We start from the raw sequence: 57,671 nt of genomic DNA on the forward strand, positions 1-57,671 counted from the left end.
CCACAACTGGATCGGCCTGTTGACTGTCGGTACTGGACAAACAGCCCGAGAGTGCAACTGCCATACCGAGGCAGAGCAGCGATCTGATGAACTCGTTAGGGTTATAAGGCACGCGCCCTGACTCCAATGTAAAGACTGCAAAATTGCACTACGGCACAGAAATTCATGACATAAATTAAGTCGGTGCCTTCCTTCAGCTCTACGGGTTTTACGTAAGTAAATGTAATTACGTGGCGCACCCCACAAATTCCATGTTAATTGCAAGTATAAACTATTAACAATTGTCAAATTGGCCTATTGTGCCAAAGCCAAAAACAAAGCCATCGAGGATAGCGACATGAAAGCCCCACAAAGAATGCGCCCTGGCGCATTCAAGGCATGCAGTATGTCACTCCTGATTCTGTTAACCGCTACGCACGCTGCCACTGCGAGCGCGGGAGCGCGAGAGCAGGCCAAACGGATTCATGACAGGATTGCGGGTGTGCCGCCGTCTGCTTCTGTCCTCGACACAATGGAAGGCCATATAACTGACGGAAACGCTATCAGGGCCGCGGAGCTCGCGATGGATGATCCAGCCTTCTACGATGCGACCCTCAAGAATTTTGCAGCGCCATGGACCAATGAGGCGATGACGCCGTTTGTACCACTCAACGATTACAGCGCAACCGTGATCGGAATGGTAAGAGACGGCGAAGATTTTCGGAAAATCCTGTACGACGATGTGCTTTATGTCGGCAACTCCGGGCTCGGGCTGCCAGCATACTCGACTTCCAACAACAACCATTACGAAGAGCTGGAAGAAAGCGGTGCGCCCCTTAAAGACAGCCTTCGACCGGTAACCCAATCTTCAGTTAACGGACTACCGGCCAGTGCCACCGCTGGCGTAATCACTTCCCGCGCAGCTGCACGGGCGTTTTTCAGCGCCGGAACCAATCGTGCGATGTTCCGCTTTACCTTGATCAACCACATGTGCAGCGATCTTGAGCAGGTTGCTGACGTTTCCCTGCCCCCAGACCGGATTCGCCAGGATGTCTCGCGCAGCCCCGGCGGCGACAGCCGGGTGTTTCTGAACAACTGTGTGGGCTGCCATACCGGCATGGACCCTATGACTCAGGCCTTTGCCTATTACGATTATGAGTACAACCCGGACAGCGATCCGGATGGTGCGCTTGGAAGACTCGTATACAACACCGTGAATGACCCGGAAACCGGCTCGCTCGTTCAAGGCAAGTATCTCATCAACTCCACCACATTCGAACCGGGCTATGTAACGCCGGATGATAGCTGGGATAACTACTGGCGGCAGGGCGTAAACCGGCGACTTGGGTGGGATGGAAACCTGCCGGGCTCCGGAAACGGTGCCAAGAGTTTGGGTAGAGAGTGGGCTCACTCAGAAGCTTTTGCCGAATGCCAGGTGAAAAAAGTGTTCAGGAATGTGTGTCTTCGGCAGCCTTCCGACAGTGATGATCATAACCAGGTCAAAGCGATGGTAACCAGCTTCAAGAATACAGGTTTCGACCTGAAGCAGGTATTCGCCGAGTCTGCCGTCTACTGTGCCGGGGAGTAAGAGCGCGATGACAACAATAATTCTTCAGCTACAAAACTGTATGCGTTCAGCAACGACTATCGCTACGCTGGTGCTGGCCACAACTCTGCTCAGCGCATGCGGCGGTGAATCCACGGAGGCATTGCCAAATACAGCGTCGAACACCGGCGCAGTGAACTATGCCGGGCCCGCGCCAGCGAGCGAAGACGTGCAGAACTTCAAACTCAGCGTCTGGGACAACCTCGTTCAGGACAATCGTTGCGGATCCTGCCACGGAACAGGAGGCCAGTCGCCCACATTCGTTGACAGCCAGAACGTCAATACAGCCTACAGCCAGGCCAATACGATCGTAAATCTGGGCGACCCCTCCCAATCGCTTATGGTTACCAAGGTTGCAGGCGGCCACAACTGCTGGACAACGAGCGATTCAGTCTGCGCAGACATCCTTACCACCTACATTTCGAACTGGGCTGGTGGTTCATCAAACTCGGCCAAGACCATAGAGCTTCGTGCGCCTACCATAAAGGACCCGGGAAATACGGTACCTTTCCCCTCTGGCACCGATGATTTCGAGAGGCTCGTATACACACCGGTACTGAAGAAATACTGTAGTGATTGCCACGGTGACAGCGGCCAGACACCCTATATTGCCAGCGGCAATATCGGAACGGCCTACGAGCAGTCCAAGAGCCGGATGAACCTTACTACGCCGGCAAACTCACGCTTCGTAGAAAGGCTGAGATTTGACGCTCATAACTGCTGGACGACCGACTGCGAAAGCTCCGCCGCTGAAATGGAAACAGCGATTCTGGATCTCGCCTTACTTCAGACACTCCAGCCGGTCGACCCGGATCTGGTCACCAGCAAAGCGCTGGTCCTGGACAGCGATGGCCTTTTGGCCAATTCCGGCGGGCGCTTTGAAGACAACATCATCGCGCTTTACGAATTCAAGGCCGGCGAAGGCCAGACCGCATTCGATACGAGCGGCGTATCCCCTGCTCTGAATCTCACGCTCAGTGGAAACGTAGACTGGGTTGGCGGCTGGGGCATAGACATGCGGCCAGCGGTGCAGACGGAACAGGGAGGTATGGTACCGGCGGGGAAAGCTCAGGCCTCAACTGCTGACAGCCGCAAGCTGCATACACTACTGACAGGGTCCGGAGAGTATGCGATCGAAGCCTGGGTAGCTCCTGGCAATATCACTCAGGAAGACGCGCGAATTGTTACCTATTCCGGCTCGTCCACCACGAGAAATATGACATTAAGCCAGTCTCTGCAGCGCTATGAAGTGTTGCATCGCAGCACCACCAGCGATGAAAACACGCCGTTCGCGACGCAAGATGGCGACAAGCTTTTGCAGGCCACGCTGCAACACGTTGTTGTCAATTACTCCCCGGGTGCAGGACGGCAGATTTTTGTAAACGGACAATACTCCGGCGATATGGACCCGGATGATGCCGGCCTGCTGTCTGAATGGGACAACAGTTTTGCGCTGGTTCTTGGCAACGAAACCGACGGCAACTCGGCCTGGCAGGGCGCCATCCGCATGGTCGCCATTCATAACCGGGCACTGACCCCGGAACAGGTACAGGCTAACTTTGAAGTCGGTGTTGGCCAGAAGTTTTTCCTCCTGTTCAGCGTATCTGAACTGGTTGGTCTTAATGAAAGCTATATTGTGTTCGAAGTCAGCCAGTTCGACAGCTTCAGTTATAGCTTCAACAGCCCGTTCTTTATTAGCCTTGATGAAACCGTCGAGCCCTCGAACATCCCGCTTCAGGGCATGCGTTTAGGTATCAACGGCAAAGAGGCCACCGTGGGCCAGGCCTGGGCAAATCTTGACGTAGTTCTGAACAGCACGGACTACGAGCCTGGCACAGGCCAGTCATTATCCCGGCTGGGCACGATCATCGCACTGGAAAACGGTCCCGAAACCGACGAATTCTTCCTCACGTTTGACAAACTGGGCGGCACCACCTATTCACGCTCAGAGCCAGCTATTCCAAGTATCGCAACACCCCCGGACCTGCCTCCTTCGTCGGAAATTGGCCTGAAGACTTTTGACGAGATCAACGAGTCTATGGCCCGCATGACCGGCGTTGCGAAAACTCAGCCGGCTGTCTTGAACACCTTCAACACAGTCAAACAACAGTTACCAACGATTGAAAATATCAGCGGCTTTTTGTCATCCCACCAGATGGCTGTCACCCAGATGGCGATTCAGTATTGCGATGTTCTCATCGAGAATGGCCAGGCGAGAGCCGATTTTTTCCCGGGCTTTGATTTCACAGCAACTCCCGCTGCGGCCTTTGATCACAGCGGAAAAAGCCTGATTACCGGACCACTGTTAGCGCGGTTCGTTGGTGAAAATCTGTCTACCCAACCTGCCGCACTGGATATTCAGGGGGAGCTTGGCAGCCTGATAGACGAGCTGGCCAAATGTGGCGGCGATGGTTCCAACTGCCCGGCAGACCGCACCGAAACAATTGTTAAAGCAAGCTGTGCCGCTGTTCTTGGCAGCGCCACCACCCTGGTTCAGTAGAGGACAACGCTCATGTTTATTCGCAAATCCCGTAAACGGCCCCTGGCCAATGGCGAGCCCCTCTTCCACGATGATCACTCGCGGCCGCGCTCCCGCAGAGAGTTCATTGCACAGGGCATGATGGCAGGCACCGCAACCGTTTTTGGCGCATCGCTGTTCAGCCTGTTTGCCAACCCCAGAATGGCTGCAGCTGCGCTCTCCCCGGATCTGGAAAGCCTCAAGGCCCAGTGTGGTATCGCGGTTCAAGGCGCGGGCAAGATTCCATTTATCTGTTTCGATCTGGCAGGCGGCGCGAACATTGCCGGCTCCAATGTGCTGATGGGCAAGTCCGGCGGCCAGATGGACTTTCTGAGTACCGCCGGCTACAGCAAACTGGGTTTGCCCGGTGACATGCTGCCAAACGATCCTTCTTTCGTGAATGAAGATCTGGGGCTGGCGTTTCACTCTGACAGCGCGTTTCTTCGCGGTATTCAACAGAGCACCAGCGCCGGCACCCGCGCAGCAACTAACGGCGCGATCATCGCGGCCCGTTCAGAGAACGATACGGGCAACAACCCGCACAATCCCATGTACGGCATTCACAAAGCGGGCGCAGACGGCTCTCTACTCTCTCTGGTTGGCTCGCAAAGCACAGACTCCGGAGGAAACTCTCTGGCACCTATGAACCTGATCGACCCTCAGGTACGACCCACCAAGATTGATCGGCCATCCGATGTAACCGGTCTGGTGGATGTTGGGGACCTGATTGGCATTCTTGACCAGAAAGATGCGGTGGCGGTTATGGAATCCATCCAGCGCATCAGTGACAAGAAAATGGACAAGGTGAACACTCAGATCACCACAGACGAAGCCGTGAAGGAGCTGGTTCGCTGCGGCTACATCAAGAGCGCTGACCTTGCTGATCGCTTTGGCAACCCGGCCGATCTGGATCCGGAACTGGATCTTGAGATAGTTGGCCCCACGGGTATATTTACCAGGGACGAATTCAACGGTAACCGTGAGTTCCGCAAAACCGCATCTGTCATGAAACTGGTGCTGAACGGCTACGCGGGTGCCGGCACAGTAACCATGGGAGGCTACGACTATCATACGGGTGAGCGTGCAACCGGCGAGCGGCGGGATGAGCTTGCAGGCCGATGCATGGGCGCTTGCCTCGAATACGCAGCAAAGGTAGGAATGCCACTGATGCTTTATGTTTTCAGTGACGGCTCGGTATCAAGTAATGGCCGCCTGGATGACTCTCAGGATGGACGGGGTAAAGGCGAGTGGACGGGCGATAACCAACAAACGGCCGCTTCCTTTTTCCTGGTTTACAATCCGAACGGGCGACCGGTCGCCACCCGTAACCAGATCGGTTTCATGCGTGCAGATGCCTCGGTGGAAACCGCTTCCAGCCCGGCTGCAAATAATGTAAACCAGCTGGTACAAACGGTTTTGCTAAACTATATGGCGCTTCACGGTGAACAGGGTGACTTTGCCTCAAAGTTTCTCGGCCATGGCCTCGGCAATCCCGACAGTCAGGATCGATTGATCGCTTTTGAAAATGTGGTCAATGGTACCATTCCACCAAAACCGACTACCCCCTAGGGCAGGATCCCGATGAACTGGCTCCCGGTATCAGCGTCACGATTCCGGGGGCGCCAAACCCTCGGAAAAATGCATGATCCGCTGATCATCGATGATAATCGCATCGATGCCCGGCAACCCTTCAATCATTTCAAGTCCCTTTTCCGGTCCGAGAACAAAAACCGCGGTAGAAAGCCCGTCCGTTGTCAGCGCATCGTTTCCGATAATCGTAACACTCTGAACACCGCGCACCGATTTCCCGGTACCCGGCGACAGGATGTGATGAACACGTTCGCCCTGGTCATTGATAAAGAAACGCTCGTAATCACCGGAAGTGGAAATAGCAACATTCGCTAACGGCAGCACAACCGCATTACGTTCTTCGGAGCGTGGGTCGCGAACACCCACAAGCCAGGGGCTTCCTCGCTTGTCACCTAAAAGCCGCAGGTCACCGCCGGCACTCAGCCGGGCATGATAAACACCCGCCCGCACAAGGCGTTCAATGCCAAGATCAACGGCGAAGCCTTTGGCAATGCCTCCCAGGTCAACCAGCAGGCCTTGCTGACGATAGAATACGGTGCGCTCCGCTGCATCCAGAATAATATCCTGATAATTGATATGGCCAAGCCTTGAACGGATATCTTCCTCGGAGGGCTGTTGGCGCTCGCGGTAATCGTAAAGGAAGCCAACGGATCCGAAGCTGATATCGAAAGCGCCATCGCTGAGTTCAGCCACCTCGCCCGCTTTTTTAAGGACCTCGAAAAGCTCCGGGCTTACTTTGACCGGGGCGTCTGCGGCAAGGCGGTTAAGTTCAGAGAGTTCGGAGTCGTCCCGGTATCGGCTCATGTTCCGGTCTACCTGATGGAACACTGCAAGAACATCCTCCGCAATAGCATCGGCAGCGCTCCGGTCACTGAACCAGAATTCCAGCTCCACGGGTGTTGTCATCGCGGTATCCGTGTACCTGTGCCACTGTGCCTGAACCGCAGACGGTAACACAGCTAATATCAATACCCACGCGAGGCGTCTAAAACCGGTTGAAAAACAACCCGTCAGGACGTTTATAGATGTGATTTTCACCATCAGCGCTCAGACAACCCCTGCTCGTGACTCAGTAACGCCTGCTTGCGCTTGATACCCCAGCGATATCCGGAAAGGCTGCCATCACCACGAAGTACCCGATGACAAGGCACAACCACAGCAAGGGAATTAGCGGCACATGCTCCCGCTATTGCCCTTGAGGCGGTGGGTATCCCCATACGTTGAGCAATCTCACCATAGCTTGTCGAACTTCCCGACGGAATCTCCTGCAGCGCACGCCAGACTCTACACTGGAACTCTGTGCCGCGGAGGTCAAGTTGCACAGCAAGCGGCCGGCGGCTGTCAACCAGATAGTTCATGACACCGGCAAACCAATCCGCCCTGGAATTATTTGCATGCTCGAGAGTGGCATTCGGGAAACGACGAGCCAGTTCCGTTACCAGTTCGTCACGCGACCCACCCGGCAATACGGCGCAAACACCGCTCTGCGTGCTCGCGACCAGAATTTCACCGAGATAACAGTGGCCTGTCTGCCAAGTGATCGTTTCAGCCTGTGCATTACAACCCGCCATGAAAGGCTCCTGTGCCTGGGTTCCTCTGTTTCCCGGTCGTTCTGGGTATGCATTCGCAGTATGACTCATGTCAGCGAGGGTGCAAACGTACAATACTTTACGCAAATTGCCACTTTAGTCTGATTGCCGGATTCGACACAGGCAAAGAAACTAACCCTCTTGCCGATCAATAAACAATCAATAATATTCAGAGTACCCATCCGAGTGCCAATCACTTGGCCGTGCCCTGCCACTGGAGACTTCATGAAACCCGTAAGCGCACTCTTTACCGCCTGTCTGCTGCTGCTTGCCGCAAGCACAGTTGCGGCAGAAACACTCAAAATAGGCCTGAACTATCCGCAGACAGGCCGCTACAAAGATCAGGGTCTACAACAGAGGCTGGGTGCTTTTCTGGCAGTTGATGAAATCAACAAGGCAGGCGGTGTTCTGGGGCAGCCGCTGGAACTGGTTATACGGAACACCCGGGGGGATCCCTCAAAAGGCGCAGAGAATACAGCTGAACTGATTGATCAGGAAGGCGCTCAAATGGTTTTCGGTGGCGTATCCAGCTCCGTAGCCATAGCTTCAGGTAAAGCTGCCCGCGAGCGCAACAAACTTTACTTCGGCACCCTCACCTACTCCAATGCCACAACAGGAAGCGAGGCGCACAGCCATATGTTCCGGGAACCCTACAATGCGTGGATGACCGCCAAGGTTCTCAGCCAGTATCTGAAGCGCAATCACGCTGATGAAGATTATTTTTACATCACTGCAGACTACACCTGGGGTTGGTCGGTTGAAGAATCTGTGCGCAAATTTTCCAACACCGAAGACACAAAACGACACCCCGGTGTAAAAACACCCTTTCCCCGTGCCCTGGTGAGCGACTTCCAGAGTGCCCTGGAACAGGCTGACGCCAGCGGTGCCAAAGTGTTGATGATGGTACTGTTTGGTGATGACATGGTTCGTGCTCTCAACACAGCATACGAAATGGGCCTGACCCAAAAGATGCAGGTTGTTGTTCCCAACCTGACGCTGGGCATGGCCCGGCAGGTTGGCCCAACCATTATGGAAGGTATCGTCGGTGGTAGCCCCTGGGTATGGAATGTGCCCTATGAGCTGAACTATCCGCGCGGAAAGGAGTTTGTTGAAGCCTTCTCACAACGCTATGAAATGCGGCCATCCACTGCTGCAGCCTCCGCTTACAGTATTGTGTATCAATACAAAAGTGCAGTGGAGCGCGCCGGAACCACCAATACCCGGGCGCTGATTCGCGCTCTCGAGGGGCACAGATACTCCTTTCTGAAAGATGAACAGTACTGGCGTGATTTTGACCACCAGAATATCCAGTCCGTTTACGTGGTCAAAATCAAACCGCGGGAAACCATCATGGCAGACCAGTACGGCTCGGATTACTTCAGCATCATCGATTCAATGTCTGGCGATACTGCAGCCCAGACCCGTGAAGAGTGGGAAGCCCGCCGCAGAGAGGCGGGCAAGCCTCTGAGTTTGTGAGCCTGCCCGCTCTTGCAATGCAATGATCAGAACAGATAGTCCGTTGTGAGAGTGCGCGAGTGGCGACCGCGCACAATACCGGTTACGAGATCCCGGTTCCGCTCACTGGATTTGGTCGCTACCGTTGTTCGAATTGAAAACACCCTCAAGGCGTCAGAAACCGAGAGGGTTCCTTCGGCAGAATCCTTCCGCCCGTTGAACGGCAAAGTGTCTGGTCCTCGCTGACACTGGCCATTCAGATTGATCCGCCCTACCTGATTCGCCAGAACATCAATGAGGCCGCCCATAATCTCCGGGTCGGTGCCAAAAATACTGAGCTGTTGGCCAAACTCGGAATCCCTTACGTGGCGGATAACCTCCGACTCATCACTAAACGCTACCACAGGAATAACCGGCCCGAACTGTTCTTCACTGTAGATGCGCATGTCTGTGGTTACCGGGTAAAGCACCGCAGGATGGAAATAGGTACCATTTGCCTGCCCTCCGCCTTCGTTGACTATGGCAGCACCCTTCGCCTCCGCGTCCTTCACCAACTCACGGAGGTAGGTTACTTTGCCCGGCTCCGGCAAAGGCGTCAGTGCTACGCTCTTGTCCCAGGGCATTCCGGCAACCAGATCGTTTACAGCTGCCGAAAACCGCGATACGAACTCTTCGGCCAGGGATTCGTGCACCAGCAGCAGTTTCAGTGCAGTGCAGCGCTGTCCATTAAAGGAAAGTGCCCCTGCGACGCACTCATTCACGGCAAGATCCAGATCGGCATCCTGCAACACAATGGCAGGGTTGTTGGCATCGAGCCCAAGTACCGCTTTAAGCCGATGAGGCTTCGGGTGCATCTGTTTCAGCGCAGAGGCGCCTTTATGGGTGCCAATAAACGCAAACATATCGACGTGACCACTTTTCATCAGCGGACCTACGGTATCTCGGCCACGTCCAAAAATTACGTTGATAACTCCAGGCGGAAAGGACTTCTGAAACGCTTCCAGCAATGGGCCTATCAGAAGTACACCGTACTTGGCGGGTTTGAACACCACGGTATTCCCCATAATCAAAGCGGGGATAAGCGTGGTGAAGGTTTCATTCAACGGGTAGTTATAGGGTCCCATGCAAAGCGCCACGCCAACGGGCAACCTGCGGGTCTGGGCAACAACCCCACCAACCGTTTCGAATCGCGACGAACGCCGGTCGAGCACCTTGAGTTCATGGATAGTATCGCTGATGTAGTCGGCGGTTCTGTCAAATTCTTTGCAGGCATCAGTATAGGTTTTGCCAATTTCCCACATCAACAGCTCAACAACGGCCTCGCGGTGGCTACGCATTTCCGTCAGAAACCGCTCTACGTGTTCAATACGCCGGGCCACTGAGAGGCTGGGCCATTCGCCGCTGCCCTGACCATAGGCAGTTACTGCCGCGTCCAGAGCCTGAAGGGCAGCATGCCCATCCATCATCGGTGTTCTGCCAATGACTAACGGCCGCGGCTCAGAACCATCTTCTGCCTTAATACAAACGGGGCTACGTACCTCAGCAAAGGGTCCTTGCCATTCCCTAAGCTCTCCTGCGATCAATGTATGACTAATTGATAGACCGCCATCACGCCTGAACTTCTCCGGAATGCTTTTCTCGTCCGGGAAAAAATCCGGTCTGGCCCAGCTTTGCGTTTGCTCGTTACTGTCTGATCTCGCCGTTTTTGTTGATTGCATGACTGTCTCCGTCAGTTGGTTTCGCATTCGTCTGTCAATAACCCGGAGGCCTCGGCCAGAGCTCCGGCTATGGCTCCAAAATCTTCCGAATGCAGAGAGGCACCGCCTATCAGGCCACCATCAACATCAGCCAGGCCAAAGAGATCAAAAGCGTTTTCGGGCTTTACGCTACCGCCATAAATGATTCGTAAAGCATCACTGATATCCTGCGAAGCTTCCGACGCGTTACGGCCGACAAAGCTCCTGATATCCTGATGAACCATTGAAACTTGCTCAGGAGTGGCTGTTCTCCCTGTGCCAATTGCCCACACAGGCTCGTAAGCAACAACACCTTTTGCCAGCGACGACAGGCCTACCTCGTCAATCACAGCCTGTATCTGGTTTGCCACCACTGTGGATGTCTGGTCGGCTTCCCGTTCCTCCAGCGATTCGCCAACACAAAGCACGGGAGTCAGCCCCACGCTCATCACCGCCCGGAATCTGGCAGCGACGTCCTGGTTTGTTTCACCGTATAGCGTTCTTCGTTCAGAGTGGCCAACAAGCACATAGCGACACCCCATTTCCTGAAGCATGGTGGCGCTGACCTCGCCGGTGTAGGCTCCGGATACGAAAGCGGAGGCATTCTGTGCGCCAAGCGCAATACCCGTATAGCCGAGCAGGTCCCGCACCTGGAAGAGATACGGAAGCGGCGGACACACAGCCAGATCCATGGATTTACGGAACATGCGAAGTCGCGGCAGCAGCCTTACCATCAATGCCTGATTGGCCTGAAGGCTGCCGTTCATCTTCCAGTTTCCAATCAATACCGGTTTTCTCATGATCTTTCTCCTGAAAAGAGTGTTGATCAGCTATCCAGCGCGCAACGAATGGCACCCACGCCGGGATAGAACGCATGGGCTCCAAGATCCTGTTCAATCCAAAGCAGCCGGTTGTATTTGGCAACCCGGTCTGAGCGGCACAGTGACCCGGTTTTGATCTGCCCTGCCCGGGTAGCCACCGCCAGATCTGAAATAAACGTATCTTCGGTCTCGCCACTACGGTGGGATATCACAGCGGTATAACCCGCATCCTGGGCCATACCGATGGCGTCCAGCGTCTCCGTCAAGGTGCCGATCTGATTGAATTTGATGAGTACAGAATTGGCTATACCTTTGCTGATGCCTTCGCCAATCAACGCGGTGTTTGTGACGAAAAGATCATCACCCACCAGCTGCACCCGCTCACCAAGCTTCTCAGTCAAGAGCTTCCAGCCTTGCCAGTCGTTCTCATCCATTCCATCCTCGATGGAGGCAATGGGGTAATGCATGGCCAGCGATAAAAGATAATCTGCGAATTCTTCGGAACTGAATTTCTTTCCTGCTCCTTTGAGGTCGTAACAGCCGTCGGAGTAGAATTCGGAAGCGGCACAATCAAGCGCCAGAACAATATCGGATCCCGGGCGATAGCCCGCTTTTTCCACTGCCTCCAGAATCAGGTCGAGAGCCTCTTCACTGGAGCGCAGGTTCGGTGCGAAGCCACCTTCATCACCCACAGAGGTAGAGAGGCCCTTTTGCTTCAGCAGGGATTTGAGTGAGTGAAAGGTTTCAACGCCCATTCTCAGCGCCTCGCTGTAGCTTGGGGCGCCAACTGGCTGAATCATGAACTCCTGGATGTCTACGTTATTGTCGGCATGGGCTCCGCCATTAATGATGTTCATCATGGGCACCGGCAGAACACTTGGCCCGTCACAGCCATAAAGCTCAGCCAGGTAACGGTACAGAGGCTGTTGCCTGTAGTCCGCTGCTGCATTGGCCAGGCCCAGAGATACCGCGAGAATCGCGTTGGCACCAAGTGCCGATTTGTTGGGAGTACCATCCAACTCACACATGAACCGATCGATCGCGAGTTGATCAGATACCACCCGACCCTCCAAAGCCGGTGCAATACGATCATTGATGCCTTTAACGGCTTCAAGCACGCCCTTACCGTTGTATCTTGAAGGATCACCATCACGTTTCTCCAACGCCTCACGGGACCCCGTTGAAGCACCGGACGGAACACGGCCTTGTCCGACCACGCCATTACGCAGCACTACATCTACTTCCACTGTAGGAAAACCACGAGAGTCCAGAATTTCCCGGGCGATGACTGCTTTGATCTGTTCCATACCGTCGTTCCTGTTAACTATTTTTGTTTGCGAATACATCTTTTTTTACGAACACAAAATCTATAATAATGTTTGAAAACGAACATAATCAAGCAAAAAAGAACAGAAAGAAAGACGATTTTTCTATAAGGAAACACGAAAACGCCAACCTTCGATCTGTCTAACTAACTCGAAAACGCCCCGCCAGAGTTTCAATATCAGCCACCGATGCCTCCAGCCGTTCACAGGTCGTCACTAACCCATCAATCTGATCCAGACTTTCCGTAGCGGAACAGCTTATGTCGTTAACTTGCCGCGTAACCGACTGGCTTACGCCTTCCTGTTCATCCATACCGTGACGGATCTGGTCCGCTCCGCGATGTATATGTGCCATGGCGTTACGGATTTTTTCGGCACCCTCGGATACACCCTCAATGAGTGTTCTGACCGCACCCAGCTCAGAGAAGCTGGCGTTCATTGAGCTTACGGATTCTGAAGCCTCGGATTGAAGACGCTCCACCAGAGAGCGTATGGTATCCGTGCTTTCTGTGGTTTTTCGGGCAAGGCTTCGAACCTCATCGGCAACCACGGCAAACCCGCGACCAGCCTCTCCTGCCCGCGCAGATTCAATGGCCGCATTGAGTGCCAGCAAGTTTGTCTGGTTAGCGATACCGTCTATCGTTGCAGTAATCCGTTCGATATCAAGTGACGCCTTTTCAAGCTGCAAAAGCTTGCCCGCCGTATGCTCAGCCTGAGTTTCCAGGCCGGCAACACAGCGGCTTCCCCTCTCGGCTGCCTCAAGATTTCCCGCAACCTGAAGATTGATCTGACCTACAAGATCATGAGTTTCACGCACCGAGCCGGCAACTTCTCTTGAGGAGGCCTCCATCTCGGTCATTGCAGCTGCAATAGCTCCGAGCTCGTCTGATTGCCCACGGATTCGTTCATTGAAGTCTCTTGCAAACCGGGCATTGCCGGATGCAATGACCGCAATATCAGCACCAGCCTGCTGCAAGCTCCCGAGGACCGTTGCCATGGCGTCCGCCAATTGGTTAACGGATGCTTTGAGGTCGACAAACTCGCCCCTGGCGTTAAATTCGAGACGACGTGAATAGTCCCCTTTCGCCATGGCAGCCAGATGCGCAAGCGTGGCTTTAAGCGGTCGACTGATCATTCCGGCAAGCCACAAGGAAGTGGCCAGCGCAAAAAGGATCACCAATGGAAGCAGCCAATAAACAAGCTGCTCTGAATACCGCGCCAGCTCATCCAGTGAAGAAACTGTCGCTGTGGCATGATCTGAAACCTCCCTCCTCATCTCATCCAGATTGGAAGCAAGAATATTCAGGTCACGTTCAATTGAACTTGCGGCTTCTTCAAGCCGGAGTTGATCCTGCCGATACATCAGATACTGGCTGATAATTCCGTCGCTCTGGTTAACCGCTGCCAAAAATGTCTGTATCAGTGGCGGCAAAGCCTCGAGCCTTGGAACTTCTGCAACCAGTGCATTGATGTCCTGCTCAATGGTCTGAGTGTTGAACCTGAGATTTTCAACGATATCTCCGAGTCTACGAGCATCTTCGGTACTGACCATCTGCATAATCAACAGTTCGATATTCGCCAGGTTCTCCATGACCGTGGTAAAAAGATCACGAATATAAATATCATCTCCTGCCGGTTCCGTACCTTCTCTGACAAGGAGACGTTTGATTTCTGCGTTGTTGGCCAGAAACGCTGACAGGCCCTCATTGACTACCTCGGATACCTCAAGTACCGACAACTTGAATTCACCAAGCTTTACCGCTGATGACCCAAGGTTTTTCACTCGCTCAATAACAGGTTGACTACCGGAATAGACGGCTGGAAATGTCTCTGGGTTATGAAACGACGAAACCGTCGCTGCGCCTCTACTCATATCTTCAACAGTCGCATTCAGAGCGGAAAGTCTTATGGTGAGCAGCTCCGGATCAGTGGCGGAAAGCAATGACAGCATCTGCTTTCCCGCCTCTGAACGGTTGGCCTCCAGCTCCTGAATCAATGCACCAAGGGGGAAATAATCCGATGTGAGTTTATCGGTCGTCCCGGAAAAAGAGGACATGATATGGATATTGAAAGCTCCCCAGCTGGCGATGATCAGACAAAGGAACCCGAAGCCGGCATACAGCCGGTGAATGATCGAAATTCTGTGCATGTTTGATACCTTCACCGCTTGCCCGGAACATAACGGGAGAAACAGCAGAAAAAGGGCCGGCAGGGCTTACCCCGGGAGGGGCTACCTTGAAATGCTTTAAATGTGGGGAAAGATAAGCAACCGGCCAAACCCACCGTGACAACGGTGCTTTGCCTGCCGCAACATCAGGGTCCCATTGCGGCAGGCATTGCGCTTCAGAAATCAGCTCTCGCGAGCGTCTTCCCAGGTTTTCAGCAGTTCCTTATAAGGTACAGTTTTACCCTGCACTTTTTCATTTGCCAGTTTGGGCTTGGGTGCGCCAGGCTGATCGAACCAGTACTGCGGATCGCGGGGCTCGTTCAGCTTTGGACCACAGGTAGCCAGAACATTGGCTCTTTCAAGCCGTTCCATAACGCGGTCCTGAGCCTTGGCCAGACCATCAAGAGCTTCCTGCGCTGTCGCTTCGCCGCTGGCAGCCTGAGCAACATACTGCCACCAGAGCTGCGCCAGTTTCGGATAATCCGGTACGTTGGTGCCAGTAGGTGACCACTGAACCCGCGCCGGGCTGCGGTAGAACTCGACAAGACCACCCAGTTTTGGTGCCATTTCCGACATCGCATCCGAGTTGATATCGGATTCGCGAATTGGAGTCAGACCCGCAATGGTTTTTTCCAAAGACACGGTTTTAGCAACGGTAAACTGAGCGTACAACCAGGCCGCGAGGCGGCGCTTCTCGGGAGTCGAGTCCAGGAACGTCCAGGAACCTACATCCTGATAACCCAGCTTCATGCCTTCTTCCCAGTAAGGTCCACGTGGGGAAGGCGCCATACGCCATTTCGGAGTCCCGTCTTCGTTAACTACCGGCAGACCCTCTTCGATCATGCTGGCCGTAAAGGCTGTGTACCAGAAAATCTGCTGAGCAACATTGCCCTGAGCAGGCACGGGGCCAGATTCCGAAAAAGTCATTCCCGTCGCTTCGGGCGGGGCGTACTTTTGCATCCAGTCGACATACTTCTCAGTCGCGTAAACAGCTGCCGGGCCGTTCGTAGCACCACCGCGTGATACGTCTGAACCTACAGGGCGGCAGTCCTCAACGCGAATACCCCACTCGTCAACTGGCAAGCCATTCGGCAGTCCCTTGTCGCCGGCACCCGCCATAGAGAACCATGCGTCAGTAAAACGCCATCCGAGAGACGGATCCTTCTTGCCGTAATCCATGTGGCCGTATACTTTCTTGCCATCGATCTCCTTGACGTGAACCGAGAAGAACTCCGCGATGTCCTCATAGGCTGACCAATTCACTGGAACACCGAGATCATACCCGTACAGCTCCTTGAACTGCTTCTTCAGATCCTCACGCTCAAACCAGTCCGCACGGAACCAGTAAAGGTTGGCAAATTGCTGAGTAGGCAGCTGGTAAAGCTTGCCATCGGGCCCGGTGGTAAAATCAAGCCCGATAAAATCTTCAAGATCGAGGGTCGGCAACGTAAGATCTTTGCCGGGACCATTCATTATGTCTTCAACGGCCACCACTTTGCCGTAGCGGAAATGCGTGCCGATGAGGTCGGAATCGTTCACGTAACCGTCGTAGATGTTGCGGCCAGACTGCATCTGGGTCTGCAACTTCTCGATAACGTCGCCTTCCTGGATCAGGGTATGGGTGAGCTTGATACCGGTAATTTCAGAGAATGCCTTGGCCAACACGCTGGATTCGTACTCGTGAGTGGCAATCGTCTCAGATACAACATTGATTTCCATACCCCGGAACTGCTCCGCGGCTTTGGTAAACCAGGCCATCTCTTCCATTTGCTGTTCTTTGGTAAGGGTAGACTTTTTGAAAGAGTCGTTTACCCACTTCTCAGCTGCGTCCGAGTACTGATCAGCACTGGCATGCATGCTCAGCCCCATACTGACAGCGCCGATTGCGGCGCTCAGTAGCAGGGTCTTCGGATATTTGTTGTTTTTGAACATATCCAACCTCATTTGCTTTGTTATGAATGAAGCGAAGTAAAACCGCGCTTCGTTTGGGCTTGTTACAGCACTTGAACCATGAAACGTGTCTGCTTGAGAAACACCAATGATCGTTTTCGATCATTAAAAAGAAAATAGTTCGTTTTCGAATTCTTTACAACCTTTTCGTTTAATTTTCTCAGAAGTATTTTTATACAGCCAATCACCCTGATCGTTCAGCCCCAGCGCAGCAAGACCAAGAGCCAAATCACCGAGACCGTCAGCGCCACCCATAGCGTAATGTCGCTGACGGCAAGGAACGTCAGGTGAATGTACGCTGCAGACAGCAAACCGATGAACAAACGGTCTCCGCGCGTCGTCTCGATCGGCAGAAAGCCTTTGCGCTCGCTACAAGGGGAAACAATTTCGTAAACGGTCATTACCGCAAGTATCATTGCAATAACCGCAAAGAAAACAACAACAGTAGGTGTCCAGTTCATCCAGGCAATCATGGGAATCCTCCTTATACTCGTCCGAGAGCGAAGCCTTTGGCTACGTGGTTGCGAACGAACCAGATAACCAGCAGTCCGGGGATAATTGTCAGTACACCGGCCGCAGCCAGAACGCCCCAATCAATGCCACTGGCGCCGATCGTCCGGGTCATGATCGCCCCGATAGGCTGAGCATCCACCGAGGTGAGGGTTCTCGCCAGCAGCAGTTCGACCCAGGAGAACATGAAGGCGAAGAATGCTGTCACGCCAATACCCGAACGGATCATCGGCAGAAACACTTTCACAAAAAATCTGGGAAAGCTGTATCCATCAATGTAGGCCATCTCGTCGTACTCACGGGGAACGCCCTTCATGAAGCCCTCAAGAATCCAGACCGCCAGTGGCACGTTGAAAAGGCAGTGGGCCAGCGCGACGGCAATGTGGGTGTCAAAAAGACCAATTGACGAGTACAGCTGAAAGAACGGCAGCAGGAAGACCGCAGGCGGCGCCATCCGGTTGCTCAGCAGCCAGAAGAACAGATGCTTGTCACCGAGGAACTTGTATCGGCTGAACGCATAGGCTGCAGGCAGCGCCACCAACAAGGTTATAACGACGTTTATCGATACGTACGCCATTGAATTGAGGTAGCCGTTATACCAACTGGGATCCGTAAAAATCACCGCATAGTTATCCAGCGTAAAATTCTGTGGCCACAGCGTGAGGCCACCAAGAATTTCCTGACTGGTTTTGAACGACATGTTCAGCAGCCAGTACACAGGAGTCAGAAGCAGCAGGATAAAAACGGTTATCCCGATATTCTTGGAACGTGTCTGTCTCATCACACTCTCCTTATTTTTCTTTATCGGCGTGAGTAATAGCAGTGAAGAACAACCATGAAATCAGCAATACAATCAGGAAGTAGATCAACGAGAATGCTGCTGCGCGCCCGAGGTCGAACTGCCCTATTGCCATGGTTGTCAGCGTCTGACTCAGGAACGTTGTTGAGCTTCCCGGTCCTCCGCCAGTGAGAACAAATGGCTCGATATAGATCATGAAGCTGTCCATAAATCGCAACAGTACTGCAATGATCAAAACACTTTTCAGACGCGGGAGCTGGATGTATCTGAATATTGCCCACTTCGATGCCCGGTCAATTTCTGCCGCCTGGTAAAAGGCCTCCGGAATAGCACGCAAACCGGAGTAGCAGAGCAAAGCAACCAATGGTGTCCAGTGCCAGACGTCCATAAGCAAAACCGTCAGCCAGGCATCCAGAGTGTCGCCCGTGTAGTTGTAATCAATGCCGATTTCATTAATAGCCCAGCCGAACAACCCAATATCGCCGCGGGCAAAGATTTGCCAGATAGTGCCGACTACGTTCCAGGGTATAAGCAGCGGAATGGCAATCAGAATAAGGCACAGAGAGCCTTTGATACCGGATTTCGGCATCATCAGGGCCACGCCAATGCCAAGCGGAATCTGAATCAACAACACAAATCCGGAGAAGATAAACTGCCTTACGAGGGAATCCTGAAGGCGTTCGTCAGCCAGCACTTCCTTGAACCATTCGGTACCAACGAAGAATGCCTGGCCAGGGCCAAAAATATCCTGAACCGAATAGTTGACTACGGTCATCAGAGGTATCAATGCCGAAAAGGCAACCAGAAGGAATACTGGCAGAACGAGCCACCAGGCGCGGTTATCGGGGATCTTGTCCATCACTGTTGCTCCTGTACCAGAAATTCATCCACATACAGCATCAACCACTGTTTCGGGAATGAAAGGTGTATGCGGCTGCCAATGCTGGCATCAAATTCCTCGGTCTGGCGCACCTTCATCTCCTGCTCGCCAAGCTGGACAGTCACGATCTTGTAGGTGCCAAGATCTTCTATATCCAGGACTTCTGCTTCATAGGTGTCGTCAGAGGGGATTGGCGAAATCTCGATAAACTCGGGGCGGATGCCAATCTTGAGATTATCGGATCTCATGCGCTTGAGAAGATCGACCTGCCAGAGTTCAAGCGGCAGAACGGTAGAATCAAAACATACGCCACCGGAACACCGCTCAACCTCAACGATATTCATACCGGGGCTTCCGATAAAGTAACCAACGAACGTGTGGTTGGGTGCCTCGAACAGCTCAGTGGGCGTGCCGAACTGAACTACCTGGCCGTCGTACATCACGGCAATTTTGTCAGCAAAAGTAGACGCTTCAAGCTGATCGTGTGTGACGTACACCATGGTGATGTCAAACTGCTCATGGATCTGCTTGAGTTTCCGACGCAGCTTCCATTTGAGCTGAGGGTCGATAACCGTTAAGGGTTCGTCGAAGAGAATCGCCGAGACGTCTTCCCGAACCAGGCCCCTGCCCATGGAAACTTTCTGCTTTTCATCCGCCGTCAGATTTTTTGCCTTCTTGTAAAGCTTATCCTCAATCTCAAGGACCGCTGCGATCTCGTGGACCCGCGCTTTGATTTTGGAGGCAGGTACCTTGTTGTTTTTGAGTGGAAAAGCGAGGTTATCGTATACCGTCATCGAATCGTAGATAACAGGGAACTGAAATACCTGTGCGATATTTCTGTCCCGCGGTGACAGCTCGTTTACCCGTTTTCCATCAAAAAGTACCTCGCCTTCGGAAGGCTGCACCAGCCCCGAGATGATGTTCAGCATTGTGCTCTTGCCACACCCCGAAGGTCCAAGCAATGCGTATGCACCTCCTTTATGCCAAACATGATCAAGCTGGCGAATGGCGTAATCAGCCGGCCCGGATGGTGTGTCACTGTAACTGTGCGCCAACGCTTTCAATTGAATTTCAGCCATCAGACAGACCCTCCTGAAACCCGGGATGGTGTATGCACCAGTTGCTCATCGTTATCGAAGACGAACAGTTTATTGATCGGCAAGTAGACCTTGACCGGCGCACCGGTGTGGTACTGGTGAACCCCCATCAGCTGCATGACCATCTCGAAATGACTGTTCTCGACATGCATGAAGGTTTCAGAACCACTGATTTCGCTGAGCGCTACTTCCATGGACATTTCAAGATCGTCGTCATTGGCGGGAACCAACGCGATATGGCTGGGGCGAATCCCGAACCAATAGTCGCCAGGTGTGAGTTTTTCCAGCTCCTGGGTCAGTGCATGGTGGGAATATTCATCAAAGGTAACTTCGGTGTCTGTAACCCTGCCGCGAACCATATTCATGGGCGGCTCGCTGAACAACTGCGCGGCCAGGGTATTTACCGGGGCACGATAGACATCCATGACCGGTCCGGTCTGAACAACGCCGCCTTCGTGCAGCAGAGTTGTGGTGCCACCCAACGCCAGAGCCTCATTCGCCTCTGTTGTTGCGTAAACTGCAATACACTGGCGCTCGCGAAAGAGATCCCTGAGTTCCGCTCGAAGCTCTTCCCTCAGTTTGTAATCAAGATTCACCAGCGGCTCGTCGAAAAGCACCAGGGTTGCATCCTTCACAAGCGCGCGCGCCATCGCAGTGCGCTGCTGCTGGCCGCCGGAGAGCTCAAGCGGATAGCGTTTAAGCAAGGGATCAATCTGCAGCATCGACGCCGTTTCTTTTACCCGGCGATCAATTTCCGATTCTGCCATTTTGGCCAGGCGCAGCGGTGAAGCAATATTTTCGTAAACGGAAAGCGTGGGGTAGTTAATGAACTGCTGATAGATCATCGAAATGTTCCGGCTTTGCACACTTTGCCCGGTAACGTCCTCGCCCTTATAGAGCACGCGACCTTGTGTCGGCTTATCAAGCCCTGCCATCAGTCGCATCATTGAGGTTTTACCGGCCAGCGTACGGCCAAGCAGAACATTGAAGGAGCCGGCCTCGAAAGTGAGGTTGGCGTCCCGAACATAATCGACGCCGTCGACCGTGCGGGAGATATTCTCCAGTGTTAAGGACATAAGCATTCCTTGTTGTTCTTGTGGAAACGCATCCGGATACGAAAACAAACACCCGGAAATTCAATTTCGAAATTATTAACGCAAAGCCTGTACCAGTTCTTTTACAGACATACGTACAAACCTCTATAACATTGATGTTAAACAATTTTTTATTTTGCGATCATTTCTAAACCGAAAATACAAATGTTCGGTTAACAATACTTTGTTCAAACTGAACATTGACCTGAACACCATTTACACAGATGATTGAACAGTTTCCGGGCCAGACCTGAGCAAATGTCTCCCGGTGCCGACTCTGAAAAATATAAAAACGAACATAGAGATGCAGCCTGATGAGGAAGAACAAACACCTGGATGATCGAAGCGACGTCGCGAAATCCTGGGAACGTTGTATCGCGTGGGGCCTCGACCACGAGCACGAACCAACCCCGCCAGAGCTCGACTCTGTTCGACTGGAGGATTTAGGCCGCCGCTACGATGAACTGCTCTCGAGCACAGAGGCAGTGGTGCTTCCCTATTACCGTAACGTGCTCTCCAACAGCCGGTGCCTGATTCTTCTGGCAAACCATCACGCCACTGTCCTTAAAAGCTGGGGCGACCAGCGCATCACCGAAACCCGTCTGAAGCCCTGGTTTCAGGCAGGCTCAAACTGGCAGGAACAGCAGTGCGGCACCAATGCTATAGGCACCGCAATTGCCACTGGCAGAGCTGTCCAGATACAGAGGAACGAACATTTTCTCAAACTCCACAGGAGCATCATCGGCTCCGCCGCTCCTATATTTGACGCCCGGAGACAGCTTACCGGCGTGTTGAGTGTTTTCAGCGATGCCTATCTGCCACAAGCACATACACTCGGCATGGTGCGATTGCTTACCCAGTCTGTGGAAAACCGCCTGCTCAACCGGCAATTCGAATCCGATCATTTTCAGATCACGCTCAACACCACTGCTGACAACTTCGACAGCCCCTGGTCGGGTATACTTGTGTGCGATGACTCAGGCCTGATCGTCGCCAGCAACCAAAGAGCTGATCAGCTACTGGGTACGCAAACCACAGACGCCAGGCTCGATGATCTCTTTACCACTCATCGAAACCATATCCTTGGACATCCCGAACACAGCCCGATACAACTGACAACGAAAAGTAAGGTTCGGCTAAGCGCTCGCCTCAAGCGCCCTTCGTCTATCAAAAAACCGCTTCTGGAGACAGGAAAGCAACTTCCGGAACCCCCCACCCAACACAATCCCTCTGCCTGGAACAAACTTTCGGATTTTTCCAGCCTCGAATATGGTGATGCATCGGTTCGTCGCTGCGCCGAGCAGAGCCTGAAAGTTCTTGAACGGGGTGTGCCGGTTTTGATAACCGGTGAGACCGGCGTTGGCAAGGAAGTACTGGTGAGCGCCCTGCACAAGGCAACTCATCGCAGGGATCAACCCCTGGTTGCAGTGAACTGCGCGGCTATCCCGCCAGAACTGGTGGAATCCGAATTATTCGGCTACGAGGCGGGTGCATTTACGGGTGCCCGGGCCCAAGGCTCTCTCGGTTTTATCCGAAAGGCCCACAAAGGCATACTGTTTCTTGATGAAATTGGCGAGATGCCGTTGTCCGCGCAATCGAGGCTGCTCCGTGTGCTACAGGAACGCGTGGTCACGCCCGTTGGGGCCACCGAAAACGTGGCTGTCGATATCCTGTTGATCACAGCAACAAACCGCTCCCCCCAGGCCAGCATTGAATCGGGACAATTCCGGGCTGACCTTTATTACAGAATCAACGGGCTATGTATTGAGCTTCCAGCACTTCGAAACCGCACAGACAAACGCAATCTCATTCAGAACATCTACCGCCAGCATCGCGACCCGGTCCAGAGCGAATCCCTGGCACCGAAAGTTCTGTCTGCGCTGGAGAACCATCCCTGGCCGGGCAACATCCGCCAACTGGTGAATGTTTTGAGGGTGGCCATCGCCATTGCTGACGGTGAAGACATACAGATATGGCATCTACCGGCGGATTTCCTGGCCGAATTCGACGCCAAAGCCTCACCGGTTCAAACCGGAAATACAGATCTCCCGGATGCTTTACCACTGAAACCAACTAAACAGTGCGATCAACAGGAAAACGATGCAAAAGATAACCACGCTCATACTCTGCGGGTCTATCACAGATGCAACGGCAATGTGTCGAGCGCTGCCAAAGAGTTGTCGATCAGCCGGAATACTCTATACAAACGACTGAAGGAACTGGGCGTCCGCTGACACGCCCCTCTTCCCCACCTGAGCCCGGGAACATCGCAAGGGCTGCTCAGAGCTTATGAACCGCCTGAATCCATCCGTCATATAGCTCGTCGCGTTTTTTCTTTGTCATTACCGGTTCAAAGCTCCGGTCACACCGCCACAAACTCGCGAGTTCATCCAGTGATCCGTATACACCGGCTTTAAGCCCGGCCAGATAAGCGACACCCAAGGCGGTGGTTTCTACAAGAGACGGCCGGTCCACTCGTGCACCCAGAATATCCGCAAGAAACTGGAGAACCCAGTTATTCGCAACCATGCCACCATCAACCCGAAGGTTAATTGGTCGTATGCCGTCCTTTTCCATCGCTTTTTGCAGATCTTTGGTTTGATAGCAAACGGACTGCAAACCCGCCGTGACAATTTCCTTTATGCCGGTATCTCTGGTCAGACCAAAAATTGCACCGCGCGCATTCGGATCCCAGTACGGAGCGCCAAGGCCTGTGAAGGCAGGAACCAGATACACTCCGTGATCTATCGGCGTTCCTTCTGCCAACGGCTCTGTCTCACAGGCGTTCTGAATCAATTGAAGACCATCGCGTAACCACTGAATGGTCGCTCCGGCGATAAAGATACTACCCTCCATAGCATAGGTAGGCTTGCCATTCAGGCGATAGGCAACGGTCGTTAGCAACCTGTGTTCCGATTGCAGCGCCTTGTCGCCGGTGTTGAGCATCAGAAAACAGCCGGTACCGTATGTACTTTTGGCCATACCGACTTCAAAACAGGTCTGGCCAAACAGAGCCGCCTGCTGATCGCCGGCCACTCCGTATACAGATACGCCGTTGAGCGCTCCGCCAGCGCTGATTTCTCCGAAATCATCTGCAGAGTCCATAACCTCTGGCAATAGTGATTCGGGAATATCGAACAGCTCCAGCAACTCCGGATCCCACTGCTGTGTATGGATATTGAACAGCAGCGTCCTGCTTGCGTTGGTGGCGTCGGTTCTGTGCTCACGCCCACCAGTCAGGTGCCAGAGCAGAAAGCTGTCAACCGTTCCAAAAGCCAGCTCACCGCGTTCGGCTCGCTCACGGGTGCCCGGAACATTTTCCAGAATCCAGCGGATTTTGGTGGCAGAAAAGTAAGGGTCGATCAACAACCCGGTTTTACTGTGAACCCCTGGCTCATGGCTCGCGCTCTTGAGTGATTTGCAGTAAGAAGCTGTCCGCCGATCCTGCCAGACGATCGCATTATAAACCGGCTTACCAGTGTTCCTGTCCCAGACAATGGTGGTTTCGCGTTGGTTTGTGATGCCCACGGCAATAACCTCATCGCCTTCTCCACACTCTTCCGACATCACCGTGTCGCAGGTTTGTTTCACTGACAACCAGATATCCTCTGGATCATGTTCCACCCAGCCACTGTTCGGAAAATGCTGGGGAAATTCCTGCTGACGAACTGCGTGTATATTGCCTTGTAAATCAAAAAGTATGGCCCGGGAACTCGTTGTGCCCTGGTCAATGGAAAGTAGGTACTGGCTCATTTTATTTTCGTCCTCGCTTTCTTATTTGTTCGTATTTTTACTTTTTTGAACATGAATGCCAAGAAGTTTCGAAGACAACAGCCGCCAGCAAACAGCCAACCTACTCAAAAGGCTGCATAAAACATCGAAAAAGGCTAAACTTTATTTTTGTAGCGCTTACACACACTCATTATTTCGAATAAGAACAACGCTACACACAACGGAGGGCTATTGAATGGCACAGCGGCGGCGACAGGATCTGATCATGGAACTGATCCAGCAGAACGGTTTTGTAACGACCGAGCAGCTAGTAGACCAATTCAAGGTAACCCCCCAGACTATCCGCAGGGATCTGAACGAACTCGCAAAAGAGAAGAAACTCCGCAGGCACCACGGCGGGGCCGGAATTGATTCAAGCACAGTAAACACTGCCTACCAGGCCAGAAAAATCATGGACCTGGAAGCCAAAGAGCGCATCGCGGAGGCCATGGTTGCGCTGATACCCGACAATTCTTCAATTTTCATCAATATCGGCACAACCACTGAAACCATAGCCAAGGCCCTGCTCGAAAAAAGCAATTTGCAGATTGTGACCAACAACCTTCATGTCGCCTCTATTCTCTCGTCCAAGGAAGACTTTCACGTGATCATCGCCGGCGGCGAAGTAAGAAGTCGCGACGGGGGCATCGTGGGCGAAGCCACTCGCGATTTTATCAATCAGTTCAAGATGGACTTTGGCATCATCGGGATCAGCGGCATTCACAATGACGGCTCACTGCTTGACTTTGACTACCGCGAAGTCCGCGTGGCACAGGCCATTATTGCCAACTCCAACAAGGTATTACTCGCCGCCGATCACTCCAAATTCGGTCGCAACGCAATGGTCAGGCTAGGCAGCATTACACAGGCACATCATGTGTTTACGGACCAACAACCACCTGCCGAAATCACTCAGCTTCTGAACGAACACAGCATCCAGCTCCACCTCGTTTAACCGCCTCAGTGTTCGCAAATCAAGGCCTGCATTTATACTTTCCCGAAACATCTTCGTTTGTTTTCCATATTTTCCTTTACGAATATCCACGTGTTTCGCATAATGTTCCAATAATCTATTTGAACGTTGAAAAGTTCGCACAACAAAAAAGCGTCTTTTCCAATGGCATCAGGAGATGACCAACAATGACTATGGAGCAAGAACAGTATGACGTTGTCGTCGTCGGCGGCGGTGTCAACGGAACCGGGATAGCGATGGATGCAGCCGGGCGTGGCCTGAGGGTGCTGCTCTGTGAAATGAACGATCTGGCATCTGCAACTTCTTCAAGTAGCAGCAAGCTCATTCATGGTGGGCTTCGCTACCTTGAGCATTATGAGTTCCGGCTTGTCCAGAAAGCCCTTGCCGAACGCGAATCCCTGCTTAAAAACTCACCACACATTATGTGGCCGATGCGCTTCCGCCTGCCCCACCGGCCCCACTTGCGGCCAGCCTGGATGATACGCGCAGGCTTGTTCCTTTATGACCATCTGGCCAAACGTGAAATTCTTCCAGGCTCGCGCTCCATCCGATTTGATGAATCAGGACCTTTAAAGCCGGATATCAAGAAAGGCTTTGAGTATTCCGACGGTTGGGTAGATGACGCCAGGCTGGTTGTGCTCACTGCAAAAAAGGCGCAGCAGTTCGGTGCAAAGATCATGACCAGAACCAAGTGCGTTAATGCTCAGCGCGGTGACAAGAACTGGACAGTCACGCTCCATGACATGGTAAGCGAAAAGGAAACAACCATTTCCGCCAAGGTTATTGTCAACGCCTCTGGCCCATGGGTAAGCAAGCTGTTTGGCGAAACACTCTCCATGCCCGCCCCCAAAATGATTCGAATGGTCAAAGGAAGCCACATTGTTGTACCTCGGCTCAACCAGGACCAGGAAGCCTACATTCTGCAGAACAAAGACGAGCGCATTGTGTTCGTGATTCCCTATGAGGATCATTTTTCTTTAATTGGCACCACAGATGTTGAGTACGAGGGCGACCCCAAGAAGGCCAAAATCTCGCCGGAGGAAACTAACTACTTACTGGATATTGTAAACGAGCACTTTGTCCGACAGCTGAAACCTTCCGATGTAGTTTGGTCCTACTCCGGAGTGCGCCCGCTTATGGATGGCGAAGAAGAGAACGCGCAGAAAGCGTCGCGTGATTACGCATTTGAGATCAATCAGGAGAAAGGCAAAGCGCCTCTGATCTCCGTGTTCGGGGGCAAGATTACCACTTACCGGAAACTGGCCGAGGTGGCTACAGACAAACTTTGCCAGTTCTTTCCTGAAGCAAGTGGTCACTGGACAAAGTCAGCGAGCCTGCCAGGCGGCGATTTTGATAATCACACCGGCCTGACAACAACGCTCAGACAAGAATTCCCATGGCTACCGGATGATGTGCTGAGCCGCTATGTCCGGACCTACGGTACGACTGCCCGGGACATCCTGAGCAGATCCGCTTCGCTGGAAGATCTTGGTATTCATTTCACTGGCACTTTATATGAAAAAGAAGTCCAGTACCTGATGAAAAACGAATGGGCCATGACGTCCGAAGACATCTTGTGGCGCCGCACCAAGCAGGGTCTCTATGCGTCGGAGGACAATGTTAAAGCACTTGATGCCTACCTTGCAGATAAAGTTTCATCGCCACTACCCGGGAACCCTCTCCACCACAGCGCCTGATGCTCTCTCAGGCACCTTTCTCCGGCCGGATTAGTCCGCCCGGAGCTTTTTTTGGTCCATTTTCTGCACCCTGCCGACGCACGCCACAATCTTCAAGCTGACGGCCCTGTTCTGGTGCGGGCCGAGCAGAAAAAAACCAGGAAGCCTTTCGGATTCCTGGTTTCTTCTTCAGCACAGCTCCACCGGGAAGCGAAGCTGAGGTTTTTCCTTACCTAAACCTCAGAAAGTAAGCTGTGAACCTACGATAAAGGCGTTGTATTCACCCGCGCCTGACTGTGTGCCGTACTGTTGAACTTCGGCCATCAGCGTCAGAGCATCTGTGGCCTTGTAGCGGGCAAAAATCATGGTGAGATCAGTATCGTTGTCGCCAGTGCCGATATCGTCTTCACCCTCACCATAGCTTGCACCCAATGTGGTGCGGCCAAAATCGTAAGTTGTTTCAACATACCATTGGCTGGCGTCTTCTTCATTGGGGTCCAGACGAGCCGCGTATATGGCATTACCGGTGCCTGAAGTCATCGCATAGTTAGCACGAACACCCAAACCTCCCAGGGATACGGAACCACCAAAATCAACGCCGGACATGGTGTAGTCATCAAACGTTCCCGTTTTTGAGTCTACATCTTGTGTAAACGCACTAGACCAGAGCGAGAACATATCTGACGAGTAAACGATATTGCCCTCGAACCGCGGCAGGCTGTACTCAGCATCGCCATTGCCTGACAGCTTCCTCGGCGAGAAAACCCCCACTTTGAACTGGAGGCCGCCAAAGCTGTTGGATGTATACATTACCCGAGGGGTGAAATCCGCGTAGAAATAGCCGTTGCCGATACGGCCGGCTGTCGCCGAATCAACGTCCGGGCCGCCGATCAAGCCAACGCCCAAACCGCTGCCGTTGTCATCGATTGCCGGTGTACCGTAGATACCGAAACCTTTACCGATATTGACCGTACCAAAATTGCCGGCAACCGCGATCTCAGCGACCCGGCTGCGGAAGTCAGGGTCGGTATCACCATCGCCAGTGATGATATTGGCGTTCATCTGGAAATGACCGGAAACCTGGATGCCGTTCTGCATCGGCGCGTAAATATTGGTCTGAAGCGTAGCCGGGTTGAAACCGGTAGTGATGTTGAATGAATCTTCTTTTGGATCGTCATAATCGCCGACCACCGCAAAAACGGGAATGTGGCCATTGAAGCCCACTTTCCAGCCATTGTCAGCCTCAAACGTAGTTTCGGCCATTACCGGAGTAGCTACTCCCAACGCCAACAGCGAAAGTACTGCTGCCAGAGGAGCCTTCCGAAAGGACGACGTATCAGAGGTTGTTGGAACATTGTTGTTTTCGATCATGTTAGCTTCCTGTTTTTGTTAGCGCTGAAAATCAGACTGCTGCACTCGCCACACTTGCGTTGTAGACGCCAAATCTTCGAGCAAAGCGACAACAGATTGCTTCGTTAACGAACCAAAAAGCTTTCGCAAAAGCTCTAATAAGCTCGAAACAACACAAATCTAACCTCAGAATGACGAAATGGAAAGTATTCACACGAACAAATTTTCGTTTTCTTACGGATAATTTAGGCTTATAACACCCGCTATAGCCATAAATAACTGTTTTAATTAAATATAATATTCAAAACAGTCTTTTTATATTTTTTTCGTTGACGAACTTATGACGTATGCCTAAGCTCGAAATGTATACGCAAACAAACAAAAACAAGAGATCATCATGAAATCACCAGCGTTTTTGGTCAGCCTTTTCTGCGCTTTTTGCTATTCGCCACTCGCGGTTTCCGGTCCTTTTTTCGATGCCCTTTCGGCTGAAAAGCAAACGCTTATAAAGGCTTTGATCAATGAGCACTTTCCATCTTCGACGCTCACCGCCAGCGAGCAGGCAGAGGAGCTCGCATGGTTTGCAAACGCGGCCGCTCCTCTGGCGGGAACATCCATCTCTGTGCTGTCCGAAGAATTAGCCACCCATTCCTACGAGTCGGAAATTCTTGCGCCTGCCTTCTCGCGCCTGACTGGCGTTCCGGTTACCCACGACCTGAAGCCCGAAGGTGACGTTATCCGCGAAGTCAACTTGCAGCGAATTATGGCCGCCAAGGGTCGTTATGATGCGTTTGTAAATGACTCGGACATGATCGGCACGCACTCTCGTAGCGGCTGGGCTCTGGCACTTAGTGACTATATGGAGGGGGCGGGAAAAGCGTTTACCCTGCCCAGTCTCGCCCTTGAAGACTTTATTGGACTGGACTTTGTAACCGGATCTGACGGAAAACTCTATCAACTACCCGATCAGCAGTTCGCTAACCTCTATTGGTTCCGTTACGACTGGTTTCAGAGGCCAGAACTAAGGTCACAGTTCCGCGAGCGTTACGGCTATGAGCTTGGGGTGCCGGTGAACTGGTCTGCCTACGAAGATATTGCCGAATTCTTCTCAGTCCATGTGAAGGAAATCGATGGAGAGCGAGTCTACGGACACATGGATTATGGAAAACGCGACCCTTCTCTCGGATGGCGATTCACAGATGCCTGGTTCTCTATGGCAGGTGCGGGCGACACAGGTTCTCCCAACGGCCTGCCGGTGGACGAATGGGGGGTTCGCATGGAAGGCTGCCATCCCGTTGGTTCTTCCATGAGCAGGGGCGGCGCGACAAACAGCCCGGCTTCGGTCTACGCGCTGAACAAATACATTGACTGGTTGAACCGGTTTGCCCCGCCTGAGGCGGCCGACATGACCTTTACCGAAGCGGGGCCAGTACCGGCACGTGGACACATTGCCCAGCAGATTTTCTGGTACACCGCATTCACTTCTGACATGACGAAACCTGGCCTGCCCGTGGTCAATGAAGATGGGACACCGAAATGGCGCATGGCTCCGTCACCCCATGGTTCTTACTGGCAAACCGGTATGAAACTGGGCTATCAGGATGTAGGGGCCTGGACCATCCCCCGCGTTATGGGTGAACAAGAGCAGAAAGCAGCGTGGCTCTATGCGCAATTTACTGTTGCAAAGACCGTCTCTCTGGAAAAAACCCTTCACGGCCTTACACCTATCAGATTATCCGACCTGGAATCCCCACAGATGCAAGAGCAGGCACCCGCCCTGGGTGGTCTTGTGGAGTTTTATCGAAGCCCCGCGCGCCGGCAATGGTCACCAACCGGCCTTAATATCCCGGACTACCCCCGACTTGCAAAACTCTGGTGGCCGAACATCGCAGATGCAGTTGATGGCAAAATCAGCGCAAAGGCTGCACTGGACAATCTGGCTACCGCCCAGGATCGCGCTCTGGCGGTCGTTCAGAGAAATTACCTGACCACAAACTGTGGCCCGATCATTGCGCCGGACAGTGAAGTTAAAGGTGCGCAGTGGTGGCTGGCGCAGCCCGGCGCTCCCAAGCCAAAGCTCGCTAACGAAAAGCCCGAAGGCGAAACGATCCGTTATGAAGATCTGATCAGAAGCTGGGATACAGCCGGGGGTTAAGGCGATTCGAGAAGGAAGGCAACCCGGTCCCGAAGCTCCGGTATCACCTCCGTCTCAAACCAGGGATTCCGACGTAGCCAAAGATTATTACGCGGGCTGGGGTGAGGCATCGGCAGCAGGTTGGGCCAATACTGGCGCCAGTTTCTGACGTTCTCAGTAACGGATTTCTCGCCATCGGGAAGGTGCCACGCATGCGCATATTGGCCTATAGCCAGAGTCAGTCCGATATTGGATAAGCGCTCCAGCAAAGCATTCCGCCATGCCGGGGCACATTCGGGCCGGGGCGGCAAGTCACCGGACTTTCCAGTGCCGGGGTAACAGAACCCCATAGGAAGGATAGCCAGCTTGCGCTCATCATAAAATGTCTCCCGCGTTATGCCCATCCACTGCCGGAGGCGGTCACCACTGGGGTCGTTAAACGGAAGCCCGGTTTCATGTACCCGCCTTCCCGGGGCCTGCCCCACCACCAGAATTCGCGATGACGGTGACAACTGCACAATCGGTCGTGGGCCATAGGGCAGACTCTCTGCGCAAATCGTGCAGGCACGAACCTGGCTAACCAGTTCATCAAAAGGCAGCTGAGCAAGAATATCGGTCATGGGATAAACGTCACCAGGGCGATTGCATAAGAAGAGTTTTCCCGTAACCTTATAGCTCTGATCACAATGCGGCAAGCCACCAGACTGGCCGCATTGATTACCCACCAAGGCATATCCAGGAATAATCATGAACGCAAAAGCAGGCCCTCTTCCTCTGCCGGAGATTGATGTTGAAGAATTCCGAAAGGTCGTTCGGAGCCGGCGATCAGTCAGGCGTTTCACGGACGAGCCCATTCCGGACGCGGTGCTTGAGGACTGCCTGGAACTGGCCACACTGGCCCCGAATTCCAGCAACCTGCAGCCCTGGGAATTTTTCGTGGTCAGAACACCAGAACTAAGAGGTAAGCTCGCCGAGGCGTGCCTGGGCCAGAACGCGGCCACTACCGCTCCCGTATTGATCGCGATTGTTGCACGCCCGGACACCTGGCGGAAACATGCCCGCCTTGCGCTGGAAGACTGGCCAAAAGAGGAAAAGCTGCCCTCTATTGTTGAGAAGTATTACAAGAAGATCGCACCCATTCATTATAACCAGGGCCCTATGGGGCTTCTGGGCGTCGCAAAGAAAACGGCAGGACTCGTGGTTGGCTTGTCCCGTCCGGTTCCCCGAGGACCCTATTCGGTAAATGAAATGAAAGTCTGGGCCACAAAATCCACGGCACTGGCCGCAGAAAACCTGATGCTGGCGTTACGCGCCCACGGTTTCGACTCCTGCCCAATGGAAGGGTTTGACGAGTGCCGGGTAAGAAAGCTCTTGAAGCTGCCCCGCAAAGGGCTTGTAACCATGGTTCTGGCAGCCGGCCGGCGAGCGGAAAACGGCGTGTATAACCGCCAGTACAGGTTTGACCAGGAAACCCTGATCCACTATCTGTGATTGCTGATACCTGAACGTGCTCTCAACCGTGAACGCACCGGGACCCAGCCTTATAGTTCGGGGTTACCCAGAGCTTCAGCGGCACCCAACAACCCGGCGTAGGGCTCAGTTACCACGTAAACCGGCGTAAACTCCAGTATGGGGCGCATGCGCCCCTTGTCTTCAAAGCCCTGCTGGAATCGACTTGCAAGAAAAAAATCAATAATACGCGGCAAGATACCACCGCATAAATAGACCCCACCGGAACTCCCCAATGTCAGGACGGCATCGCCCGCTGTCCTGCCAAGCAATTCGCAGAAGTGTTGCAGGGTGTGTCGCGCAAGAGGATCGTTCTGTTCCAGCGCAGCGGCGGTTATTTTCTCAGGCGCGTCCAGTGGCGCCGCAACGCCCCGAATCCCGGCATGGGCCTGATAAAGGTTCAGTAACCCCTGACCACACAGAATCCGTTCCACCGACACCCGCCCAAACCTCGCCTGGAGCACCCGGAGGATGGCTGTCTCGGTATCGTCCCTGGGCGCAAAGTCAACATGCCCGCCCTCTGTTGTCAGCGCCGTCCAGCCACTTCTTACCGGCACCAGAGCGGATACACCAAGGCCTGTACCAGGGCCCATGACCAACCTGGGGCGGCGGCTGTCACCCGGGCCTCCGCAGACATGCACCAGACTCTCTTCCGGAACATGCAGCACACCCAGCGCCATGGCCGTGAAATCGTTGATAACCTTGAACGTCTGCCAACCAAAGTGCCTGCGAATCTCGTCGATATCAAAGCGCCAGTGATTATTCGTCATCTGCACACTGGCACCGCGAACCGGCGAAGCAACCGCAAGGCAAGCCTCACTGACTCCGTCGACACCGGACTTTTCCAGATAATACGTCAGCGCATCATCCAGACTGGCGTAATCATCACAAGCCAGCGTCTCGATTGCCCGCAGTTCAACACTGCCCTGCTCCACCAGCGCAAAACGGGCATTGGTTCCGCCGATATCACCGACCAGAGAGTAAACGACTTTTGTCATGCCTCGTGATTCCAGAAAAAGCTGGCGCCTTCTTCAGGCGTACCTGTCGCTCGCCGCATCCAGCCAAACAACTCTCTGCCATAACCCTTGTGATACTCCGACAAATCCGGCCTGGCCGGCTCACGCTTCGCAAACTCTGCCTCATCCACAACAATCGACAAGGCGCCGCTATCGGCATCCAGCCATATCAGATCACCATCCTGAACTCTTGCTAGGGGACCACCATCCAGAGCTTCAGGATACACGTGAATAGCCGCCGGAACCTTGCCAGAGGCACCGGACATCCGGCCATCCGTAACCAGACCAACCCTGAACCCCCGATCCTGCAGTACGCCAAGATACGGCGTCAGCTTGTGCAGTTCAGGCATGCCGTTGGATCTTGGTCCCTGAAAACGGACAATAACCACACAGTCTTTGTTCAGTTCACCCGCATCAAAGGCGGCCTTCAGTTCGTTCTGGTCGTTGAAAACCACTGCGGGAGCTTCAATCCTGTAGTGTTCCGGGGCGACCGAAGAAACCTTGATAACACCCCTGCCAAGATTGCCATCCAGCACCCTCAGCCCCCCGTCAGGTGCAAAAGGCTCGGTTGCGCTGCTCAGGACTTCCGGGCGCAGGCTCTTTAAAGGCGCGGGATGCCAGACCAGCTTGTCACCGTCGAGCGCCGGAGCCTGCGTATAGCGCTCAAGCCCGTGCCCGGCAACCGTCTCCACATCGTCGTGCAGATAACCGCTCTGCAGCAGTTCACGAATAAGGTATGGCGTTCCACCGGCATCGTGGAACGCATTTACATCTTCCTCACCATTCGGGTAAATGCGGGTCATTGATGGCACGACAGATGAGAGTTCAGCATAGTCGTTCCAGTCAATAATAATGCCAGCCGCACGGGCTATCGCAACCCAGTGCAGTGTGTGGTTAGTGGATCCCCCGGTAACCAGAAGCGCCACCAGTGCATTAACGATGCTCTTCTCGTCAATCATATCGCCCAGGCCAAGCTCTCCGCCCTGGGGTCTCGACAACCGGATAACCTGTTCCGTTGCCGCGCGGGTCAGCTTATCCCGCAACGGCGTGTTCGGATTCACAAACGCTGCACCCGGCAGATGCAGCCCCATAACTTCCACCAGCAACTGGTTACTGTTGGCCGTGCCATAGAAGGTACAGGTACCAGGACTGTGATAAGACTTGATCTCGGCTTCCAGCAATTCGTCTTTGCCAATCTTTCCTTCTGCATACAACTGCCGGATGCGCTGCTTTTCCTTATTAGGCAACCCCGATGGCATAGGGCCGGCGGGAACCAGAATAGTGGGCAGATAACCGAAACTGAGCGCGCCGATCAGCAGGCCCGGAACGATCTTGTCGCAGATCCCCAATAGCAACGTGGCATCAAACATGTTGTGGCTCAGGGCAACTGCCGTGCTCATGGCAATGGTGTCACGTGAAAACAGGCTGAGCTCCATCCCTGGCTGACCCTGGGTCACTCCATCGCACATGGCGGGTGTGCCCCCGGCAAACTGCGCCACGGAACCCATGCCATGAGCAGCCTCGCGGATGACGTCTGGAAAGGCCGCATAGGGTTGATGCGCCGAGAGCATGTCATTGTATGCCGACACTATGGCCACATTGGCTTTGTTCATCAGCTTGAGGGTGTCTTTGTCATCCTGATTACAGGCGGCAAAGCCATGGGCGAGATTTCCACAGGAGAGCGAACTCCTGTGCGGCGAGTGGGCTTTAAGCTCATTCATGCGGCCGAGATAATCCTGCCGGGTCGAGCGACTGCGATCGATAATTCGCTGGGTAACTGCGTGGATAGTCGGATGCATAGTGGGGCTCCAGTACCTGCCGAAAGTTCAATTGCATCTAATAATTCGTAATTTTACCTTCTTTTTTCGTTTATGATCGCTTGAATATTCAAATTCGCTCATTAATTTGTTATGTTTACTACATTACAACCAGAATTCGAACAAAAATTATCCAGATCAGGAATCAGAATATGACAATTCGTATCGCGATCAATGGTTTTGGGCGGATTGGCCGCAACACACTCCGCGCACTTTATGAAAACAACTACCGCGAGCAACTGCAGGTGGTCGCCATTAATGACCTGGGAGACGCGGAAACCAATGCCCACCTCCTCAAGTATGACAGCGTTCACGGGCGCTTTAATGCAGATGTCAGCCACGATGCCGAATCTCTCAGCGTAAACGGCGACCGGATTGCCATCACGGCTCTTCGCAACCCGGAAGATTTGCCCTGGAAAGCTCTGAATATCGACGTTGTCTTTGAATGCACAGGGCTATTTACCAAACGCGCCAAAGCCGAAGCTCACCTCAGAGCCGGAGCCCGAAAAGTCATTATCTCGGCGCCCAGTCCGGATGCTGATACCATGGTTGTTTACGGCGTTAACCACAACGCTCTCACGTCAGAACACCATATTATTTCCAATGCATCCTGCACCACAAACTGTCTTGCTCCGGTCGCTGAAGCGCTGCATAAAGCCATCGGCATAGAAAGCGGTCTGATGACCACGATACATTCCTACACCAATGATCAGAATTTAAGTGATGTATATCACTCTGATCTTTACCGTGCCCGTTCCGCAACCCAGTCAATGATTCCAACCAAAACCGGTGCTGCAGCAGCCATCGGCAAGATTATTCCCGAGCTTGACGGAAAGCTCGACGGGCTGGCTGTTCGCGTCCCGACGATCAATGTGTCATTGGTCGACTTCGGCTTTATTGCCTGCCGGGAGACATCCGTTGAAGAGGTTAATGCAGCAGTAAAAGCTGCTGCGGAATCAAATCCGGTACTGGGCTACAGCGTGGAAAAACTGGTGAGCGTAGACTTCAATCATAACGCGCTCTCAAGCATTTTCGATGCTAATCACACTCGCGTGATAGGCCGTCATGTAAAAGTAATGTGCTGGTACGATAATGAGTGGGGATTCTCGAACCGGATGCTGGATAATGCACTCGCGCTGATGACAGCCAGTGAATAGATCCGGCTTACCCGAAACTACTCGTAGCTAATCACAGGGCTGCACGAGATTAAACCGAACAACCAAAGGACACGAAATATGCTCAGGCGTACCAAGATTGTCGCCACCCTCGGTCCCGCCACGGATTCTCCCGAATCGCTGGCCGCCATAATCCGCGCCGGGGTGGATGTTACCCGGCTCAACTTTTCCCACGGCAGTGCAGACGAACACATCAAGCGCGCACAAAGGGTTCGGGAAGCAGCTGCCGCTCAGGGCCGCTTCGTTGCTTTGCTGGCAGATCTGCAAGGCCCGAAACTCCGCATCGCCCGCTTCGCTGAAAACAAGGTCATTCTGAAAGCAGGACAAACCTTTGTTCTCGACGCCGCGATGGATAAAGAAGCCGGCACGGAAGAACGTGTGGGTATCGACTATGAACAGCTGATTGATGACGTAAAACCTGGCGACGTTCTTGTGCTGGATGATGGTCGTATCGAAATGGAGGTGCAATCTGTTGCTGATCACAGCATCACATCTTTGGTTCTGATTGGCGGCCCTCTCTCCAATAACAAGGGCCTGAACAAGCGTGGCGGGGGGCTGTCTGCCGACGCCCTGACCGATAAAGACAAGCAGGATATTGTTACAGCTGCGCGCCTTGGAGCCGACTATGTTGCAGTGTCTTTTGTCCGCACGGCCGAGGATATGCATACGGCTCGCCGGCTCCTTAAAGAAGCGGGTTCAGATGCAGGCCTGGTTGCAAAAATCGAGCGCGCGGAACTTGCCCATGACGTGGCAGCACTGGACGCGGTTATCGAGGCTTCCGACGTAGTGATGGTGGCCCGCGGCGACCTCGCCGTCGAGATCGGCGATGCAGAGCTTGTGGGTGTTCAGAAGCACATCATCGCCCGTGCCCGGGTACTGGATCGCGCTGTCATTACAGCAACCCAGATGATGGAGTCCATGATCACCAGCCCTATGCCAACCCGCGCTGAAGTATCTGATGTGGCAAACGCGGTTATGGACTACACCGATGCGGTTATGTTGTCAGCAGAAACGGCAGTGGGTGATTACCCGGTAGAAGCTGTAGAAGCGATGGTGCGCATATGTATAGGCGCAGAAAAGCATCCAACGATGCACCAGTCTAATCACCGGATTCACGAAAGCATGGAGCATGTCGATGAAGCAATTGCTCTGTCAGCCATGTATGCCGCAAATCACCTGAATGGTGTCACGGCTATCATTTGCATGACAGAAACAGGCGCGACGCCCCGGCTGATGTCCCGTATCAAGTCCAGCTTGCCGATCTTTGCGTACTCCCGGCACCACTCCACGCAACACCGGGTTGCGATGTATCGCGGCGTCCAGACGGTTCCATTCGATTCAGCAAAGATTCCGAACGAAAGAACCAATGCGCTGGCCATATCAGAGCTGGTTAACCGGAAAGTGGTGAGCAAGGGCGATCTTGTGGTTATCACCAAGGGTGATTATGTAAACGCCCAGGGCGGAACCAACACCATGAAGATTGTGCGGGTTGGCTCCGATATCAGTTGATATCGGATAGACTGCCACGGGCAATTCCGGTGATCCTCGCCCAGTCTTTCTTCGCAACAGCATCAGCTGGCATCAGCCAGCTGCCGCCGACCGTCTCCACATTGCTCAAGGCCAGATAGCCTTTGGCCGTGTCGCGTCGGATCCCGCCGGTCGGACAGAAAATGACATCCGGGAATGGTCCACTGAAAGCTTTCAGAGCGGGGATCCCTCCAGCCACTTCTGCAGGAAAAAACTTGAACTCGCGATAACCCAGGCCGTAGCCCAGCATCAACTCAGAAGCTGTTGAAACGCCCGGCAAAAGCGGGGCCTCGGAGGTTAAAGCGAAGTCGAGGAGCGCTTCAGTAACGCCTGGAGTGACAATGAACTGGGCCCCGGCCGTTTCTGCCTGGCGATATTGGGCAAGGCTGGTCACCGTGCCAGCGCCGACCCAGACGTCCGGTAAAGCTTCGCGCACACTCTCGATCGCTTTAAGCCCATTTTCCGTGCGCAACGTTATTTCCATCACGCAGATCCCGCCATCGAAGAGCGCCTGGCAAAGCGGGACCGCCTCGTCCGGATGGTTTACAGTGATAACAGGCATCAACGGCGACGCCTTCAAAACAGACCTGATACGATCGCGGTGAAAGCCGGATAATAGGCTCATATTTTCTCCAAAGCGTTCAGGGGCTCCAGAAGACCTGTAAGCCGGGTTTCAGAAAGCCGCGAACCGGCATAGTGAGAAGATCATCCGGCCGACCCAGAGCCAGTTTCAGCGTGTCCAGCTTGTCACCACCCCTGAGGTGCAGTGCGGTAAAGCGGGCCTCACACATAAAGGCGTACGTCAGCGTGATACGTTGCTCTTCCTGCGACGGCGGAGACATGGAAGCAACAGCTTCCCGGTTTTCAGCGTCCATAGCATGAGCAATCTCCGGGGCATCCGGGAAGAGGGACGCAGTGTGGCCATCGTTCCCCATTCCCAGGATCAACACGTCCAGCGGGCGCGTCAGGCTTTCAAGCTCGGTTTTGACAGCATCCAGCCCTTCACCAGGGCTATCTCCTTTTTGTTTAAGGGAGTAATAGGTCGCTGCCGCTGCGTTATTCCTGAGCAGATGTTGTTTTACCAGCCTGGTATTACTGGCCGTGCCGGTTTCATCTACCCAGCGCTCATCTGCCAGTACAACATCCACTCTGCCCCAGTCCAGATTCTTGCGGGACAAAGCCTCAAAAAATGGTAAGGGCGTAGAGCCACCGGAAACTGCAATACTCGCGCGTCGGGCACTCAAAAGCCTGCCCTCAATAAAGCCGGCAACCGCGTTGGCAAGCTCAATAGCAGTCTGCTCAGCGGTTTCGTAAAAGCGCGCCTCGATGCCACAGGGAAGCGCAATCTCAGGCGTCTTCATACCAGCTCCTTCCGTCACGGGTGATCATGGCTATCGAGGCTACCGGCCCCCAGGTCCCCGCGGCGTATCGCTTCGGTGGTTCACCGCCGTCACTCCAGTTCTGGATAATCTGATCGACCCAGCGCCAGGCATACTCCACCTCGTCGCGGCGCACAAACAGGTACTGATTACCTTTCATTATTTCCCACAAAAGGCGCTCATAAGCATCGGGGATCCGCTCCACCTCAAAGGCTTCAGAGAAAGTCAGCTCAAGAGGCCCCTGACGCAGACGCATCCCTTTGTGCAAGCCCTGATCTTTGGTGAGTATTTTAAGTGACATGCCTTCATCCGGCTGCAACCGGATAATCAGCTTGTTGTTCGCCAGGTGTTTCTGATCGGGATCAAAAATATAATGCGGGGCTGGCTTGAAGTGGATAATAATCTGAGACAGCTTTTCGGGCAGACGCTTGCCCGTGCGGATATAAAAGGGCACACCAGACCAGCGCCAGTTATCAATTTCCACTTTCAGTGCCACAAAAGTTTCTGTCTCGCTCCTCTTGATGGCCCCCTCTTCTTCCAAGTATCCCGGAACCGGCTTTCCAACGCTGGTGCCCGCCGTATACTGGCCACGAACGACATATGTTTCCATCATATCCGGAGTTATCGTGCGCAATGCTTTGAGCACCTTAACCTTTTCATCGCGGATACTGTCGGCAGACAAGTCAGAGGGAGGATCCATGGCAATCAGGCATAACAACTGAAGCATGTGATTCTGGATCATGTCGCGGATCTGCCCGGCCTTATCAAAATAGCCCCACCTACCCTCAATGCCCACGCTTTCAGCAACGGTTACTTCTACGTGAGAAATATGGTTCTGATCCCACTGGGATGCGAACAGGTTATTGGCAAAACGCAAGGCAATCAGGTTCTGGACGGTTTCCTTCCCCAGATAATGATCGATCCGGAAGAGCTGACTTTCTTTATACACTTCACCAAGTTCGTCATTGATTACGCGAGAGGATTCAAGGTCGTGACCAATGGGCTTCTCGACAACAACCCGCGTCTTTGCCGTGCAGCAACTGGCGGCACGGAGGTTGCGTGCAATAACGCCGTACATGGCGGGAGGGCTGGCCATATAAACAATCAACTCATTGCTTCTGTCATTATTTCTCTCGTTGCTTCCCTCTGCACGCCAATCATTGAGCACCCGGTAAGCGTTCTCGTCGTGGAAATCCAGAACCTGATACTCCACCCTCTGCAAAAATGCCTCGGCTATTGAGCGATCAAACTCCTCGGGCTTAACGTGCTGTTCCAGCCGTTCCAGCAACTGTTTGCGAACCGAAGCGGTATCGAGTTCCCTGCGGGCAAGTGCAAGTATCCTGCTGCCATCCGCAAGCAAACCCGCTCTCTCAAGCTGGTAAAACGCGGGAAACAGCTTACGCTGAGCGAGATCGCCCAGAGCCCCGAACAACATAATGTCGCAGCGGTTAGAAATACTGTTGACCATCGGGCATGCCTCTCCAGTAAATCAGGCCATAGAATACAAACCTGTGCTCACACGTAAATGTAGTAATTTTATCTAAATAATGACATTGGCCCCGGATTAATCCAAGGGCATTCTCGGGTTATTGATACGTTTACTACCCAAAACGTATTGAAATCCCGGTATAATGCGGTCCTATTGAACAACCATCCCACCAAAGATTGAGGGAGTAGCTTTGATGGCTGTAAACCAGGCGCATCGTGAAGAGAATCTACTGGAAGACATCCAGTCCCGGCTGGACACGCTTAACAAGTCGGAACGTAAGGTAGCAGAGGCTATTTTGCGGGATCCCAGTGCAGCCACACGTTACAGTATTGCGGCTCTGGCCAGAGCTTCAAACGTCAGCGAACCAACCGTGAATCGGTTTTGCCGAGGGTTTTCGGCCACGGGTTTTCCGGATTTCAAGATCCGGCTCGCACAGAGTATCGCGACGGGCATACCCTATATCGGCCAGAACATCGAACCGGATGATACGGTTGCAGAGTTTGCTGACAAGATCATGATGAGCACCATCGCCAACCTTGATAAAGCCCGTCAGGCGTTAGACCCTCGAGCACTGGCAACCGCCATTGACTATCTGATCCAGGCCAGACAGATCAATTTTTTTGGCATGGGCGGCTCAGCCTCAGTTGCGCTTGATGCACAACACAAGTTTTTCCGTTTTAACATTCCGGTCATGTCCTATGATGACGCCCTCATGCAACGCATGGTAGCTGCTGGTGCGAGTGTCGGGGACGTCATAGTAATGATTTCCTATACCGGACGTACCAAAGAAACCATCGACATCGCCCGAATTGCCCGGGACAACGGCGCAACCGTTATTGGCATCACAACACCGGACTCACCGCTAGCAGACGTCTGTACGGTTGCTTTGGAGATTACCGCACCAGAAGACATAGAGGTTTACATGCCAATGTCGTCCAGAATTATCCATCTGACCGTTATTGATATTCTCGCCACCGGCGTAACGCTCAAGCGCGGTACGGACTTTCTTGCGCATCTCAAAAAAATCAAAGACAGCCTGCGGCCTACCCGCATTCCTTCAAAACCTGACTGAGGGCAATTCCGGCAGGCAACAAAAAACCCGGGCAGCAAAAGTTGCCCGGGTTTTTTGTTAACGAAGTATCTTTTTCAGGGTCGAGATACTTCAGCGCTGTTCCTGAGGAACTGCTGATACGCTGCGTATTCACGCTGTCCTTCAAGGGAAGCCATGAATTTACGCAACTGATCCAGGTCTGCACTGTTGTCTCCTGCATCACCCTCGTTTACAGCGTCCAGAGCAATAACAGCAACACCGCTTCGTGTCATTGCAGTGCCATAACTCGCGCCGCTGTCATTGGGGCGGGAAAGTGCGAACACCGTCTGCATAATCTGTGGGTCCACATCCGCAGCGTTTCTTGCCTGATCCTCAAACCCTTCCCAATCACCTGCGTTCAGGGTATCCAGAGACTCACCTTTCTCCAGGCTGGCAACGATGCTCTGAGCCCGCTCATCCAGCACCTCCCGGATTTTACGGGCTTCCAGATTACTACGAATCATATCCCGCACATCTGCAAGGGGCAGTTGCTGAGCTTCGCGGTACTCGCGGGCGCGGGCAACTACAGAGACATTATCACCCACGTCGATCAGCTCGGTGTTATATCCGCTCTCAAGAACGTCTTCCGAGAAAAGCTGACGAACAAGCCCGGCGTGGTCGAATGGCGCCTGGCCACCCTCTATGGTGACACCCTCGGCCACACGAATTTCCAGACCAAGTTCTTTAGCTGGCCCCGCCAGGTCATCTGCAGCATAAGCGGAGTCAGCAAGCTCTGAACGCACTTCTGCATATTTTTCCTGAGCACGTTCGCGCGCGAGTTCAGTGCGCAGTTGCTGCTCAAGTTCTTCCAGAGCAGGAACTTCTGACCGCCGAATATCATCAAGTCGAATCAGATGCATGCCAAAACTGGTCTTCACCGAGCCGGAAACCTCCCCTTCCTCCAGTGCAAACAAAGCCTCTTCAAAGGCTTCATCATAGACACCACGGCCAGCATAGCCCAGATCACCGCCCTCTTTTGCAGACACAGTATCAACAGAAAACTCTTGCGCCAGCTCTTCAAAGCTTTCACCAGCTTCCAGACGCTCCTGAATAGACGCTATGGTCTGTTCGGCATCTGCACCATCTTCAATCAGAATGTGAGATGCACGACGTTCCTCACGGGCCAGATCGCCAGCGCGCTGCGCATAATAGGCCTCAAGATCCTCCTGACTGATCTCGATTTTTTCTGCCAAAGCACCGAGGGATAGAGTTATGTATGCCGCATCTACCTGCTCTGGCTGCCTGAACGCACTTTTGTTTTCCTCGTAAAAAGCCTCGATTTCCGCGTCAGTAACCTCAACTCCATCAGAAACCGCACTGGCGGGAATCTGAACGACACGGAAGCTTCGGGTCTGATTCTGGATTCGCAGAAGTTGTGCAGCATTTGCATCAGCAACAAGGCCGCTTTGCATAATGCCACCACGAATCTGGTTAACCACATATTGTTTACGCATGGCTTCACGGAACTCACCCACGCCCATACCCAGGTTGCGCACGGAAGCCACGAAGCGATCACGATTAAACTGTCCATCAACCTGAAACTGCGGCATCTGGGTAATCAGGGCATCAATATCCGCATCATTGAGCGCAAGCCCCTGAGCACTGGCATCCTGAATAAGCACCTGCTCCTGAACCAGGGAGTCCAGCACATCCTTACGAATCTGATCCTCATTCAGCATAGCGGGATCGGGACGCTCCATAGCGGAAAGACGACGCTGGCTCTCCATCTGGACCACGCGCAGGAACTCCCGCTCGGTAATATCCTCACCATTGACTGTTGCCACCTCCGGTTCGCCGGAGAAGCCACCAACAATGGCGTCCATTCCCCAGATGGAGAGGGACACGACCAACAGACCAATAATGATCTTGGCAATCGTTCCTTGGGAATTTTCCCGTATATCTTGAAGCATGTTTCTCCCGAGCCTCTATTGGTGCTCTCAACGTAAAAAGGCGCACCCTGTTGGAATGCGCCTTGAATTCTTCTTGGCGACTCCGTTTAAAGGGAGCCGCCGGAGAAAGAACCGTTACTTAACGGCGTCTTTCAGAGCTTTACCTGCTTTGAACCCCGGCACTTTTGATGCCGCGATCTTGATCTCGGCGCCAGTTTGCGGGTTGCGACCAGTGCGCGCAGCGCGATCTTTCACAGAGAAAGTACCAAAACCGATCAGAGTAACCTGATCGCCTTTTTTGAGGGCACCGGTGATAGAATTGGTCATTGCGTCCAGAGCACGGCCAGCGGCGGCTTTGGAAATATCTGCTGATTCTGCAATTGCATCGATTAGTTCGGACTTGTTCACACTAAACCCCTTCGCTTTCAGGTTGAAGATGTTCTAGGTCGGATTGTTTTTTCTCGGACGTTCTCGACTATCGCACAAGCGGTCGGAGAATTCCATTCTTCGGTTTTCTTATTCCTTTCGGTATGCAACCGGTGTTCGGAATAGGCACATACTGCGCGGGAGCCCTTGGTATTGGCTGCTTCACGGCGAAACAGTTATACCAATGGGCTCTCCGGCATGTCAACAACTCATCCGGTGTTTAATGTGTATTTATGCGCTCTACAGCATCATTGGAGTCGTCATTTCCTTTAGACGAAGCCGCTTTGTCGTCATCCTTTTCCGCTCGTGGTTCGGGTGGATAAGCCAGCGCAATGTCGAGCACTTCATCAATCCACTTAACCGGTTTAATCTCGAGAGATTCCTTTATATTCTCCGGTATCTCTTTGAGATCACGAACATTTTCGTCAGGAATCAACACCGTTTTTATACCGCCGCGATGAGCCGCCAGAAGCTTCTCTTTCAGCCCGCCAATCGGCAGCACACGACCTCGCAGAGTGATCTCACCCGTCATCGCAACGTCCGCACGGACGGGGATTTTAGTCAGTGAAGAAACGAGAGCTGTGCACATCCCGATACCCGCACTCGGACCGTCTTTTGGCGTTGCACCTTCCGGAACGTGCACGTGTAAGTCGTGCTTTTCATGGAAATCGTCGGCTACACCAAGCCCGGTTGCCCGGCTTCTGACCACTGTCAAAGCCGTTTGAATCGACTCTTGCATGACATCACCCAGAGAACCGGTCTTCACAACCCGACCCTTACCCGGCGTTAACGCACACTCAATCGTCAGCAATTCGCCGCCAACCTGTGTCCAGGCCAAGCCCGTCACCTGACCAATCTGATTATTCTCTTCAGCAAGACCGTACTTGAACTTTTTAACGCCCGAATAGTCTTCCAGCATCTCCGGCGTAATCGTTACTGACGCCTTGTCGCTGCTCTCTACGTGTTCACGCACAACCTTACGGCAGATTTTGGCGATTTCACGCTCCAACCCACGCACACCTGCTTCCCGGGTGTAATAGCGAATCAGATCCCGCAAGGTTTCTTCCGGTATTTGCAATTCGTTCTTGCGCAGGCCGTTTGCAACAATTTGCTTGGGCAACAGATATCTAAGCGCGATGTTGACCTTCTCATCCTCGGTATACCCCGGGATCCGAATGATTTCCATTCGGTCCAGTAAAGCGGGAGGTATATCCATAGAGTTCGACGTGCACACGAACATCACATCGGAGAGGTCGTAATCCACCTCGAGGTAATGGTCGTTAAAGGTGTGGTTCTGCTCCGGATCCAGTACCTCCAACAGAGCGGAAGCAGGATCACCGCGGTGGTCCATACCCATCTTGTCGATTTCATCGAACAGGAACAGCGGGTTTTTAACGCCAACCTTCGACAATTTCTGCAGCAACTTGCCCGGCAACGCCCCGATATAGGTTTTACGGTGACCGCGAATTTCAGCTTCGTCGCGAACGCCGCCCAACGCCATACGGGTGTATTTGCGGTTGGTGGCCTTGGCAATTGATTGACCAAGAGAAGTCTTACCCACCCCGGGAGGCCCAACCAGGCAAAGCACTGGCCCCTTCACCTTCTTCACGCGGCTCTGAACCGCCAAATACTCGAGAATCCGCTTTTTGACCTCGTCCAGACCGTAATGATCCTTGTCCAGTATTTCACGCGCCTTTTCGAGATCGTGGCGTACCCGGCTACGTTTTTTCCAGGGTACCGCCAGCATCCAGTCGATGTAACCGCGCACAACCGTTGCTTCGGCAGACATGGGCGACATCATCTTCAATTTATTGAGCTCGGCTTCGGTCTTCTTGCGGGCTTCTTCGGGCAGTCCGGCTTCTTCCAGTTTTTGCTCTAGCTCCTCGAAGTCGTTGTTCCCCTCACCGAGCTGGCCCATCTCTTTCTGGATAGCCTTCATTTGCTCGTTCAGGTAATACTCACGCTGGCTACGCTCCATCTGCTTTTTGACGCGGCCACGGATACGTTTTTCAACTTCGATCAAATCCGTTTCGCTATCGAGCTTACCCAGCAGCAGATCCACCCGCTTGCGCACATCCAGTGCTTCAAGAAGCTCCTGCTTTTCCGGAATTTGCATATCAAGATGGGCCGCCATGGTATCCACCAAGCGATCGATCTCGTTAATGCCGGTAAGGGAATTAGAGACTTCCGACGGAACCTTTTTGGAGAGTTTTACATACTTTTCAAACTCTTCCTGAAGGGTTTTGATCAATACGCCCTGCTCACGCTCTGGCAACTGATCTTCGTCCATCAACACGGCGCCGGCAGTGAGATAGTCACCTTCTTCAATACCGGAAATACTGGCACGGGCATTACCTTCTACCAGTACCTTTACGGTGCCGTCTGGCAACCTCAGCATCTGCAACACGGTAGCCAAAGTACCCATATCAAACACATCGGCGGCGCCTGGCTCGTCTGTGGCTGCATCTTTCTGCGCAACCAGCAAAATCTCTTTGCTACCCTCCATCGCGGCTTCGAGTGCCTGAATGGACTTCTCGCGTCCTACAAACAGTGGCACCACCATGTGCGGAAACACCACCACATCGCGAAGCGGAAGCAGCGGGTATTCTTGCACGGTTTCTTCGGATATAAGGGTCATAGAGAATCCTCTGAAAACATTTTATTCAGCATACCACCCATCATTGGGGCGCAGACTAAAATTGCAATCTTTTTACGGGGCAAAATTCTTGGCGGGTACTTTATCAGCAGCCATGAAAAAGGGGCGTTGAACGCCCCTTTTTCAGGTAACCGATCTCTCGTTAGCCGAGACGATCAGTCTTCTGATGCTGCCTTTGCATGATCGCTGTTCGCGTAGATCTTGAACGGCTCTGATTCACCGTTGATCACACTCTCATCGACCACCACTTTGGACACATCGGTTTCAGACGGAATCTGATACATGGTATCCAGCAAGGTCGCTTCCATGATGGAACGCAGGCCTCGGGCACCGGTTTTCCGGGACATAGCCTGGCGAGCGACTGCACGTAGCGCATCTTCACGGAAGTCCAGCTCAACGCCCTCAAGATCAAACAGCTTCTGATACTGCTTGGTCAGGGCGTTCTTCGGCTCGGTCAGAATCTGCACCAGCGCATCTTCGTCCAGCTCGGTCAGCGTTGCCACAACCGGCAAACGACCTACAAACTCGGGAATCAGGCCGAACTTGACCAGATCTTCGGTCTCTACATCCTGAATGATATCGCCAGCACTCTTGCTGTCATCCTGACTCTTTACCGTTGCCGAGAAACCGATAGAGCTCCGCTCTGAACGCTCCTGGATGACCTTTTCCAATCCGGCAAAAGCACCCCCACAGATGAACAGAATGTTTCCGGTGTCCACCTGCAGAAACTCCTGCTGAGGATGCTTTCGGCCACCCTGAGGAGGCACAGAAGCAACCGTACCTTCGATCAGTTTCAGCAGAGCCTGCTGCACGCCCTCACCCGATACATCGCGAGTGATCGACGGATTGTCCGACTTGCGCGAAATCTTGTCGATTTCATCGATATAGACAATACCGCGCTGGGCCTTCTCTACATCGTAGTCGCACTTTTGCAACAGTTTCTGAATGATGTTCTCAACATCCTCACCCACGTAACCGGCTTCAGTCAGCGTGGTTGCGTCCGCAATAGTGAAAGGCACGTTCAACGTGCGAGCCAAAGTTTCAGCCAACAAGGTTTTACCGCTACCGGTCGGACCAATCAGCAGAATGTTACTTTTACCCAGCTCAACATCGCTCTTGCCTTCACCGTAGCGCAAGCGCTTGTAGTGGTTGTAGACGGCAACAGCCAGCACAATCTTGGCGCGATCCTGGCCGATCACATACTCATTGAGAGTGTCACGAATTTCTGCCGGAACCGGAAGGCGATCACTCGCTTCTTCCTGGGCATTCTCCTGAATCTCTTCACGAATAATGTCGTTGCACAGATCAACGCACTCGTCGCAGATGAAAACCGAGGGCCCTGCGATGAGCTTACGGACTTCATGCTGGCTCTTTCCGCAAAACGAGCAGTACAGCAACTTGCCGTTATCGTCGCCTCTGCCGTTTCTTTCATCTGCCATTGAAATACCTCTGATCTCGTTTTGCCGGCGCTTCAGATACCCGGGCGCCAGCCAGGGGTGATGCAATTACTTCCAGTATTATTTATTCGGCACGCGCTTATCAAGTATCGAGTCAATTAGCCCGTACTCTTTCGCCTGCGTAGGATCCATGAAATTATCACGATCCGTATCCCTGGAGATGGTTTCCAGATCCTGGCCGGTGTGATGCGCCAGTATCGAGTTCAGGGTGTGGCGGATTTTGAGTATCTCGCGGGTATGGATCTCAATATCGGTTGCCTGGCCCTGATAACCACCCAGAGGCTGGTGAATCATTACGCGGGAATTAGGCAGGCAGGCACGTTTACCTGCGGCACCGCCAGCCAGCAGAAAAGCTCCCATACTGGCAGCCTGACCAACGCACAACGTTGATACGTCAGGTTTGATGAACTGCATAGTATCGTAAATCGACATACCCGCAGTCACAGAACCGCCAGGGCTGTTAATGTACAAATGAATGTCTTTGTCCGGATTTTCCGATTCCAGGAACAGAAGCTGCGCCACGATCAGATTGGCCATGTGATCTTCCACCTGCCCGACCATGAAGATCACCCGCTCCTTAAGCAAACGGGAATAAATATCGAAAGATCGCTCCCCGCGGGCAGTCTGCTCGATAACCATAGGCACCAGGGCAGACCTGGCATCCATTGCGGGACCATCAATTGGATTCTGCGTCATGATACGCCTGAACTCCTTATGGACAAATGGGACGTAGCTTTAAACCACGGCATCTTCACTATTCTTGCATCTTGTACTTTGCCAGCAGAAGATCAAGATGAAAACAGCCGGTCATGCCGGCTGTTAACTCTGTTCCGCCAGCGGAGCCAGAAACTGATCCGGCCCCGTCACTATTACGCCAGCAAACTTAGCGCTGGGGCTGGCCAGCCTGAATGGCTTCTTCGTACTTGACCTTCTTTTCCGTAACCGAAGCCTGAGAAAGCACATAGTCGACAACCTGGTCTTCCAGCACAGAAGATTCGATCTGATTTTTCTGCTCCGGGTTACCGTTGAAGTGCGCAATCACTTCTTCTGGCTGTTCATACGTTGACGCGATCTCCTGGATCTTTTCATCAACTTTGGCCGGATCTACTTTCAGGTCATTCGCCTTTACAACTTCCTGGAACAATAGACCGGTTTTAACACGACGCTCAGCCTGCTCCTGGAAGATCTCTTTCGGCAACTGCTGGAAATCCACCTGGCCACCGAAACGCTGAACAGCTTCCTGGCGCAGACGATCGATTTCCTGATCAGCCAACGATGCGGGAATATCGATTTCTGTTGTTTCAAGAAGACCGTCTACAACGTCGTTCTTGACCTTGTTAGCCACAGCCTGCTTCAGCTCTCGCTCCATGTTCTTCTTCACTTCATCGCGGAAGGCGGCTTCATCTTCTGCCTCGATACCAAACTTGGTAAAGAATTCGGCGTTCAGCTCAGGCAACTGCGGCTCTTCCACTTCATGAATCTTGATGTCGAACTTTGCAGGCTTACCCTTCAGCTCTTCGTTGTGATAGTCCTCAGGGAAGGTTACTTCAATCTCGAGCTCTTCGCCGGCTTTACCGCCAACGATGGCTTTCTCGAAGCCAGGGATCATCTGATCAGAACCGAGGGTCAGCTTATGGCCTTCAGCGGCACCACCCTCAAACTCTTCACCGTCGATGGAACCTTTGAAATCAATGGTCAGCACGTCCTTGTTCTTGGACTTGCGCTTGACCGACTTCATCGTGGCCTGCTGGCGACGCAGGTTATCGATCATCGTATCGATATCCTTGTCGGTAATTTCAGAGGTCAGTTTCTCGATGGAAACTTTGCTCAGGTCGCCCAGTTCAATTTCCGGCATAACCTCAAAGACGGCAACGAACTCAAGGTCTTTGCCTGCTTCCATGGTTTTCGGCTCAAGTTTGGGCCAGCCCGCAGGGTTAATATCCTGCTCCTGAAGTGCCTTTATGTAGTTGTCGCGCATGATCTCGCCGACAATTTCCTGGCGCACGCTGTCACCGAAACGACGCTTGACCACGCTCATGGGCACCTTGCCTGGGCGGAAACCATTAAGGCGCACAGTACGCGCAGTTTCCTGCAGGCGTTTCTGAACCGCCTGTTCAATTTCCTGGGCGGGCACACCAATCGTCATGCGACGCTCAATGCTGGAGGTCGTTTCTACAGACACTTGCATGGAAAATCCTCAAATTTCGGGTTCGGTATATGAATGAAATTAAAACCAAAAGTCCTTTCCTGAGCAGGTTCCTCGGAAAAGACCCAAAATTAAAAGCCGATAGTTTATCACGATTTGCCATGACGAGAGAATCATCTGCAACGCGTAGTTTCAGAGTTCGTGACTACATCGACGACTTAAGGAGTGAGTTGGGGGCAAAAAGAGAAAAACAAAGGGGGAAACTTGTGCACCATAAAGAAATTTGAATTCCTAAGGACCTCCTAAAACGAGAAAAGCCCTTAGAGCAACTCTAAGGGCTTTTAAAATGGTACTCCGGGAGGGACTTGAACCCCCACACCTTGCGGCAACAGGACCTAAACCTATCGTGTCTACCAATTCCACCACCGGAGCGAAAAATCTGGCAAAAAGCAGAGTGTCGACCGCGACAATCGTGTTGTCTGCTAAAACGGAAAACACTTAAAGAAATTGGGGTGGACGAAGGGGATCGAACCCTCGACCGCAGGAGTCACAATCCTGAGCTCTACCAACTGAGCTACGCCCACCACATCGTGATATACCTTGCGGTACATTCGACAAACCACCACTCTTCAACTTTACTGGCTGCGGTTTCGATCAAGCCGGCGGCTGTAATGGCGCGCCCGGCAGGACTCGAACCTGCGACCCTCGGCTTAGAAGGCCGATGCTCTATCCAGCTGAGCTACGGGCGCTTGACCGTTCGCCTAGCTGAACATTCAGAAAATGGTCGGGGTAGAGAGATTCGAACTCCCGACATCCTGCTCCCAAAGCAGGCGCGCTACCAGGCTGCGCTATACCCCGTCTGAACTGAACAACACGTGCATCAGCAAAGTTGGTGCGGATATTACTGGCGCCAAATGCTTCCGTCAACAGGGAAAATGAAATTCTCTTACAAATCCGCTGTTTTAACGTCTGACCCACCCCGAAACCGCGATTATTCACCAGAGTTCATTGATTGGCGTCAGGCTGCAGGCGTGAGACAATATGATCCCTCTTATGTCTATCAATGTCCAACCAACAAGACGAATCATGAGCGCCAAACTGATCAACGGAAAAGAAATCGCTGCTGAAGTCCGCCAACAAGTCGCATCCGGCGTAGAAACCCGCACTCGCCGGGGACTTCGCGCTCCTGGTCTTGCCGTAGTGCTGGTGGGAAATGACCCTGCATCGGAAGTTTATGTTGGCAATAAACGCAAAGCCTGCGACGCTGCCGGCATTCTCTCGCTGTCGTATGACCTGCCTGAAGACACCTCCCAGCAAGCCCTGGAAGCGCTGATTGATGAGCTTAACGATAACCCTGTTGTTGACGGCATCCTGGTGCAACTTCCTCTGCCACAGCACCTGGACGCAGACCCTATTCTGCTGAAAATCCGGCCTGACAAGGATGTGGATGGCTTTCATCCGTACAATATCGGTCGCCTGGTGCAGCGCAAGCCCGCCCTCCGGCCCTGCACGCCCGCTGGCGTAATCACCCTGCTGGACAGTATAAACACCCCTTACAAAGGCCAGCATGCCGTGATCGTGGGGGCATCCAACATTGTGGGGCGCCCGATGACGATGGAACTACTACTCAAAGGCGCAACGACTACTGTGTGTCACCGCTTCACACCCGACCTGGAAAAATATGTTCGTGAAGCCGACATTCTTATTGCTGCTGTGGGTAAGCCGGGCCTTATCAAAGGCGAGTGGGTCAAGCCCGGCGCCACTGTTATTGACGTAGGCATCAATCGGATGGAGAACGGTAAGCTGCAGGGGGATGTAGATTTTGAAACAGCCTCGGCGCGGGCTGCGTACATTACGCCAGTACCCGGCGGCGTTGGCCCGATGACGATTGCAACCCTCCTGCAAAACACCCTGTTTGCCGCGAACGAGCTTCACGACGAGTAGTCGAACCCCTAGGACGCTAACGGAACAGCCATAAAAAAACCCGCCGAAGCGGGTTTTTTTAACTCAGGTCGATATTACTGACCAAACTTCTCTTTCGCCTTCAGGCGATAGGCATGCAGCAGCGGCTCAGTGTAGCCACTTGGCTGCTCGCGACCTTTAAGAACCAGATCCATAGCGGCCTGGAACGCAATGCTGTCAGCAAAGTCAGGCGCCATAGCCCGGTAAGTCGGATCACTGGCGTTCTGTTTATCAACAACCTGCGCCATACGCTTCATGGTTTCTTCAACCTGCGCCTCGGTGCAAATACCGTGATACAACCAGTTGGCCAGATGCTGCGATGAGATACGCAGGGTGGCGCGATCTTCCATCAGGCCGACATCATTAATGTCTGGAACCTTGGAGCAGCCAACGCCGCTGTCAATCCAGCGTACAACATATCCAAGGATACCCTGGGCATTGTTATCCAGTTCCTGTTGGATATCTGCCGCCGTCCAACTGGATGGATTCTCCATAACCGGTACGGTAAGAATATCATCCAGGTTGGCACGGGTGCGACTCTCAAGCTCTTTCTGAATATCTGCAACAGACACCTGATGGTAGTGAGTTGCGTGCAGGGTTGCAGCCGTGGGTGAAGGTACCCATGCAGTGTTGGCACCCGCTTTCGGGTGACCGATTTTCTGCACCAGCATATCGGCCATCAGATCCGGCATAGCCCACATACCCTTACCGATCTGGGCAACACCACGGAAGCCAGTCTCCAGACCAATATCAACGTTCCATTGCTCGTATGCACCAATCCAGGCAGCCTGCTTCATCTCGCCTTTGCGAATGAATGGCCCAAGCTCCATGGAGGTGTGCATTTCATCACCGGTGCGATCAAGGAAACCGGTGTTGATAAATACGGCACGATCCTTGGCTGCGTGGATGCAGGCTTTGAGGTTCACGGTGGTACGGCGCTCCTCATCCATGATCCCGACTTTGAGAGTGAAACGCGGCAGGCCAAGAGCATCCTCAACGCGGCCGAAAAACTCGTTAGTAAACGCAACTTCTTCAGGACCGTGCATCTTCGGCTTCACAATGTACACAGAACCGGAAGTGCTGTTCTGGAAACGACCGCCTCCCTTGAGGTCGTGAATGGCAATCAGCCCGGTAAGCAGGCCGTCCATCAGGCCTTCAGGCACCTCAGTACCATCCTTCAGGAGAACAGCCGGGTTGGTCATCAGGTGGCCAACGTTACGGATAAACATCAGGCTGCGACCTTTCAGCTTCAGCTCGCTACCATCGGCTGCGGTGTACTCGCGATCCGCGTTCATTTTGCGGGTCAGACGCTCTCCGCCCTTCTCAAAGGTTTCTTCCAGGTTGCCCTTCATCAGGCCGAGCCAGTTGCTGTAGGCCAGAGTTTTATCGTCGGCGTCGACTGCGGCAACTGAGTCCTCACAATCCATGATGGTGGTCAGTGCTGACTCCATCAGCACATCTTTAACGTGGGCTCCATCATCCTTGCCAATCGGGTGACTGGCGTCGATCTGGATTTCGAAGTGCATGCCATTTTTGACCAGCAGGATGCCGGTAGGCGCATCGGCAGCTCCGGTGTAACCCACAAAACCGGCTTCGTCTTTCAGACCGGTCATTTCACCGTTCTGAAGTTTTACAGCGAGCTTACCGCCGGAAACCTGATACAACGCGGCATCTTTGTGACTGCCAGCCGCCAGTGGCGCGGAGTTATCCAGCAGGTTGCGAGCAAATTCAATAACCTTGGCACCACGAACCGGGTTGTAACCACGGCCTTTTTCAGCACCATTATCTTCGGAAATGGCATCGGTGCCATAAAGTGCATCGTACAGACTACCCCAGCGTGCGTTTGCCGCGTTCAGTGCAAAGCGCGCGTTCATGATCGGCACCACCAACTGGGGGCCAGCCATGGCTGCAACTTCAGGATCAACATTGGCCGTAGAAATACGGAAATCCGCAGGCTCGTCTACCAGGTAGCCGATATCCTTCAGGAAGGCCTTATAAGCCGCCATGTCCAGCTTCTGGCCCTTATGGTCGCGGTTCCAGCTATCCATTTTTTCCTGGATCGCATCACGCTTGGCCAGTAATTCACGATTACGGGGCGCCAGATCGTTTACGATCTTGTCAAACTCCGCCCAGAATTTTTCTGCGTCTACTCCGGTGCCCGGAATTGCTTCGTTGTTCACGAAGTCATACAAATTCTTTGCGACCTGAATGCCGCCGAGTTGTACGCGCTCTGTCATCGTTCTTAGCCTCATATAGGTTAGCCTTGCCCCAACAGCCGCCTGACTGTCGGGCTCGAAACATCAAATGCAGACGGGTGCCGGTATCAGCTGCGCCGCCAGCTTGTCCCCTCTCGGGAATCGTCCAGAATAACGCCCTGCGCTGCCAGCTCATCACGGATGCGGTCGGCACCGGAAAAGTCCTTGGCTTTACGGGCATCGGCACGGGCGCGGATTTTCGCTTCAATGTCTTCCGCCGTCAGCTCTCCAACAGATTCGGCCTGGAAAAAAGCATCCGGATCCTGCTGCAAGAGCCCAAGCACATCTCCAAGCCTGATCATGACCGTTGCCGCGCTACTTGCCTCGTCATGACGACCTTCGCGGCGGTGCTGGTTAATGTCATTAGCGAGGGCATGTAAAACCGAGATGGCACCGGGGCAGTTGAAATCATCGTTCATCAGTTCAACAAAACGCTGATCCTGCTCTGTCTCGGGCACATCTCCGGAGCTCTTTGGCACAACTCCGCGCAGCGCGTGGTAAAGCCGCTCCAGAGAGCGCCCCGCTTCCGCCAGATTGTCTTCGGAATAATCAACCTGGCTACGGTAGTGACTCGACACCAGGAAGAAGCGCACCACTTCCGCCGGGTAGGTTTCCAGAATCTCCCGAATGGTGAAAAAATTGCCCAGGGATTTGGACATTTTCTCCTTGTTCACCCGTATCGCGCCCGCATGCATCCAAGTGTTCACGAAAGTATGCCCTGTGGCGCATTCGGATTGTGCAATTTCGTTTTCATGATGTGGAAAAAGAAGGTCCGGCCCACCGCCATGAATATCGAAGGTATCACCCAAGCAACGGGTCGACATGGCGGAACACTCAATATGCCACCCGGGTCGACCACTGCCCCAGGGTGACGGCCAGCTTACTTCGCCCTCACCTGCCGCTTTCCACAATGCAAAATCAGCCGGGCTGCGCTTGGCTTCCTGAACGTCAATCCGCGCTCCGGCAAGCAGGTCTTCAAGCTTTTTCTTGCTGAGCTTTCCGTAGTCTTTAAAAGACTCAACAGAAAAATACACATCACCGTTATCGGCGGCATAGGCATGATCAGACTCAATCAGCGTGCCGATCATAGCGATGATTTCAGTAATGTAATCCGTTGCACGGGGCTCTGCGCTGGGTGAAAGTACACCGAGCCTGGCTTCATCTTCATGCATCGCGGCAATCATGCGCTCTGTCAGCTCAGAGAATGGCTCGCCGTTCGCTTCAGCCCGCTGCAAAATTTTGTCGTCAATATCCGTAATGTTGCGCACGTAAGTCACATCATAACCGCGGTTACGCAGGTAACGCGTCACCACATCAAAAGCCACCAACACCCGAGCATGGCCCAGGTGGCAGTAGTCATAAACCGTCATTCCGCAAACGTACATGCGAACCTTTCCCGCCTCAATGGGCGTAAAGGTTTCTTTTTGCTGGGTGAGCGTATTGTAAATCCTGATCACAGCTGGTCTCCCGAATGCTTACCCTTACTTGCCCTTTATTTGGCCCAGGAATCCCGCAAGGTAACGGTTCGATTGAATACCGGCTTGCCGGCTTTGGCGGTCAACTCCTGATCACAGAAGAAATAACCTTCCCGCTCGAACTGGTACGGCAGATCTGTCAGAGGTGTTGCCAGGCTCTGTTCGACCCGCGCATTTTTAAGCACCACAAGCGATTGCGGATTAACGTGATCAACAAGGTCACCCTCCTTATCGCTGTCCGGGGCTTCGTGATTGAACAGACGGTCATACAGGTTGATGTCGCAATCGACACTGATGCTCTCGGACACCCAGTGGATGACGCCATTAGGCTTGTAACCCTCGGGGTTCACGCCCAGAGTGGCCGGATCGTATTCGCAGCGCAGCTCCACAATCTCGCCGCTGGCGTCACGCACAACTTCTTTGCAGGTCATTACATAGCCGCCGCGCAGACGAACAGCCTGCTCCGGTGCCAGGCGCTTCCACTTGCGCGGTGCTTCTTCAACGAAGTCTTCCCGATCGATATACAGGGTCTGGCTCCAGGTAACTTCACGCTGCCCCATGTCCGGGTTCTGCGGGTGTACCGGCAATATCAGTGTTTCGGTCTTGTCGGCGGGGTAATTAATGAGCGTCACCTTCAGCGGACGCATCACGCACATGGCTCGTGGCGAACGGGCGTTCAGATCTTCCCGGATAGCGAACTCCAGCATGCCCATGTCTACGGTGCCACCGGCTTTATTTACACCAATCATGTCACAAAAAGTGCGCAGGGATTCCGGGGTATAGCCCCGGCGACGCATGCCTGAAATGGTAGGCATTCGCGGGTCGTCCCAGCCATCTACCAGGTGCTCATCTACAAGGCGCTTCAGTTTGCGCTTGCTGGTAATGGTGTAGTTCAGGTTAAGCCGGGCGAACTCGATCTGCCGAGGCTGGCACGGAGCGGTAATGTTATCCAGAACCCAGTCGTAAAGCGGACGGTGATCCTCAAACTCCAGAGTACACAGAGAATGGGTGATCCCTTCCAGTGCGTCCGAAATGGGATGGGTAAAATCGTACATCGGATAGATGCACCATTTGTTCCCCGTCTGATGGTGCTCGGCGTAACGAATGCGGTAGAGAATGGGGTCACGCATGTTCATGTTGGGAGAGGCCATGTCAATCTTTGCACGCAGCACCAACTCGCCGTTTTCATACTTTCCATCACGCATATCACGAAAAAGCGCCAGGCTTTCCGCTGCCGGACGGTCACGGTGCGGGCTGTTCCTGCCAGGCTCTTTAAGGCTCCCACGGTATTCCGCCATTTCATCCGCAGTCAGCGCGCAGACATAGGCCTTACCGTTTTCGATCAATTCTTCCGCAAAATGATATATGGCATCGAAATAGTCA

The 57,671-nt window shown here is 53.2% G+C and carries 44 protein-coding genes and 4 tRNA genes (2 of these 48 cut by a window edge); 14 read left to right on the forward strand and 34 right to left on the reverse strand.

The features are described 5' to 3' along the window. Positions 1-112, reverse strand: the beginning of a protein-coding gene (locus ACN0RL_RS04560; RefSeq protein ID WP_417514158.1) for a hypothetical protein. It extends 2,549 nt beyond the left edge of the window; only the first 112 of its 2,661 coding nucleotides appear in the window; the start codon lies at positions 110-112; the stop codon falls past the left edge of the window. A gap of 225 nt (positions 113-337) precedes the next feature. Here ACN0RL_RS04560 and ACN0RL_RS04565 point away from each other — a divergent pair, with 225 nt between their 5' ends. Genes ACN0RL_RS04565 through ACN0RL_RS04575 form a run of 3 tightly spaced genes read left to right on the forward strand, consistent with a single transcriptional unit; the run spans position 338 to position 5,672 of the window. Further along, positions 338-1,567 (forward strand): hypothetical protein, encoded by a 1,230-nt coding sequence (locus ACN0RL_RS04565; protein ID WP_417514160.1) that lies wholly within the window; start codon positions 338-340, stop codon positions 1,565-1,567. A 7-nt stretch (positions 1,568-1,574) separates the two neighbouring features. Further along, positions 1,575-4,085 carry a LamG-like jellyroll fold domain-containing protein gene (locus ACN0RL_RS04570; protein ID WP_417514162.1) on the forward strand — a complete coding sequence of 837 codons (2,511 nt, stop codon included), beginning with the start codon at positions 1,575-1,577 and terminating at the stop codon, positions 4,083-4,085. A gap of 12 nt (positions 4,086-4,097) precedes the next feature. Continuing rightward, complete coding sequence (locus ACN0RL_RS04575) at positions 4,098-5,672, forward strand: hypothetical protein (protein WP_417514164.1); 1,575 nt, start codon at positions 4,098-4,100, stop codon at positions 5,670-5,672. 36 nt (positions 5,673-5,708) lie between these two features. Here ACN0RL_RS04575 and ACN0RL_RS04580 read toward each other — a convergent pair whose 3' ends face one another. Both ACN0RL_RS04580 and ACN0RL_RS04585 read right to left on the reverse strand, forming a co-directional pair. Continuing rightward, positions 5,709-6,599 carry an FAD:protein FMN transferase gene (locus ACN0RL_RS04580; RefSeq protein ID WP_417514166.1) on the reverse strand — a complete coding sequence of 297 codons (891 nt, stop codon included), beginning with the start codon at positions 6,597-6,599 and terminating at the stop codon, positions 5,709-5,711. A gap of 134 nt (positions 6,600-6,733) precedes the next feature. Further along, entirely contained in the window at positions 6,734-7,264 is a 531-nt protein-coding gene (locus ACN0RL_RS04585) for a methylated-DNA--[protein]-cysteine S-methyltransferase (protein ID WP_417514168.1), read from the reverse strand. Positions 7,265-7,507: 243 nt separating this feature from the next. Here ACN0RL_RS04585 and ACN0RL_RS04590 point away from each other — a divergent pair, with 243 nt between their 5' ends. Then, the gene (locus ACN0RL_RS04590) at positions 7,508-8,758 is read left to right on the forward strand and encodes a substrate-binding protein (protein WP_417514170.1); all 1,251 of its coding nucleotides are present in this window, start codon (positions 7,508-7,510) and stop codon (positions 8,756-8,758) included. A 26-nt stretch (positions 8,759-8,784) separates the two neighbouring features. On the opposite strand, the gene ACN0RL_RS04595 is transcribed toward ACN0RL_RS04590, so the two are convergent. The 10 genes from ACN0RL_RS04595 to ACN0RL_RS04640 form a co-directional block, all read right to left on the reverse strand. Next, positions 8,785-10,455 carry an NADP-dependent glyceraldehyde-3-phosphate dehydrogenase gene (locus ACN0RL_RS04595; protein ID WP_417514172.1) on the reverse strand — a complete coding sequence of 557 codons (1,671 nt, stop codon included), beginning with the start codon at positions 10,453-10,455 and terminating at the stop codon, positions 8,785-8,787. Between the two features lie 11 nt (positions 10,456-10,466). After that, complete coding sequence (gene tpiA, locus ACN0RL_RS04600) at positions 10,467-11,273, reverse strand: triose-phosphate isomerase (RefSeq protein WP_417514174.1); 807 nt, start codon at positions 11,271-11,273, stop codon at positions 10,467-10,469. 26 nt (positions 11,274-11,299) lie between these two features. After that, positions 11,300-12,601 (reverse strand): phosphopyruvate hydratase, encoded by a 1,302-nt coding sequence (eno, locus tag ACN0RL_RS04605; protein ID WP_417514176.1) that lies wholly within the window; start codon positions 12,599-12,601, stop codon positions 11,300-11,302. Between the two features lie 160 nt (positions 12,602-12,761). Further along, the gene (locus ACN0RL_RS04610) at positions 12,762-14,768 is read right to left on the reverse strand and encodes a methyl-accepting chemotaxis protein (protein ID WP_417514178.1); all 2,007 of its coding nucleotides are present in this window, start codon (positions 14,766-14,768) and stop codon (positions 12,762-12,764) included. 201 nt (positions 14,769-14,969) lie between these two features. Beyond that, entirely contained in the window at positions 14,970-16,718 is a 1,749-nt protein-coding gene (locus ACN0RL_RS04615; protein WP_417514180.1) for an ABC transporter substrate-binding protein, read from the reverse strand. A gap of 215 nt (positions 16,719-16,933) precedes the next feature. Next, the gene (locus tag ACN0RL_RS04620; RefSeq protein ID WP_417514182.1) at positions 16,934-17,209 is read right to left on the reverse strand and encodes a DUF2160 domain-containing protein; all 276 of its coding nucleotides are present in this window, start codon (positions 17,207-17,209) and stop codon (positions 16,934-16,936) included. An 11-nt stretch (positions 17,210-17,220) separates the two neighbouring features. After that, a complete protein-coding gene (locus ACN0RL_RS04625) occupies positions 17,221-18,027 on the reverse strand; it encodes a carbohydrate ABC transporter permease (protein ID WP_417514184.1) in 807 nt (268 codons plus the stop codon). Positions 18,028-18,037: 10 nt separating this feature from the next. Beyond that, positions 18,038-18,904 (reverse strand): carbohydrate ABC transporter permease, encoded by an 867-nt coding sequence (locus ACN0RL_RS04630; RefSeq protein WP_417514186.1) that lies wholly within the window; start codon positions 18,902-18,904, stop codon positions 18,038-18,040. Next, positions 18,904-20,004, reverse strand: coding sequence for an ABC transporter ATP-binding protein (locus ACN0RL_RS04635; RefSeq protein WP_417514188.1), 1,101 nt, complete (start codon positions 20,002-20,004; stop codon positions 18,904-18,906). The genes ACN0RL_RS04630 and ACN0RL_RS04635 overlap by 1 nt, the downstream gene beginning before the upstream one ends. After that, positions 20,004-21,098 carry an ABC transporter ATP-binding protein gene (locus tag ACN0RL_RS04640; protein ID WP_417514190.1) on the reverse strand — a complete coding sequence of 365 codons (1,095 nt, stop codon included), beginning with the start codon at positions 21,096-21,098 and terminating at the stop codon, positions 20,004-20,006. Before ACN0RL_RS04640 ends, ACN0RL_RS04635 begins: the two co-directional genes overlap by 1 nt. 332 nt (positions 21,099-21,430) lie before the next feature. Between ACN0RL_RS04640 and ACN0RL_RS04645 the strand changes: the two genes are divergently transcribed. After that, positions 21,431-23,350, forward strand: coding sequence for a sigma-54-dependent Fis family transcriptional regulator (locus ACN0RL_RS04645; RefSeq protein ID WP_417514192.1), 1,920 nt, complete (start codon positions 21,431-21,433; stop codon positions 23,348-23,350). Positions 23,351-23,396: 46 nt separating this feature from the next. On the opposite strand, the gene glpK is transcribed toward ACN0RL_RS04645, so the two are convergent. Beyond that, positions 23,397-24,869, reverse strand: a complete 1,473-nt coding sequence (glpK, locus tag ACN0RL_RS04650) for a glycerol kinase GlpK (RefSeq protein WP_417514194.1) — start codon at positions 24,867-24,869, stop codon at positions 23,397-23,399. A gap of 214 nt (positions 24,870-25,083) precedes the next feature. On the opposite strand from glpK, the gene ACN0RL_RS04655 reads away from it, so the two are divergent. Together ACN0RL_RS04655 and glpD are read left to right on the forward strand one after the other, a co-directional pair. Further along, positions 25,084-25,842, forward strand: coding sequence for a DeoR/GlpR family transcriptional regulator (locus tag ACN0RL_RS04655; RefSeq protein ID WP_417514196.1), 759 nt, complete (start codon positions 25,084-25,086; stop codon positions 25,840-25,842). Between the two features lie 185 nt (positions 25,843-26,027). Continuing rightward, positions 26,028-27,557 (forward strand): glycerol-3-phosphate dehydrogenase, encoded by a 1,530-nt coding sequence (glpD, locus tag ACN0RL_RS04660; protein ID WP_417514198.1) that lies wholly within the window; start codon positions 26,028-26,030, stop codon positions 27,555-27,557. A 219-nt stretch (positions 27,558-27,776) separates the two neighbouring features. Here the strand turns inward: glpD and ACN0RL_RS04665 are convergent, their stop codons facing one another. Continuing rightward, a complete protein-coding gene (locus ACN0RL_RS04665; protein ID WP_417514200.1) occupies positions 27,777-28,907 on the reverse strand; it encodes a porin in 1,131 nt (376 codons plus the stop codon). Positions 28,908-29,283: 376 nt separating this feature from the next. Between ACN0RL_RS04665 and ACN0RL_RS04670 the strand changes: the two genes are divergently transcribed. Then, positions 29,284-31,041 (forward strand): ABC transporter substrate-binding protein, encoded by a 1,758-nt coding sequence (locus tag ACN0RL_RS04670; RefSeq protein ID WP_417514202.1) that lies wholly within the window; start codon positions 29,284-29,286, stop codon positions 31,039-31,041. Here ACN0RL_RS04670 and ACN0RL_RS04675 read toward each other — a convergent pair. Then, positions 31,038-31,640, reverse strand: a complete 603-nt coding sequence (locus tag ACN0RL_RS04675) for a uracil-DNA glycosylase family protein (RefSeq protein ID WP_417514204.1) — start codon at positions 31,638-31,640, stop codon at positions 31,038-31,040. The genes ACN0RL_RS04670 and ACN0RL_RS04675 overlap by 4 nt on opposite strands. 127 nt (positions 31,641-31,767) lie before the next feature. On the opposite strand from ACN0RL_RS04675, the gene ACN0RL_RS04680 reads away from it, so the two are divergent. Beyond that, on the forward strand, positions 31,768-32,511 hold the full coding sequence (locus tag ACN0RL_RS04680) for a nitroreductase family protein (protein WP_417514206.1): 744 nt from the start codon (positions 31,768-31,770) through the stop codon (positions 32,509-32,511). Positions 32,512-32,561: 50 nt separating this feature from the next. Here the strand turns inward: ACN0RL_RS04680 and ACN0RL_RS04685 are convergent, their stop codons facing one another. Both ACN0RL_RS04685 and edd read right to left on the reverse strand, forming a co-directional pair. Next, complete coding sequence (locus ACN0RL_RS04685) at positions 32,562-33,527, reverse strand: glucokinase (RefSeq protein WP_417514208.1); 966 nt, start codon at positions 33,525-33,527, stop codon at positions 32,562-32,564. After that, positions 33,524-35,344, reverse strand: a complete 1,821-nt coding sequence (gene edd / locus ACN0RL_RS04690) for a phosphogluconate dehydratase (protein WP_417514210.1) — start codon at positions 35,342-35,344, stop codon at positions 33,524-33,526. Before edd ends, ACN0RL_RS04685 begins: the two co-directional genes overlap by 4 nt. A 170-nt stretch (positions 35,345-35,514) precedes the next feature. Here edd and gap point away from each other — a divergent pair, with 170 nt between their 5' ends. After that, positions 35,515-36,519 carry a type I glyceraldehyde-3-phosphate dehydrogenase gene (gene gap / locus ACN0RL_RS04695; RefSeq protein WP_417514212.1) on the forward strand — a complete coding sequence of 335 codons (1,005 nt, stop codon included), beginning with the start codon at positions 35,515-35,517 and terminating at the stop codon, positions 36,517-36,519. Positions 36,520-36,597: 78 nt separating this feature from the next. After that, on the forward strand, positions 36,598-38,046 hold the full coding sequence (pyk, locus tag ACN0RL_RS04700; RefSeq protein ID WP_417514214.1) for a pyruvate kinase: 1,449 nt from the start codon (positions 36,598-36,600) through the stop codon (positions 38,044-38,046). On the opposite strand, the gene ACN0RL_RS04705 is transcribed toward pyk, so the two are convergent. Genes ACN0RL_RS04705 through zwf form a run of 3 tightly spaced genes read right to left on the reverse strand, consistent with a single transcriptional unit; the run spans position 38,039 to position 40,911 of the window. After that, positions 38,039-38,689 carry a bifunctional 4-hydroxy-2-oxoglutarate aldolase/2-dehydro-3-deoxy-phosphogluconate aldolase gene (locus tag ACN0RL_RS04705; protein WP_417514216.1) on the reverse strand — a complete coding sequence of 217 codons (651 nt, stop codon included), beginning with the start codon at positions 38,687-38,689 and terminating at the stop codon, positions 38,039-38,041. The genes pyk and ACN0RL_RS04705 overlap by 8 nt on opposite strands. A 16-nt stretch (positions 38,690-38,705) precedes the next feature. Beyond that, positions 38,706-39,425: a 6-phosphogluconolactonase gene (gene pgl, locus ACN0RL_RS04710; RefSeq protein WP_417514218.1), complete on the reverse strand. Its 720-nt coding sequence runs from the start codon at positions 39,423-39,425 to the stop codon at positions 38,706-38,708. Further along, positions 39,412-40,911, reverse strand: coding sequence for a glucose-6-phosphate dehydrogenase (gene zwf, locus ACN0RL_RS04715; RefSeq protein WP_417514220.1), 1,500 nt, complete (start codon positions 40,909-40,911; stop codon positions 39,412-39,414). The genes pgl and zwf overlap by 14 nt, the downstream gene beginning before the upstream one ends. 214 nt (positions 40,912-41,125) lie before the next feature. Between zwf and hexR the strand changes: the two genes are divergently transcribed. Beyond that, positions 41,126-42,004, forward strand: a complete 879-nt coding sequence (gene hexR / locus ACN0RL_RS04720; RefSeq protein WP_417514222.1) for a transcriptional regulator HexR — start codon at positions 41,126-41,128, stop codon at positions 42,002-42,004. A 74-nt stretch (positions 42,005-42,078) separates the two neighbouring features. Here hexR and ACN0RL_RS04725 read toward each other — a convergent pair whose 3' ends face one another. From ACN0RL_RS04725 to tig, 6 genes are all read right to left on the reverse strand, one after another. Next, positions 42,079-43,932: a SurA N-terminal domain-containing protein gene (locus tag ACN0RL_RS04725; RefSeq protein ID WP_417514224.1), complete on the reverse strand. Its 1,854-nt coding sequence runs from the start codon at positions 43,930-43,932 to the stop codon at positions 42,079-42,081. 114 nt (positions 43,933-44,046) lie between these two features. Continuing rightward, positions 44,047-44,319: an HU family DNA-binding protein gene (locus tag ACN0RL_RS04730; RefSeq protein WP_044386154.1), complete on the reverse strand. Its 273-nt coding sequence runs from the start codon at positions 44,317-44,319 to the stop codon at positions 44,047-44,049. Positions 44,320-44,557: 238 nt separating this feature from the next. Further along, on the reverse strand, positions 44,558-46,975 hold the full coding sequence (lon, locus tag ACN0RL_RS04735) for an endopeptidase La (RefSeq protein WP_305895663.1): 2,418 nt from the start codon (positions 46,973-46,975) through the stop codon (positions 44,558-44,560). Positions 46,976-47,148: 173 nt separating this feature from the next. Continuing rightward, positions 47,149-48,432: an ATP-dependent Clp protease ATP-binding subunit ClpX gene (gene clpX / locus ACN0RL_RS04740; protein ID WP_199006820.1), complete on the reverse strand. Its 1,284-nt coding sequence runs from the start codon at positions 48,430-48,432 to the stop codon at positions 47,149-47,151. Positions 48,433-48,510: 78 nt separating this feature from the next. Further along, a complete protein-coding gene (gene clpP / locus ACN0RL_RS04745; protein WP_417514227.1) occupies positions 48,511-49,146 on the reverse strand; it encodes an ATP-dependent Clp endopeptidase proteolytic subunit ClpP in 636 nt (211 codons plus the stop codon). A 187-nt stretch (positions 49,147-49,333) separates the two neighbouring features. Then, the gene (gene tig, locus ACN0RL_RS04750; RefSeq protein ID WP_417514229.1) at positions 49,334-50,638 is read right to left on the reverse strand and encodes a trigger factor; all 1,305 of its coding nucleotides are present in this window, start codon (positions 50,636-50,638) and stop codon (positions 49,334-49,336) included. A gap of 29 nt (positions 50,639-50,667) precedes the next feature. Between tig and ACN0RL_RS04755 the strand changes: the two genes are divergently transcribed. Next, positions 50,668-50,883, forward strand: a complete 216-nt coding sequence (locus ACN0RL_RS04755) for a hypothetical protein (protein ID WP_417514231.1) — start codon at positions 50,668-50,670, stop codon at positions 50,881-50,883. 60 nt (positions 50,884-50,943) lie between these two features. On the opposite strand, the gene ACN0RL_RS04760 is transcribed toward ACN0RL_RS04755, so the two are convergent. The 4 genes from ACN0RL_RS04760 to ACN0RL_RS04775 form a co-directional block, all read right to left on the reverse strand. After that, positions 50,944-51,028 (reverse strand) — tRNA-Leu (locus tag ACN0RL_RS04760). Between the two features lie 76 nt (positions 51,029-51,104). Next, positions 51,105-51,180: transfer RNA gene (locus ACN0RL_RS04765), tRNA-His, on the reverse strand. A gap of 88 nt (positions 51,181-51,268) precedes the next feature. Continuing rightward, a tRNA-Arg gene (locus ACN0RL_RS04770) sits at positions 51,269-51,345 on the reverse strand. A 32-nt stretch (positions 51,346-51,377) separates the two neighbouring features. Next, positions 51,378-51,454: transfer RNA gene (locus tag ACN0RL_RS04775), tRNA-Pro, on the reverse strand. Positions 51,455-51,682: 228 nt separating this feature from the next. Here ACN0RL_RS04775 and folD point away from each other — a divergent pair. Further along, positions 51,683-52,540, forward strand: coding sequence for a bifunctional methylenetetrahydrofolate dehydrogenase/methenyltetrahydrofolate cyclohydrolase FolD (gene folD / locus ACN0RL_RS04780; protein ID WP_417514233.1), 858 nt, complete (start codon positions 51,683-51,685; stop codon positions 52,538-52,540). A gap of 74 nt (positions 52,541-52,614) precedes the next feature. On the opposite strand, the gene ACN0RL_RS04785 is transcribed toward folD, so the two are convergent. The 3 genes from ACN0RL_RS04785 to ACN0RL_RS04795 form a co-directional block, all read right to left on the reverse strand. Beyond that, positions 52,615-54,795, reverse strand: a complete 2,181-nt coding sequence (locus ACN0RL_RS04785; protein ID WP_417514235.1) for a malate synthase G — start codon at positions 54,793-54,795, stop codon at positions 52,615-52,617. 86 nt (positions 54,796-54,881) lie between these two features. After that, positions 54,882-56,270, reverse strand: coding sequence for a cysteine--tRNA ligase (gene cysS, locus ACN0RL_RS04790; protein ID WP_417514237.1), 1,389 nt, complete (start codon positions 56,268-56,270; stop codon positions 54,882-54,884). A 35-nt stretch (positions 56,271-56,305) separates the two neighbouring features. Beyond that, a protein-coding gene (locus tag ACN0RL_RS04795) for a glutamine--tRNA ligase/YqeY domain fusion protein (RefSeq protein ID WP_417514239.1) crosses the window boundary here: on the reverse strand, positions 56,306-57,671 show its 3' portion. It continues 305 nt past the right edge of the window; only the last 1,366 of its 1,671 coding nucleotides appear in the window; its start codon lies off the right edge, out of view; the stop codon is at positions 56,306-56,308.

The sequence above is a fragment of the Marinobacter sp. genome (assembly GCF_048259445.1).
Classification (GTDB): Bacteria; Pseudomonadota; Gammaproteobacteria; order Pseudomonadales; family Oleiphilaceae; genus Marinobacter.

What these genes read in the sequence shown, in the direction of transcription:
- ACN0RL_RS04565 (WP_417514160.1), top strand. Translation starts at nt 338, where the DNA reads ATGAAAGCCCCACAAAGAATGCGCCCTGGCGCATTCAAGGCATGCAGT.
- ACN0RL_RS04705 (WP_417514216.1), bottom strand. Translation starts at nt 38,689, where the DNA reads ATGAGCCTATTATCCGGCTTTCACCGCGATCGTATCAGGTCTGTTTTG.
- ACN0RL_RS04610 (WP_417514178.1), bottom strand. Translation starts at nt 14,768, where the DNA reads ATGCACAGAATTTCGATCATTCACCGGCTGTATGCCGGCTTCGGGTTC.
- ACN0RL_RS04615 (WP_417514180.1), bottom strand. Translation starts at nt 16,718, where the DNA reads ATGTTCAAAAACAACAAATATCCGAAGACCCTGCTACTGAGCGCCGCA.
- edd (WP_417514210.1), bottom strand. Translation starts at nt 35,344, where the DNA reads ATGCATCCGACTATCCACGCAGTTACCCAGCGAATTATCGATCGCAGT.
- ACN0RL_RS04685 (WP_417514208.1), bottom strand. Translation starts at nt 33,527, where the DNA reads ATGACAAAAGTCGTTTACTCTCTGGTCGGTGATATCGGCGGAACCAAT.
- clpP (WP_417514227.1), bottom strand. Translation starts at nt 49,146, where the DNA reads ATGACGCAGAATCCAATTGATGGTCCCGCAATGGATGCCAGGTCTGCC.
- ACN0RL_RS04675 (WP_417514204.1), bottom strand. Translation starts at nt 31,640, where the DNA reads ATGACCGATATTCTTGCTCAGCTGCCTTTTGATGAACTGGTTAGCCAG.
- pgl (WP_417514218.1), bottom strand. Translation starts at nt 39,425, where the DNA reads ATGAAGACGCCTGAGATTGCGCTTCCCTGTGGCATCGAGGCGCGCTTT.
- ACN0RL_RS04595 (WP_417514172.1), bottom strand. Translation starts at nt 10,455, where the DNA reads ATGCAATCAACAAAAACGGCGAGATCAGACAGTAACGAGCAAACGCAA.
- ACN0RL_RS04585 (WP_417514168.1), bottom strand. Translation starts at nt 7,264, where the DNA reads ATGGCGGGTTGTAATGCACAGGCTGAAACGATCACTTGGCAGACAGGC.
- lon (WP_305895663.1), bottom strand. Translation starts at nt 46,975, where the DNA reads ATGACCCTTATATCCGAAGAAACCGTGCAAGAATACCCGCTGCTTCCG.
- ACN0RL_RS04785 (WP_417514235.1), bottom strand. Translation starts at nt 54,795, where the DNA reads ATGACAGAGCGCGTACAACTCGGCGGCATTCAGGTCGCAAAGAATTTG.
- ACN0RL_RS04630 (WP_417514186.1), bottom strand. Translation starts at nt 18,904, where the DNA reads ATGGACAAGATCCCCGATAACCGCGCCTGGTGGCTCGTTCTGCCAGTA.
- eno (WP_417514176.1), bottom strand. Translation starts at nt 12,601, where the DNA reads ATGGAACAGATCAAAGCAGTCATCGCCCGGGAAATTCTGGACTCTCGT.
- ACN0RL_RS04580 (WP_417514166.1), bottom strand. Translation starts at nt 6,599, where the DNA reads ATGACAACACCCGTGGAGCTGGAATTCTGGTTCAGTGACCGGAGCGCT.
- zwf (WP_417514220.1), bottom strand. Translation starts at nt 40,911, where the DNA reads ATGGTCAACAGTATTTCTAACCGCTGCGACATTATGTTGTTCGGGGCT.
- ACN0RL_RS04635 (WP_417514188.1), bottom strand. Translation starts at nt 20,004, where the DNA reads ATGGCTGAAATTCAATTGAAAGCGTTGGCGCACAGTTACAGTGACACA.
- ACN0RL_RS04625 (WP_417514184.1), bottom strand. Translation starts at nt 18,027, where the DNA reads ATGAGACAGACACGTTCCAAGAATATCGGGATAACCGTTTTTATCCTG.
- ACN0RL_RS04570 (WP_417514162.1), top strand. Translation starts at nt 1,575, where the DNA reads ATGACAACAATAATTCTTCAGCTACAAAACTGTATGCGTTCAGCAACG.
- ACN0RL_RS04680 (WP_417514206.1), top strand. Translation starts at nt 31,768, where the DNA reads ATGAACGCAAAAGCAGGCCCTCTTCCTCTGCCGGAGATTGATGTTGAA.
- tpiA (WP_417514174.1), bottom strand. Translation starts at nt 11,273, where the DNA reads ATGAGAAAACCGGTATTGATTGGAAACTGGAAGATGAACGGCAGCCTT.
- ACN0RL_RS04670 (WP_417514202.1), top strand. Translation starts at nt 29,284, where the DNA reads ATGAAATCACCAGCGTTTTTGGTCAGCCTTTTCTGCGCTTTTTGCTAT.
- ACN0RL_RS04655 (WP_417514196.1), top strand. Translation starts at nt 25,084, where the DNA reads ATGGCACAGCGGCGGCGACAGGATCTGATCATGGAACTGATCCAGCAG.
- glpD (WP_417514198.1), top strand. Translation starts at nt 26,028, where the DNA reads ATGACTATGGAGCAAGAACAGTATGACGTTGTCGTCGTCGGCGGCGGT.
- ACN0RL_RS04725 (WP_417514224.1), bottom strand. Translation starts at nt 43,932, where the DNA reads ATGCTTCAAGATATACGGGAAAATTCCCAAGGAACGATTGCCAAGATC.
- tig (WP_417514229.1), bottom strand. Translation starts at nt 50,638, where the DNA reads ATGCAAGTGTCTGTAGAAACGACCTCCAGCATTGAGCGTCGCATGACG.
- ACN0RL_RS04640 (WP_417514190.1), bottom strand. Translation starts at nt 21,098, where the DNA reads ATGTCCTTAACACTGGAGAATATCTCCCGCACGGTCGACGGCGTCGAT.
- pyk (WP_417514214.1), top strand. Translation starts at nt 36,598, where the DNA reads ATGCTCAGGCGTACCAAGATTGTCGCCACCCTCGGTCCCGCCACGGAT.
- ACN0RL_RS04575 (WP_417514164.1), top strand. Translation starts at nt 4,098, where the DNA reads ATGTTTATTCGCAAATCCCGTAAACGGCCCCTGGCCAATGGCGAGCCC.
- ACN0RL_RS04590 (WP_417514170.1), top strand. Translation starts at nt 7,508, where the DNA reads ATGAAACCCGTAAGCGCACTCTTTACCGCCTGTCTGCTGCTGCTTGCC.
- ACN0RL_RS04645 (WP_417514192.1), top strand. Translation starts at nt 21,431, where the DNA reads ATGAGGAAGAACAAACACCTGGATGATCGAAGCGACGTCGCGAAATCC.
- hexR (WP_417514222.1), top strand. Translation starts at nt 41,126, where the DNA reads ATGGCTGTAAACCAGGCGCATCGTGAAGAGAATCTACTGGAAGACATC.
- gap (WP_417514212.1), top strand. Translation starts at nt 35,515, where the DNA reads ATGACAATTCGTATCGCGATCAATGGTTTTGGGCGGATTGGCCGCAAC.
- glpK (WP_417514194.1), bottom strand. Translation starts at nt 24,869, where the DNA reads ATGAGCCAGTACCTACTTTCCATTGACCAGGGCACAACGAGTTCCCGG.
- clpX (WP_199006820.1), bottom strand. Translation starts at nt 48,432, where the DNA reads ATGGCAGATGAAAGAAACGGCAGAGGCGACGATAACGGCAAGTTGCTG.
- folD (WP_417514233.1), top strand. Translation starts at nt 51,683, where the DNA reads ATGAGCGCCAAACTGATCAACGGAAAAGAAATCGCTGCTGAAGTCCGC.
- ACN0RL_RS04755 (WP_417514231.1), top strand. Translation starts at nt 50,668, where the DNA reads ATGAATGAAATTAAAACCAAAAGTCCTTTCCTGAGCAGGTTCCTCGGA.
- ACN0RL_RS04620 (WP_417514182.1), bottom strand. Translation starts at nt 17,209, where the DNA reads ATGATTGCCTGGATGAACTGGACACCTACTGTTGTTGTTTTCTTTGCG.
- ACN0RL_RS04665 (WP_417514200.1), bottom strand. Translation starts at nt 28,907, where the DNA reads ATGATCGAAAACAACAATGTTCCAACAACCTCTGATACGTCGTCCTTT.